Genomic DNA, 56277 nt, shown 5'->3' with positions numbered 1-56277 from the left:
CTCGACCAGCAGCAGCCCTCGCCACTGCCGGCGGGAAAGGCCGAGGGTGCGCAGCCGGGACAGCACCTGACCCCGGGCGCGCGCGCCGGCCAACACGGTGAACGCGATGGCCAACAGCCCGAGCACTGTGCCGCCGACGGCGCCGGCCACGAACCCGAAGGCCAGCACCCCGTTCGCCCCGCCCTCGCCAAGGTCCCGGCGCACGTCCGTCCGGGTGTCGACGGTGACCCCGATCATCCGTTCCCGACCGGTGACCGTGCCGTCCCGCTGGTAACGCTCCTGCCCCTGGTCGCCGGCGACGCGCAGCGCCTCGGCGTCCAACGAGTCCCCGGCGATCAGCAGGCTGGTCGGCACGGGTGTGGTGGTACGCGTCGGCAGGGCCTGCCAGGGCAGGACCACGAACCGACTGGCGTTCGCCGCCAGCATCGGGAAACCGTCCTGCGTGCCGGCCACCCGGAACTCGTACCGCTGGCCCTGCACCGAGATGAAGGCGGAGTCGTCCAGCCCTGCCTTGGCCAGGTCGGCGGCGACCGCCGGTGAGACGATCGCCGGCAGCGGACCGGGGCCGGGCGCGGCGGTGCGCAGCGCGGCCGGAATCGACAGGTCCACCTGGGAGTCGCGGGCCACCTTGTCCAACCCCGACCCGTCGACCAGCAGCACGTCCGTCTGCCCGATGAAGGCGTCGGTGCCGACCTCGTCGGACGCGAGCCGCTCGTCGTCCTCGTACAGCACCCGGGTGACGGCTCGGACCCCCGGCAGCCGGCCCAACTCGTCGATGGTGTCGGGTGCGAAGCGCTCCCCGCGGATCACCGCGTCGGCGGGCACGATCTGCGCGGCGGCCCGTTCCCTGCTCGCGTCGACGCCGGCGGCCACGACCGCGCAGAACGCCGCGGTGCCGATCGCCAGCACCACCACGACCAGCGGGGCGGCGACCGCAGCGCGGCCGGCGCGGGCCGTGCCGAGGAAGGCCACGCTGCCCCGGGTCCGCGCGGCCAGCCGGCTGACCAGCAACAACGGCCAGGGGTACGCGCGCAGCGCCAGCACCGCCGCCGCGACCGCGAGGAGCACCGGCACCGACACGAGCAGCGGGTCCACCTCGCCGAGGGTCAGACCACGCCGGCGCAGCAGCACCGCCGCGAGCCCGGCCAGGAGCAACAGGGAGACCTCGACGGTGAGCCGACGGGCCGACGGGCGCACCCGGATCAGGTCCCGGCGAGCCGCTCCGCCAACCGGTACGGCAAGCGTCGCCAACGGCAGTGCCAGCGTGACCAGCACGGTCACGCCGATGACGTACGGCGTGGTCGGATCCGGGGCACCGGGGAACAGCGTGCCCAGCCACCAGCCCAGCACGGCGGCGACCGGCACCACCAGCACCGACTCGGCGAGGCTGCGCCGGGCGCCGGCGGTGGCCCCGCCTCCACGGGCGCGCAGCAACGCGAACTCCGAGCGACGTCGTCTGGTGGCGAGGCTGGCCGCGAGCACGATGAGCCCCGCCAGGGTGGCCAGGACGCCGGCCGCGATCACCGCGAGCAGCGTGCGGACGGCGTCGATCTGGGCGGCGAACGCGCGCAACGGAACGTCGGCGCCCTGGGTCAGGGTGAGCCCCGTCGGCTGGTTGCGCTGCATCACCTGCAGGCCGTCGATCATCTTGTCCAGCTCGCGTGCGTCGATCCGGTCGACGCCCAGTCGGTACCGCCAGTTGGACTGGATCGCCCAGCCCTCGGCGGCCCGCTTGTTGAGAGGCGACTGCGCGACGACACCGACGATGACGAACGGCTGCCCATCACCCTGCGGTTCGATGATTCGCAGTAGCTGTGGGAGCCCGTCCCAGATGCCGTTCGCGCGGTCGACGGGGCGGAACAGCCCGGTAACCACCAGCGGGTCACCGTTGATGAGTCTGCCCTTGTCATCGGTTCTGCCGATGCGCAGTTGGCTGCCGGCGCGCAGGTTGAGCTTGCGGGCCACGTCGACGTCGAGCGCCACCTCGATCGGCCGGTCGGGAACATAGGTCTCGCTCGGCCACGCTCCCTCGACGAGGGTGCTCGCGCCCTGGATGTCGGGCATGGCCCGCAGGCCCATGTCGACCAGCAGGTTGCGGGCTGCCAGGTCCGGTCCGACCACGCGGGCCTCTGCGGTCTCGACGCTGTACCACCGCTCGGTCACCGCCGAGCGCACCGGCGGCGGCATCTCCGCGGCCAGGGCGTCGAACCGTTCGGCGGCGTCGCCCATCGCCGTCCGCCGCGACGTCGCGGGCTCAAGGCTTGTGGTGTACGAGATGTCCCGGCGGGCGGCCGGCTCGCTGTTGAGTTGTGCTCGCAGCCCCTGTTCGGCGAGCCGGTTGACCAGCCGGGGCACTCCGCTGATCAGCAGCGTGACCACCAGGGTCAGCACCGCCAGCAGCAGAAACTGCCCCCCGTACGCCCGGACCCGCCGGACGGCCGCCCCGACGCTCATCGTTCTCCCCCGATTCGCAGCTGCACCGCCGCCACCCGCTGACGGATGCCGGTGGCGATGAACGCGCTGAAGGCGAGCGCCGCCAGCAGCAGGCCGACCGCGGTCAGGCCGATCGGCACCCAGGGCAGCACGAACGCCGCCGGGGGTGTCGGCCGGCCGGCGGCCGGGGTGAGGATGACCAGTGGGGCCATCGTCGCGCCGACCGCAGTGCCGAGCAACAGCCCGACGCCCACGCCGATGCCGGCGAGGAACGTCTGTTCGGCGAGCAGCGCCCGGGCCATCAGCCGGGGCGTGGCGCCGAGGGTGTGCAGGACCGCGAACTCGCCGAGCCGACGCCGGGCGGTGGCCCACACGTCCACCATCAGGCCGACGAGGGCGAGCAGCACCGCGCCGAGCGCGGCGGCGAGCATGCCGGTACGCGAGCCGCGCCAGTACGGGTCGCCGGCGGCCGCCTCGATGGCCGCCTCCCGGTTGAGCACTGTGACGCCCGGGAGTGCGCTGACCGCCTGGGCGGCGGCGTTCGCGTCGGCGGCGCCGACCCACCATTCCGGTACGGGTCGCACCGCGCCGCTGCTCCGGATCATCGCGTCGACCGCGGCCGGAAGGTCCAGCAGGACGCCTTCGCCGGTGGTGGCCGGCACGGAGTCCAGCTCGCCGACCAGGTGAACCGGCAGCGTCGCCCCGGAGAGGGTCAGGTCGACGGTGTCGCCGACGCGCAGGCTCAGCGCGTTGCGGACCCCGGGCGTCATCAGCACCGGGATGGGCTTGTTGTCTCCGCCCGGCACGACAGCGAACCGGGTGGGCGGCTGGTAGGCGAACTGCCCGCCGGGGATCACGTCGACCGCGCGGGCTGCGGCGAACCCGGCGCCGGTGGTCCGTACGGGCATGGGCTCCTGCCCGAGGGCGGTCACGGCCCAGTCGCCGCCCAGTTCGGTCGGTTGCTTCGTGCCGTCGGCCTTGACCACCGTCAGCCCGTCCACCTGGAGCTCGTAGGAGTTGCCGGCGGCCAACCCACCGTCGGCCTCGAAGCCGGCCAGTCGTAGCCGCGCCCCGCCCAGGTCGGGCAGTCGCGCGGTGAACGGGGTGGCTCGGCCGTCGCTGTCGGCGTTGGCCGCCGGCAGCCGCAGGGCGAGCCCGTCGGGGGTGGTGAGCAGCAGCGTCACCGCGACCTTCAGCGACCGGGCGGCATTGCTCACCGGGGTACGGATCGTGCCGGTGATCTCACGCGCTCCGGCGGGCAGTTCGACGCCGGCTGGCTCTCCCCGCGCGCCGACCATCCTCCGGTACTGCTCCGACGCCGATCCGTCGGCGAGACGGTCGGCGAGCCGGACGACGCCCGGGGCGCTGGCCGGGTCGACAGCGATCACCGTCGCTGGCAGGTTCTCCCGTCCGACCCGGATCTCGTCCCGCCACGCCGGCAGTACCCGGTCCACGCTCGGCAGCGCGGCGATTTCACCGCCCCGGGTCGGCGGGGCGCCCCCGGTCCGTTCGGTCACCCGGAGGTCGGCGCCGACAGTGTGGCCGGCCTGCTCGACCTGGGACCGCTCGCCGGTGCTGATCAGCGACCAGGCCAGTGTGCTGCCACCGACGGCGAGGGCGAGCAGCAGCACCGGGCCGGCGTGGGGACGCCGGCCGGCCTGCCACATGCCGAACATGGTGGCGGTCCAGGGACGTCGGTCGACGAACCGCTCCGCGAACCGGGTGAGCGGCGGAAGCACCCGCAACGCCAGCACGGCACCGGCCAGCACACCGAGCGTCGGGGCGGCGACCAGCAGCGGGTCGAGCCCGAGCTGGCCACCCGAGCCGGCCAGCGGGGAGGCGTACCGGCGTAGCTGCACCCAGGCGAGCACGGCGAGCGCCACGAGCACGAGGTCGACGCTGGCGCGTTGGACGCTCGCGGCCCGGTTGGGCCGGGATCGGGCCGCCATGTCGGCGACGTACGTCCCGGCGCCCCGCAGCGTCGGCAGGACCATGGCGACGAGGCAGCCGGCCGCGGTGGCCGCTGCCGCCGCCCAGACCAGTGTGGTGTTGCCGCCGGCGGTGTAGAGGTCACCCGACCCGCCGGGTCGGATGTACCGCAGCGCCTCACCGGCGATCAGTGGACCGAGCACGGCGGCCGGGGCGACCACCAGGGTCGCCTCACGGGCGGCCAGGCCGGCCAACTGCCGACGGGCGGCGCCGCGGGCGCGCAGCAGCGCGGTCTGTGGGCGACGGTCCTCGTGCAGCAGCGCGGCGACCAGCACCAGCGCGTACCCGGCGAGCACCAGGATGAGCAGCAGCGGGGTGGCCAGCGACGAGCGACCCACCAGGTCGGCGCGGCCGATCCGGTCCAGCAGCTGCGGCATCTTGGTCACCGTCTGCCCGGAGCTGCCCAGTTGGGCGGCCTCGGGTACGGCAGTGATCGCCTCGGTGAGGGCTCTCCGAACGGTGGGCAGGTCGGCGGTGTCGACGGTGCCGAGGTCCGGTTGGGCCAGCCAGGACGCCGACACCGAGCCCGGGAAGGTGGCCGCGAAGTCGGCCGGGTCGAGCGTGAACGGCCCGTAGGAGGTGCCGGAACTGGCGCTGCCGGTCCCCACGCCGGGGGCCAGCAGCCAGTACGCGTCCGCCGGGTCGCGGGGCCGCCAGGTGCCGGCGAGCACCAGTTCCCCGCGTCGTTCGGTGGCCCTGTCGCGCACCGGGACGCGTTCTCCGACGGTCAGGCCGAGGGTGCCGGCGACCCGCTCGGGCAGGCTCACCTGGACGGGGTTCGCTCCGGGGGTGGGCCAGGCTCCGGTGGTCAGCTCGGCGTGGCTGGCGAGGTCGGTGAACGTGGCCAGGTTCGCGAAGACCGGTTCGTCGGCCGTCCGCGGGATCTGCCCGAGGTCGCCGGTCAGTTCCCGGCCGGTGCCGTAACGGGCTGCGGTGACACTGACCGGGACGCCGCCGAGCCCGGTGGCGAACTCGGCTCGGACCGCCTTGTCCCGGGTCGCGAACTCGGCCGCGTCCCGCCCACCCGAGCCACTGACCAGAAGGCCGCGCTCCTCGGCGGGCGAGGCGGCGACCAGTGCCCGCTGCCCGGCGTCCACCGCCCGACGGTTGTAGTCGGACAGCCCAGTCACCAACGCGACGGCGACGAGGGCAGCGATCACCGCCGCGACCAGCAACCCTCGCGCCTCGCGGGCCCGCCTCCACACCAGCTTCATCCGACGCCTCCCCTGGCCCTGACGGGCCGACGACCATCAAGACAGGCGACCTACCGGGAAAGGTTCGCGCCCGTTACATGATCGTTATTACGGGAGGGGTCAGCTCGCGCCGGCCAGTGCGCCTGGGCGACTAACCGCCACCTCGGAGGTTGCGGATGCCGAAAACGACCGCGCCGAGTACGAGCACGACGCCCAGGAGTTGAAGGCCCGGCGAGTCGTCGGCCTCCCCGTGCACGATTCCGGCGACGCCGAGGGCGACCACGAGAACGGCGGCGACGGTCAGGACGTACTTCATGGGGTTTCCTCCTCGACCCACTCCAGCAGGTCTCCGGGCTGGCAGTCGAGCACTCGGCACATCGCTTCGAGGGTGCTGAAGCGGACCGCCTTGGCGCGGCCGTTCTTCAGCACCGCCACGTTGGCGGGGGTGAGCCCGACGCGCTCGGCGAACTCTCCGACGCTCATCTTGCGCTTGGCCAACTCCACGTCGATGCGGACGACGATGGGCATCAGATCACCGCTTCCATGTCGGTCCGCAGGGTGGTGGCCTGCCGCAACAGCGCCCGCATCACCACCATGAGAAGCCCCAGCACGCTGACGCCCACCGTCAGCAGGAACAGCAGCAGCGGCAGCCCTGGGTCGTCCGCGTTGAACCCCACGTAGAGGAAGACACCTACGAGCACCACCCACGCGGCGGCGATGGCCCACACGATCGCGTCCACCCACTTCAGGGACGCTTCGGTGAAGATGCGGTCACTCTTGACCAGGCTGAGCAACTTCCACGTCGCGACGATGACGACCTGGACGCACAGCACCCAGAACACCGCCACGACAGTGGCCGGCCACCGGAGGTAGGCGTCCTGCGGCGATTCCGCGGCCATGTGGGCGAACTGTCCGGGCAGGGAGAAGGTCTGAAACAGGACCAGGACTCCGAACAGCACCACGAGGAAAACTCTGAGAGCGGCAACCGCTCGATGCTCCGTAACCATGCATCGAGTTTCGCTCGTTACCTATCGAAAGTCAATCGGTTGCCGGGACATTGACGCCCGCTCAGGACGACGTCGGCCCGGGTGCCGGCCTCGCCTTCTGGGGATAGAACGTCTCGTGACGGGCCAGCATGGCGACGAATTCACCGATCTTGCGCTCGCGGGTCTCCGCCCGCTTGACGGCATTGAGGCGATGGATGAGAGCGAACCGGTTGGCCTTGGTGAGCACGTTGAGCATGGCCTGGGCAGCGGGCTCGACGGCGATGGCGGCGAGCAGGTCGGCCGGCACCTCCGCCTCCGACGGCGGGGCGTAGGCGGCCGCCCACCGCCCGTCCGCCTTCGCGGCGTCCACGGCGGCGCGGCCCGCCGGCAACATCCGCCCCTGCTCCTCCAACCGGGCCACATGCCCGACGTTGCGCTGGGACCAGGAACTGCGGGGCCGACGCGGGGTGAACCGGATCCAGGACGACTCCTCGTCCCGCTTGCGCGCCTGCCCGTCGATCCAGCCGGCGCACAGACCCTCGTCGACCGCCTGCTGCCAGGTCACCGTCGTGACAGTGCCACCCTTCCTGGTCAGGGCGAGCCAGACGCCGGGCGACGTGGCGTGGTTGGCCGACAGCCACGCGCGCAGGGCGTCGGCGTCCGCGACGATCAACTCATCCAGCTCTGTGCTCGCCATGACGGCAGGCTAACCGCTGGCGCCGACACCGCGGCTCCGCTGGTCGGCCGGGCCAGACCGAGGCGCGCCGATTCTCGAGACTTCAGAGGGGGGGGGGTTCATCTGGCGTCAGACGATCTGGCGTCGTACGATCGAGCCGTGAAAACCCTTCCTGCCCCCGAGCCGTGGACGGCCGCCCTTCCCGAGGCGACACCGCCACCCGACATGGCGATCCATCAACTCCCCACGGGCACCTACGAGACGCGGGCGGCATTCGCCCTTCGCGGTGGCTCGTTCCGTGACAAGCGGCAGTTCGCCGCCACCGCCATCCTCGTGCGGCACCCGAAGGGCGACTTCCTCATCGACGCCGGCTTCGGAGCCGACGTCGCGGCGCACGTCGCCATGCAGCCGCGCTTCGCCCGCGCCCCCTTCCAGAGCACCCGAACCGTGCGTGAGCAGCTCGACGACAGCGGTTACGACCGCACCAGGCTCCGCGGGGTGTTCCTGACGCACTCGCACTGGGACCATGCGAGCGGCCTCGACTCGCTCGACATCCCCATCTGGATGAACAGAGGCGAGCTCGAGTACGCCGCGAGCGACGGTGACGGAAAGGTCTTCCGCGCCGTCTCGCCCGGCCACGAGATCCGCGAATACTCCTTCGACGGCCCCGCGTACCTCGGCTTCTCGGCGAGCTTCGACGTCCACGGCGACGGGTCCCTGGTGCTGGCGTTGGCCGGCGGCCACACGACGGGATCCGTTGTCGCGTTCGTGACCCTCCCGTCGGGGCAGCGCTACGCGTTCATCGGCGACCTCACCTGGCAACTGGACGGAGTCCATCGGCGGGTGGAACGCCCCTGGCTGCTACGGGCCCTCGCCGACAGCGACGCCGAACAGGTGCGGCAGGGCATCCTGCGATCGGCCGCGTTGACCGAGCTGATGCAGGTCGTCCCCGCCCACGACCGGCGCGCCTACGAGGGAATCCCGCTGTTGTCGGGTGCGGCGCGATGACCGCCGGACCGGCGCCGTCGCTCGACTCCGAGATCACCTGGCTGTTGCACCGCGCCGCCCAACGGATGCACGTGGTGACCGGCGAACAGGCCGAGAGGCATGGCCTGCACCTGCGGGACTACATCGTGTTGAGCGCGTTGGACAAGACACCCGGGCTGACCCAGGTCGAGCTGGCGAGGACCCTCGGGCTCGACAAGACCACGCTGATGACCCAGCTCGATCGACTCGAGCAGAAGAATCTCGTCGTACGTCACTCCGATCCCCGCGACCGCCGGCTGCGCATTCCGGCCATCACCACCACCGGCGAGGAGGTACGCACGCGGGTCGCCCACGCCAGCGAGGAGGCGGAGCGGAACGCGATGGCCGGCTTCAGCCAGGCCGAGGTCGACACGTTCCGCCGAATGCTGTTCGCGATCATCGGCACGGCGGTGGACCCGGGGTCGTGCCTGTGATGCTCGGCGAGCACAGACAGCTCGGTGCTCAGGCGGTCTCGTCGCCACTGGTGCGCTTGGCGCGGCTCGGCTGCACCCGTTTGGGCTCGCCGGGCATCTTCGGGTGGTCCGGCGGGTACGGCATGTCGCCCTGGCCGGCGGCGGCGTCCCGCTCGGCCCACTCCAGCAGCGGGGTGATATCCCACGGTGCGTCGTCGATGCCGGCGTGCGGATCACCTCGCTCGGCGAGCCGGGCCGGCACGGTGCGCAGGTCGAAGTCGTCCGGGTCGACGTCGGGTAGCTCGTCCCAGGTGACCGGGGTCGAGACGGTGGCCCGCGCGTTGGCCCGCAGCGAGTACGCGCAGGCGATGGTGCGGTCGCGCGCCATCTGGTTGAAGTCGACGAAGACCCGGGTGCCGCGTTCCTCCTTCCACCAGGCGGTGGTGACCAGGTCGGGGTTGCGGCGCTCCACCTCCCGGGCCAGCGCGATGGTGGCCCGGCGCACCTCGGTGAACGTCCAGCGGGGTTGGATGCGCAGGTAGACGTGCACGCCCCGGCCGCCGGAGGTCTTCGGCCAGCCGGTCGCGCCCAGCTCGTCGAGGAGCGCGCGGACCTCGCCGGCGGCCCGCGCGGCGTCGGCGAAGTCGGTGCCGGGCTGCGGGTCCAGGTCGATGCGCAGCTCGTCGGGGCGGTCGACGTCGGCGGCCCGCACGGGCCACGGGTGGAAGACGATGGTGCCCATCTGCGCCGCCCAGGCCACGTGCGCCAGATCGGCCGGGCAGAGCTCCGCCGCGTTCCGACCGCTCGGGAAGGTGATCTGCGCGGTCGTCACCCACGGCGGCACCCCCCGGGTGGGCACCCGCTTCTGGAAGAACGCCTCGCCCTCGACGCCCTCGGGAAAGCGTTGCAGCGTGGTCGGTCGGTCCCGCAGGGCGCGCATGATCCCGTCGCCGACCGCGAGGTAGTAGTGGAAGACGTCCGACTTGGTGAACCCCCGCTGCGGGAAGATCACCCGATCCGGACTGCTCAGGCGGACGGTGTGCCCGGCCACCTCGACCTCTGCGGCCGCAGCCTTGGTGCCACCCATCCCGCGACCTTATGCCACGCCCCCGACGTTCGACGTACCGTTGACGGGTGAGTCTTGACGACAACGAACTGCCCCGTACCGACGAAGAGTGGCGGGTCCGACTGACCCCCGAGGAGTTCCACGTTCTACGGGAGGCCGGCACCGAACGCCCGTGGACGGGCGAGTACGTGGACACGAAGACCCAGGGGGTCTACCACTGTCGCGCCTGCGGGCTGGAGCTGTTCTCCAGCGACACCAAGTTCGACTCGCACTGCGGTTGGCCGAGCTTCGACGACGCCATCCCGGGCCGGGTCAAGGAAATCGAGGACCGCACCCTCGGCATGGCCCGTACGGAGATCCGCTGCGCGCGCTGCGACAGTCACCTCGGGCACGTCTTCCACGGCGAGGGCTTCACCCCGAAGGACACCCGGCACTGCGTCAACTCGGTCTCCATCAAGCTGGAACCCCGCTGACCCGGGCACTCGGGGCGTAACCGCGCTCACTGCACGACGGCGCTCAGGGCGTACCCGTACCCCTGAGCAGCTCGACCTCGGCGGTCCGGGACTGTTCGATCCGCCGGGCCAGGTCGCGGACCTGCTCGTTGCGGCCGACGCCGACGTGGGATCGGGCCAGGTCGGCGGCCGATCGCTGGTGGTCGGCGAGCACGTCGCGCAGCACGCGGTCGACGTCCGCGTCCGGCGCGATCCGCAGCCGGTCGAGCGCGGCGTCGTCGCCGTGCCCGTCGTGGTGGTGTGCGGCCGCGCTGGCCCCCGGGCCGGTCGTGGGCAACCAGCCGCGCATGGCGGCCAGTTCGTCGGCCTCGGTCGCCTCGACGGCGGCGGCCAGGGTGCGCAGCGCGTCGTCGCGCACCCGGTCCCGGGCCAGCCGGACGATCTGCAGGGTGCGTTCGCTGTGCCCGACCATGGTGCTCAGGAACACCACGTCGATCCCGCTCATGGCATCCGCCTCGATCGGGGAGCCGCCGCCCGCGGACCCGGCCGCCGCAGAGCCGGCCGGGGACGCGGGGGTCGGCTGCGGCAGGGCCGACGGGGTCGACGTGGGCGGTCCAGCGCAGGCTCCGGTGAGCAGCAGGGCCGCGACGAGGGACGCCAGCGGGGTACGACGGGGCATGCCGGTTGCTCCGTTCACGCGAGGACGGCGACACGGGTGCGACCAGGAGGCCGCACCCGTGCGGTCAGACCTGGAGCCAGAGCGCCGGTACGTTCGGCGGCTCCCAGCCCGGGATCGCTGTGTGCGCCTGCCGGCAGCGGTACGTCGCTCCGCCGTAGGTGACCTGGTCGCCGACCTGGTACGCCCGACCTGTCGTCCAACTGCCGCCCGGTGCGGGCGGAGTGGTCGGCGTGGCGGTCGGGGTGGGCCGTGGGGTGGGTGAGGTGGTGGGGGTGGGCGTCGGGTTCGACCCTCCGCCGCCGATCTGCACGTCGATGCAGGAGTAGAAGGCGTTCGCCGTGTCGGAGATGTTCCACACCGCGAGGACCTTCTGCCGGCCCGAGAAGCCGCCGAGGTTGACGTTGTGCGAGACGGTGGCGCCCGGCTGCTGGTTGTTGCCGTTGACCACGCCGACCCGGGTGTTGCCGATCCAGTACTCCCAGTTGCTGGTGGCGTGCCGGGCGGTGTTCACCCAGGTGAAGGTCAGCGAGGTGCCCACCGAGGTGGCCGGCCAGCCCCGACTGTCGTCGTTGAGGACGGCGAACTGGGCGATTCCGGCGTTGCAGCTGCGTAGGCCCTTGGGGCCCTCGACGCTCTGCGGCTCGTACTTGATCTGCCCGCAGTCGGGCACCCGGCCCTGCGCGCAGAGCGCCTGCCGGCTCGGTGGGGCGGAGACGTAGCCGTGCGCCTGCGCGGGGGCGGCGACGGTGAGGGTGGCGGCGACGGCGCCCGCCGCCACCAGCGGGACGGTGATTCTTCGACGCATGGGGGCAGCTCCTTCTCCAGGTCCGGTGAGGTGCCCTCAAGGTAATTTAAACATTGTTAACAGTAAAGACTCTCATCGATAAATCCATCGATGATGGCAGTTTTCTTCTCAGAGCCTGAGCAGGCTGCCCCGGTCGTCGACCTGGTCGGCCGACTCGTCGTCCAACCAGACGCCACCGGTACCGAGATAACGGAACCGGTACTCCCCCGGCGGCAGCTTCACTGTCACCGTCCTGGTGCCGTCGCGGCGGGCCACCAACTCGTGCCGACCCGGCTGCCAGCCGTTGAAGGAGCCGACGACGCTCACCGGGCCGGGCGGGACATCGCGGGGCAGACAGAAGGTGACCCGGGTCTGGTTGCCGAAGAGCCTGTTGCGCTTGATCACGGTGATCCTCCGGGGGTTGCGGCGGTTCACCAGGCATAACGGGCAACACGCCGACGCCGACACGCCGCAGCCACGGCCAGGCGTCGACGTTCCGCCCCCACGTCGGGGCCATCTGAGCGATTCTGTAGGCACTTGTCCTTGTAACGGAGGTTTTCGGTGGCAACCTGCGAGGTCTGCGGCAACGACTACTGGATGGCGTTCGAGGTGCACACCGTCAGCGGCGACGTGCACACCTTCGACTCGTTCGAGTGCGCGATCCACCGCATGGCACCGATCTGCGAGCACTGCCAGGTCAAGATCGTCGGGCACGGTGTCGAGGTCAACGGCCGCTTCTTCTGCTGCGCGCACTGCGCCCGCGCCGTCGAGGGCGCTGTGGGTGCGGAGATCCGCGACGCCGTCGGCGCCCGCCCGGCCTGACCGCGCCCGCCCCGCCGCCGCCACCTACCTCGCACCCGACCGGGGGAACCCGCCCGACCTACCATCGGTGAATGCCCCAGCAGACCACCGAACTCCGGACGGCCTCCTTCGCCGACCTGAACGCCCGCACACTCCACGACCTGCTCAAACTGCGCATCGACGTGTTCGTGGTGGAACAAAACTGCCCGTACCCGGAGCTGGACGGGCGGGACGTCGAGCCGGGCACCCGGCACGTCTGGCTCACCGACGGCGGCGCGCCGCTGGCGTACCTGCGGATTCTGGCCGACCCGGACGGTGTCGCCCGGATCGGTCGGGTCGTGGTGGCCCCGACGGCGCGCGGCGGCGGACACGCCGGCCGGCTGATGACGGCGGCGCTCGAGGTGGTGGGCAACCGGCAGTGCGTGCTGGACGCCCAGTCGCACCTCGTCGCGTTCTACACCCGGCACGGCTTCACGGTCAGCGGGCCCGAGTACGTCGAGGACGGCATCCCGCACACGCCGATGCGACGCGAGGCCATTGACGGTTGACGATCGACCTGGCATGGTGCCGGGTAGAGCCATCGCGGGAGCCAGCGATCAGGCACGGGAGTGGGCACTCCCGGCGATCCGGGTGTCGACGTCCGACCTCATCCCCCCGGGGGCTCCATGTCCACTCTCGCCCGATCACGACGCGTGCTCTGGCTGTTCGCCATCGTGGCGACCACCACGCTCCTGTTGACGACCGCAGTAACCACCATGCGGGCCGATCCCGCCTCTGCGCACGGTTCGGTCGTCGACCCGGCCTCGCGTAACTACGGCTGCTGGCAACGTTGGGGCAGCGACTTCCAGAACCCGCGGATGGCCACCGAGGACCCGATGTGCTGGCAGGCCTGGCAGGCCGACCCCGCCGCCATGTGGAACTGGAACGGCCTGTACCGCGAGGGTGTGGGAGGCAACCACCAGGCCGCCGTCCCCGACGGCCAACTGTGCAGCGGCGGACGCACCCAGAGCCCGCGCTACAACGCGCTGGACACCATCGGCGCCTGGAAGACCACAGCGGCGTCGAACAACTTCCGGCTCCGCTTCGTCGACCAGGCCCGTCACGGCGCCGACTACATCCGGGTGTACGTGACCAAGCAGGGCTTCAACGCCGCCACCCAACCACTCGGCTGGGGCAACCTGGAGTTGGCGGGCCAGATCGGCAACACCCCCGCCTCCCAGTGGAGCCCGGACCCCAGTGGTGTCTCGATCCAGATCCCGGTGAGCGCGCCGGGCCGCACCGGACGGCACATCGTCTACACCGTCTGGCAGGCCAGCCACCTGGACCAGTCGTACTACCTGTGCAGCGACGTCGACTTCGGCGGCGGGTCGACCACCCCACCCACCGATCCCCCGCCGACGACCCCGCCGCCCACCACTCCCCCGCCGACCACCCCGCCGCCGGCCGGTGCCTGCACGGCGACGTACCAGGTGACCGGTCAGTGGTCCGGCGGCTTCCAGGCCGACGTGAAGGTGACCGCAGGTGGCTCACCCACCCAGGGTTGGTCGGTGAGCTGGAACTACGGCAACGGCCAGCAGGTCACCTCGTCGTGGAACGCGACGGTCAGCACCAACGGCACGCTGGTCACCGCACGTAACACCAACAACAACGGCACCCTTGCCGCCGGAGCGAGCACCACGTTCGGTTTCCTCGGCTCGTGGAACGGCAGCAACCCGGTTCCGCTGGTCTCCTGTACGACGACCAGCTGATCCCCGGCCGGCGCCGCACCCGGGCGGGGGTGCGGCGCCGGACGGCGGGAAATGCGGTGGTGCCCAGGGTCCGCCCGGGCCCCCTCGCCTTGCCGCGATCTTGCACTTTCGGTTGCCCGATCGCGGCTTATGGCCGTTTCGCCGGGACAGAAACTGCAAGATCGGCGGAGTGGGGGGCGAGGGAGGGCAGGGCGGGGTCAGACCAGGCAGTTCACGATCTCGGCTACCGAACGGCGGCGGCCGGTGTAGAACGGGACCTCTTCGCGGACGTGCCGGCGGGCGCCGGAGGCGCGCAGGTCCCGCATCAGGTCGACGATCCGGTGCAGTTCGTCGGCCTCGAAGGCGAGCATCCACTCGTAGTCGCCGAGCGCGAACGAGGCGACAGTGTTGGCCCGCACGTCCGGGTAGCCGCGGGCCATCTTGCCGTGCTCGGCCAGCATCTCGCGCCGCTCGGCGTCGGGCAGCAGGTACCACTCGTAGGAGCGGACGAACGGGTACACGCAGATGTAGGGACGAGCCTCCTCACCGGCCAGGAACGCCGGGATGTGGCTCTTGTTGAACTCCGCCGGCCGGTGCAGCGCCATCTGCGACCACACCGGGGTCAGCGCCCGACCCAGTGTGGTGCGGCGGAACCGCAGGTAGGCGTCCTGCAGCGCGTCCGGGGACGCGGAGTGCCACCAGATCATCACGTCCGCGTCGGCACGCAGCCCGGAGACGTCGTACACGCCCCGAACCACGACGTCCTTGCCAGCCAGCTCGTCGAAGAGGGACACCACCTCGCCGGTGACGTTGTCCCGCAGCGACGGCAGCGGGGAACTGGCCCGGAACACCGACCACATGGTGTAGCGGATGCTGTCGTTCAGCTCCCGCAACCGGGCCGCGTTGGTCTGCTCGGTCATCTCGCCGATCCTCCCAGTGCTGTGATGATCTCTTCGGCCGCCGTCTCGCCGGAGCGGACGCAGACCGGAATGCCGACGCCGTCGAAGCCGGCGCCGGCGAGGACCAGTGTGGGGTGCGCGGCCCGCAGCGCCGTCCGCGCGGCACCGAGCCGGTCGGCGTGCCCCGGCGCGTACTGCGGCAGCGCACCACCCCACCGCTGCACGTGCCCGTCGACCGGGGCGGGCAGCGGGGTTCCGAGCACCGCCGACAACTCCCGGTGCACGGTGGCCGCCAGGTCCGCGTCGGGGCGCTGAAGGTGCGCCTCCTCGCCGTACCGGCCCACCGACGCACGCACCAGGGCCAACCCGTCCGGCCGGCCCAGGTGCCCCCACTTGGTGGTGAAGAAGGTCGCCGCCTTGATCAGCAGGCCCTCGGTGCTCGGCACCAGGAAGCCGGACAGCTCGGGCAGTCGCGGCTGCGGCAACGCCATGGTGACCAGCGCGACGCTCGCGTAGTCCAGCGCGCCGACGCCCGCCGCCACCGCCGGCGCGGGGCCGGAGAGCAGCCGCGCCGCCGGTCGCGCCGGCACCGCCAGCACCACGGCGTCCACGTCGACCAACTCGGGGTCGCGCGTCGGGCCGACAGTGAGCCGCCAACCCGTGTCGGTCGCTGTCAACTCGCGCACTGCGGCATCCCGCCGTATCGTCGCGCCACTGGCCGTCACCGCCGCCTCGACCAGGGTGCTGAGCCCACCGGCGAGGGTGCCGAAGACCGGGGCGCCGGGCGCACGCGGCGCGGCGGCCTGCGCGGCCCGGACCGCGCCGACCAGGGTGTGCTCCACCCGGGCCGTGCGGGCCAGCGCCGGCATCGTCGTGACCAGTGAGAGATCGTCGGCGCGGCCCGCGTACACGCCGCCCAACATCGGGTCGACCAGCCGCTCGACCACCTCGTCGCCGAAGCGGGACCGGACCAGCTCGCCCACCGAGATGTCCGCGTCCGGCCCGACCAGCGGCCGACCACCGTCGGTGTCGGCGTCCGCGGCCGGGCGGGCGACAGTGGCCACCCGCTCCAGATCCCCCGGTACGCCCACCAGGGTGCCGCCCGGGATCGGGCGCAGCCCCCCGTCGATGACCAGCGCGGCCTGCCCCACGGTGGGGTGCACGATCTTCTCGGCCAATCCGAGCCGGCGGGCCAACGCCACCGCCGCGCTCTCGGCGCCCGTCGGGTCGCGCATCAGGAACGACTCCGCGCCGAACTCCACCGGCTGACCAGCCAGCTCCCCGGTGCGCAGCTTCCCGCCCAGCACGCCGGACTGCTCGTACACGGTGATCTCGGTGCCGGCCGGTGCGCTGTCGCGCAGGCGGACCGCGGCGGCCAGACCGGCGATCCCTCCGCCGACCACCGCCACCCGCCAGGGCCGCCGCATTTCCGGTCAGCCCTGGTCGGCTCGGCGGCTGGACAGCTCGTGCACCAGTGCTACCACCCGGGTCAGCACCTCCGGGTCGGTCTCCGGCAGCACCCCGTGGCCGAGGTTGAACACGTGCCCGGGGGCCGCCCGGCCCTGCTCCAGGATGCGGCGCACCTCGGCCTCCACGACCGGCCACGGCGCGAGCAGCACGCACGGGTCCAGGTTGCCCTGCACCGCCTTGTCGGCGCCGATCCGGCCGGTGGCCACGTCCAGCGGCGTACGCCAGTCGACGCCGACCACGTCGGCCCCGGCCTCGCCCATCGCGCCGAGCAGCTCGGCGGTGCCCACCCCGAAGTGGATCCGGGGCACCCCGGCGTCGACCAGCCCGCTCAGCACTGTGGTCGAGTGCGGCAACACCAAACGGCGGTAGTCGGCCTCGGAGAGCGCGCCGGCCCACGAGTCGAACAGTTGCACGGCGGAGACGCCGGCCTCGATCTGCACCCGCAGGAAGGCCAACGTCACCTCGGCCAGCCGGGCGCAGAGCGCGTGCCACAGCTCCGGGTCGCCGTACATCAGGGCCTTGGTCTTGGCGTGGGTGCGCGACGGGCCGCCCTCGACCAGGTAGCTGGCCAGCGTGAACGGCGCGCCGGCGAAGCCGATCAGCGGGGTGTCGCCCAGCTCGACCACCAACTGCCGGACGGCCTCGTCCACGTACGAGACGTCGTCCAGGGTGATCAGGCGGATCCGTTCCACGTCGGCGGCGGTGCGAATCGGCTCGGCGACCACCGGGCCGGTGCCCGGCACGATGTCCAGGTCGATCCCGGCCGCGGCGACGGGCACCACGATGTCGCTGAACAGGATCGCCGCGTCTACGCCGTGTCGGCGCACCGGCTGGAGGGTGATCTCGGTGACCAGATCCGGGCGTCGGCAGGACTCCAGCATCGGCACGCTCGCCCGGATCTCCCGGTACTCCGGGAGGGAGCGGCCCGCCTGGCGCATGAACCAGACCGGGGTGTGCGGGACGGGCCGACGTCGGCAGGCCCTGATGAAGGGCGAGTCGGCCGGTCCGCCGGGGCGGGAATCTCCGTCTCGGGCGACAGTGCCCGTGGTGTCCGTGGTCATCGCCGCAATCGTGCCACGCCCGCCACCCCCAACCGGGTGGGGGTGAGAGGAAGGGCACCGTTCCTTACGCCCCGGTGCCCTTCGTGGGCGTCGGCGCGCCGTCGAAGCGGGCGACGGACGGCGGCATAGGCTGCCGACATGGCCCCCCCGATCGCGCTCCCGGAGACGTTCGCCCGCGCGGTCGCCGGGCTGCGGTCGGCCGCCCCCCGGCCGGAGATCACCCTGGAGGAGGTCGGCGCCCCCCAGCGGCTGGCCCCGTACGCGTTCGCGCTCGCCGCGACGGTGCTGCGCGACGACGACGAGGTGGCGACCGGTCGGCTGATCCTGCTGCACAACCCGGTCGGGCACGAGGCGTGGCAGGGCACCCTGCGGCTGGTCACCTACGTGACCGCCGAGTTGGAGGTCGATCTGGCCGCCGACCCGCTGCTGCCCGGGGTCGGCTGGACGTGGCTGACCGACGCGTTGGACGCCCAGGACGCCGGCCACCGGGCGATCGGCGGAACGGTGACGCAGACCATGTCGACCCGGTTCGGCGATCTCGCCGGGCCACCGACCATCGGTGACATCGAGATTCGCGCGTCCTGGACGCCGATCGACGACGACCTGACCCCCCACCTGCTCGGCTGGTGCGCGTTGCTCGCCTCCACCGCCGGTCTCCCCCCACCCGGTGTCACAGCCCTCTCCGACCGCCGCCCGGCCGGCGCAGCCTGACGTTCGGCCCTCGGGAGGACACTTTGCGGACACCTGATCGACACACGCCGGACCGGCTGCACCCGCCGGATCTCCGCGCGCACTAGGGTTGGCAGGTGACCGACGAACCACCCCTGCGCCGTCGGCCCACCGAAGAACTTCCGGGAAACGCACCCCAGCACCCGCCGTCGGCCCAGCCGCAGCCGGCGGGCGAGGGGGCCGACCCGGCCGACGGTGGGCCCGTTCCGCTGATCGCCCCGCGTGACGGCACCCCCGATCCGGTGGCCGCCCCGGCCGAGCTTGCCGAGGTCGTGGCCCGCTTCGCGGCGGGCACCGGCCCGGTCGCCCTGGACGCCGAACGGGCCTCCGGCTACCGCTACAGCCAGCGCGCGTACCTGGTGCAACTGCGCCGGGCCGGTGCGGGCACGGCGCTGATCGACCCGCTGCCCCTGCCCGACCTCAGCGCGCTGGACGCGGTGATCGGTGAGGCCGAGTGGGTCCTCCACGCGGCCAGCCAGGATCTGCCCTGCCTGGCCGAGGTGGGGTTGCGCCCACGCCGCCTGTTCGACACGGAGCTGGCGGCTCGGCTGGCCGGCTTCGAACGCGTCGGGCTCGCCGCGCTCACCGAGCAGCTGCTCGGGTTCACCCTGGAGAAGCACCACTCGGCGGCCGACTGGTCGAGCCGACCGCTGCCCGAGTCGTGGTTGACGTACGCCGCCCTCGACGTGGAGCTGCTCACCGACCTGCGCGACGCGCTGGACGCCGAGTTGACCCGGCAGGGCAAGTCCGCCTGGGCCGCGGAGGAGTTCGCCGCGCTGGTCCGTACCGGGGCACGTCCGCCCCGGGTCCGGGCGGAGCCGTGGCGGCGCACCTCGGGCATCCACCGGCTGCGAGGGGCGCGGGCGCAGGCCCGGGTCCGCTCGATGTGGTACGCCCGGGACCAGATCGCTTCCCGGCGGGACGCCGCTCCCGGTCGGGTGCTGCCCGACTCGGCGATCATCGCCGCGGCCGAGTTGGACCCGAAGGACGAGAAGACCCTGCTGACCCTGCCCGGCTTCGGTGGCCGGTCGGTCCGTCGGCTGGCCCGCACCTGGCTCGCCGCGCTCGACGACGCCCGGCAGCTACCGGAGGATTCCCTGCCGGTCTCGCCGGCCGTGGAGGGCCCGCCCCCGCCGCACCGATGGGCCGAGCGGGACCCGGTGGCGGCCGGCCGGCTGGCCCGCTGCCGGGAGGTCGTGATCCGCATCGCCGGCGAGCACAACCTTCCGCCGGAAAACCTGATCACTCCGGATTCGGTCCGCCGACTGGCCTGGACCCCGCCGGAGGAGATCACCGAGGAGTCGGTAGCGGAGACCCTGCGTGGCCTCAACGCCCGCGAGTGGCAGATCGGCCTCCTCACCCCCGACCTGACCGAGGCCCTAACCCCCAAAACCCCCACCCCCTAACCCACCCCACCCGCTGTTGATCATGAAGTTATTGCGATCCGCGTCGGCGTGTCGTGACAACAACTTCATGATCAACGGTGGGGGCGGGGTGGTGTGGGGTGGGCCACAGGTGGGGGTGGGGACGGGGTTGGTTACTGGCGAGTAGCATTCGAGGGAAACGTGCCCGTGTCGCCGACCCTTGTTCGGTCCGACGTGCCGCCCGGCGCGACGGCCGAATCACGGTCGAATAGGAGGCTCAAGTGCCCCGTGAAGTTCGCGACGTCGTCTTCGTCGACGGCGTCCGTACCCCGTTCGGCAAGGCGGGTGGCATGTACGCCAACACCCGCGCCGACGACCTGGTGATCCGCTGTATCCGGGAACTGCTGCGCCGCAACCCGCAGTTGCCCCCGGAACGGGTCGAGGAGGTCGCCATCGCGGCCACCACCCAGATCGGCGACCAGGGCCTCACCATCGGCCGCACCGCCGCCCTGCTGGCCGGGCTGCCCAAGACCGTTCCCGGCTTCGCCATCGACCGGATGTGCGCGGGGGCGATGACCGCGGTCACCACAGTGGCCAGCGGCATCGCCATGGGCGCGTACGACATCGCCATCGCCGGCGGCGTCGAGCACATGGGCCGCCACCCGATGGGTGAGGGCGTCGACCCCAACCCGCGCATCATCGCGGAGAAGCTGGTCGACCCGTCCGCGCTCGTGATGGGCTCCACCGCGGAGAACCTGCACGATCTGGTCCCGCACATCACCAAGGCACGCACCGACGCGTTCGCGCTCGCCTCGCAGCAGAAGACCGCCAAGGCGTACGCCAACGGCAAGCTCCAGGACGACCTGGTGCCGATGTCGATCCGCGACGCGGAGGGTGGTTGGGGTCTGGCCACTGTGGACGAGGCCCCGCGGGACACCTCGCTGGAGAAGTTGGCCACCCTGAAGACCCCGTTCCGCCCGCACGGCAAGGTCACCGCGGGCAACGCGGCCGGCCTGAACGACGGCGCCACAGCGAGTCTCCTGGCCGACGAGGCCACTGCCCGCGAGCTGGGTCTGCCGGTCGCCATGCGGCTGGTGTCGTTCGGCTTCGTCGGAGTCGAGCCGGAGGTGATGGGCGTCGGTCCGATCCCGTCGACGGAGAAGGCGCTGCGCCTCGCCGGGCTCAGCATCGACGACATCGGCCTGTTCGAGCTGAACGAGGCGTTCGCCGTGCAGGTGCTCGCCTTCCTCGACCACTTCGGCATCGCCGACGACGACGCGCGGGTCAACCCGTGGGGTGGTGCGATCGCCATCGGTCACCCGCTGGCCTCCTCCGGCGTGCGGCTGATGACGCAGCTGGCCCGCCAGTTCGCCGAGCACCCCGAGGTCCGCTACGGCCTCACGGCGATGTGCATCGGCATCGGCATGGGCGGCACTGTCATCTGGGAGAACCCGCACTGGGAGGGTGGCAACAAGTGAAGGCACCGAACGAGGTCGTCACGCGGGCGCTGCTGCGCCAGGTGAACGTGCCAGGGCTGGACCGGCCCGCCGCCCTGATCACGCTGGACAACGGCTTCGACCACACCAAGCCGAACACCTTCGGCCCGGGTGGGCTGGCCAGCCTGGACGAGGCGATCACCGCCGCGCTCGCCGCCGACCCGGCGTTCATCGCGGTCACCGGCAAGCCGTACATCTTCTGCGTGGGCGCGGACATCGTGGGGCTGCCGCAGCTCGCCGACCGCGCGCAGGCGCTGGAGATCGGCCGGCTCGGCCACCGGGTCTTCGCCCGGCTCAAGGACAGCAGCGTCCCCACCTTCGCGTTCGTCAACGGCGCGGCGATGGGCGGTGGCCTGGAGTTGGCGCTGCACTGCCACTACCGGACGCTCTCCGGCGGCGCGGCGGCCCTCGCGCTGCCCGAGGTCTCGCTCGGTCTGGTGCCCGGCTGGGGTGGCACCCAGTTGCTGCCGAACCTGATCGGCATCCCCGCCGCGACCCAGGTGATCATCCAGAACCCGCTGATGCAGAACAAGATGCTCAAGCCGAAGCAGGCGGCCGAGCTGGGCATCGCGGACATCCTGTTGGAGCCGGCGGACTTCCTGGAGCGGTCCCTGGAGTGGGCTGCCGGCGTGGTCCGGGGTCAGGTCACAGTGACCCGGCCCGAGGTCGACAAGGACATGTGGGCGGGCGTGCTCTACTTCGCCCGGGAGACGCTGAACCAGCGGCTGCACGGCGCGGTCCCGGCCGCGTACAAGGCGCTCGACCTGCTGGAGACGGCGAAGGACGGCGACTTCGCCGCCGGCACCGCCGCCGAGGACGAGGCCCTCGCGGACCTGGTCTTCTCCGAGGAGCTGCGCAGCGGCCTGTACGCGTTCGACCTGGTGCAGCGGCGGGCCAAGCGCCCGGCCGGCGCACCGGACAAGGGCCTGGCCCGCACGATCACCAAGGTCGGCATCGTCGGCGCGGGTCTGATGGCCAGCCAACTGGCGCTGCTGTTCGCCCGCCGCCTCCAGGTGCCGGTGGTGATGACCGACCTCGACCAGTCCCGGGTGGACAAGGGCGTCGGCTACGTGCACACCCAGATCGAGAAGGCCGTCACCAAGGGCCGGATGGACAAGGGCACCGCCGCCAAGCTGTACGGCCTGGTCAGCGGCACCGTCGACAAGAGCGCCTTCGCCGACGCGGACTTCGTCATCGAGGCGGTCTTCGAGGACCTGGGCGTCAAGAAGCAGGTCTGGGCCGAGTTGGAGAAGATCGTCTCGCCGGAGGCGGTGCTCGCCACCAACACCAGCTCGCTGTCGATCACCGAGATGGCCGCCGAGTTGGAGCACCCGGAGCGGGTCGCCGGCTTCCACTTCTTCAACCCGGTGGCGGTGCTGCCGCTGCTGGAGATCGTCCGCGGCGAGCGCACCGACGACGTCACCCTGGCAACCGCGTTCGCCGTGGGCAAGCAGCTCAAGAAGTCGAGCGTGCTGGTCAAGGACGCTCCGGCGTTCGTGGTGAACCGGCTGCTCACCCGCTTCCTGGGCACCGTCTTCGCCGCCGTCGACGCGGGCACTCCACTGGACGTGGCGAACAGCGCACTGGACCCGCTGGGCCTGCCGATGCGTCCGCTCGCCCTGCTCCAGTTGGTCGGGCCGGCCGTCGCGTACCACGTGGGCGGCACTTTGCACGCCGCGTACCCGGACCGGTTCTCCGTCAGCGAGAACCTCAGGCGGATCGCCGACTCGGGCCAGCCGCTCGTGGTCGACGACCAGGTCAACGAGGAGGTCGCCAAGCTGCTCGTGGTCGGTGACCAGCCGCTGACCGCCGAGCAGGTACGCCAGAGCGCCCTCGACGCGCTCGCGCAGGAGATCCGGCTGATGCTGGACGAGGGTGTGGTCGCCGAGGCGCAGGACATCGACCTGTGCATGATCCTGGGCGCTGGCTGGCCGTTCCACCTGGGCGGCGTCACGCCGTACCTGGACCGGACCGGCACCTCCGAGCGGGTCACCGGCCAGCGGTTCCTGCCGCCGGGTGCGGCGAGCCTGCCAGCCTGACGAGATCGCAGCACCACAGTCGCGGTGGTCGGACCGTCCCCGATGGACGGACCGACCACCGCGACCGTTTGTGATCAGACGGCTGCGGCACGGGGTTTCCGCGGGGACGACGACGGCCGTCGCGTCGGGTTAGGATCACGCGTTTTGCACCCCCATCTTGGAGCTGACTGATGTCCCAGCCGCCGGCCAATCCCTACGGCTCGCCGCACGATTCCCCCGACCCGTCGCAGCAGCCGGGCCAGCAGCCTGGCGGCTGGCCGCCGCCGCAGCAGCAGGGACAGCCGCAGCAGCCCGGTGGGTTCCCGCCCGCGCAACCGGGCTTCCCGCCCGCGCAGCCTGGGCAGCCCTACGGTGACCCGAACCTGGTCGGCAGCCCTCCCCCGGCGAAGAAGTCGAACGTCGGCAAGATCGTGCTGATCGTGTTGGCAGTGGTGCTGGTGCTCTGCGTCGGCGGCGCGGCGGTCACCTGGCTCGTCGTCAAGGACGACGTGGGTGCCGTGGTGGACGCCAGCAAGACCCGGGTGGTCGCGCCGGCCACCCTCGCCGGCCGGCCGAAGCTCACCAACCCGGAGCTCCTGACGGCCGCCGAGCAGGCGGTCGCCGGGATGAAGACGGCGGCGGGGAACGAGACGAGCACCGTCGCCGCCTTCTACGGCGACCCGACCAAGCAGGACCTCGTCATGATCGCTGGCGTGTCCGGGCTGCTGTCGGATCCGAAGAAGGAGCTCGACTCCTATGTGGACGGCCTGTCCAAGCAGCTGACGGTTGACGCGATGACGGCTGTCGACGCCGGCCCGCTCGGCGGTGAGGCGCGTTGCGGCGACGGCAAGGCCGACACCGTGCCGCTGGGCATCTGCGTCTGGGCCGACCGGGGCAGTCTGGGCATGGTGGTGATGTACTTCAAGTCCGCCGACCAGGCGAAGGCCGAATTCACCACGATCCGGGGCCAGGTCGAGCAGCAGTCCTGATCCGTACGAGACCGGGGCCCCGGCCACCCTCGGGTGGCCGGGGCCCGCTGCTTTCTGAAGCACGTCCGACCAGCCGCCGTCGTTGTGGCAGCCACCTCCTGCGGCCCGCCAATACTTTGCCCTTGCGCTAAGTGTCACCCCCGAGGAACACTTAGCCTTATGGCACAGTATTCGGCGCAGCTCGACGGCGTGTTCCTCGCCCTCGCTGACCCGACCCGGCGCTGGGTCATCCGACGCCTCGGCCACGGTCCGACGAGCGTCGGCGACCTCGCCCGCGAATGTCCGATGACCCTCCCCTCGTTCATGAAGCACGTGCGGACGCTCGAGTCGAACGGACTGATCTACACGACCAAGTCCGGCCGGGTGCGCACCTGCGCGCTCAACCGCGAGCGCCTCGCCGTCGTCGACGACTGGCTCGCGGAGCAGCGCCGGACCTGGGAAGAGCGCACGGACCGCCTGGAACGCCTCGTCACCGATGAGCAGGAGAACCAGCAATGAATCCCGACCTGGACCTGACCATGGCGCGGGTCATCCGCGCCCCTCGCGCCGCCGTGTGGAGTGCCTGGACCGACCCGTCCCGCTTCGAGAAGTGGTGGATACCGGCGCCGGCCCTGTGCCGCGTCGATCGTTTGGACGTCCGGCCCGGTGGCGCACTCGTGACCCGGCTGAGCGACGACGGGGTGGAGTTCGTCCCGCACCTCGACGCGTGCTTCCTCGTCGTCGACGACCTCGAACGGATCGTGTTCACCAACGTGATCGACAGCTCCTGGCGGCCGGCGAACCCCACCCCGGTTTCGATGACGGCGGAGATCACCATGAAGGACCACCCGGACGGCACCGACTACCGGATCATCGTCCGCCACGGTGATCCCGCCGCTCGTGACCTTCACGAGAAGATCGGCTTCGCGGACGGCTGGGGCTCGGTCACCGAACAACTCGCCGGGCTCGCCGAGAGCCAGGGGGCGCTGTGAAGATCGTCCTTACCCAGTTCGTCACTCTCGACGGCGTCAGCCAGGGGCCCGGCTCGCCGACCGAGGACACGAGCGACGAGTTCACCAGCGGCGGCTGGCTCGTGCCCTACCTGGACGAGGTCTTCGTCCGTCGGACCTCCGACTGGTTGGATCTCGCCGACGGTCTGCTGCTCGGACGACGGACCTACGAGGCGTTCGCCCGGGACTGGCCGCAGATCACCGACCCGGACGATCCGTTCACCGAACGCATGAACTCACTACCGAAGTACGTGGTGACCAACACCCTCGCGGCAGGTAGTTGGCACCCGACGACGCTGCTCCGGGGCGACCCGATCCACACCGTCGGGGAGCTCAAGGTCCGGCCCGGACGGGAGCTCCAGATCCACGGGAGCGCACAACTCGGCAAGGCTCTGTTGTCGGCTGGCCTCGTCGACACACTCCGGCTCGTCGTCGCCCCCGCCGTGGCCGGTTCCGGGCGGCGACTGCTCGACCATCCCAGCGCATCCGTCGGCCTCCGACTGGTTCACCACGAAGCGACGGCGAAGGGCCTGCTCCTGCTCGAGTACGAGCATGTCGGCGCCGCCCCGGTCGCGGAGTACGAGGGCGCGACGGCCTTCGTCCAGTCACCCGCGCCACGGCACGGCCCGGCCACTGCCTGAATCTCGCGGTCACGTCCCGACCCGGCAGCGTGGCACCGGGCACCGGCCACGCGAGGGTGGCCGGTGCCCGGTGTCGTACGTCGACGGTCAGGCCGGTTCGGCAGCCGCTGCCGCGGCCCGCGCCGCCGCGGCGGCCGCCCGCTCGGCCGCGTTGCCGAGCACGCAGAACTCGTTGCCCTCCGGGTCGGCGAGCACCACCCAACCACCACCGGTCGGGCCGACGTGGTCGGCGACGAGCGTCGCGCCGATACCGAGCAGCCGCTCGACCTCCTCGGCCCGGCTCCGGTCAGCGGGTTGCAGGTCGAGGTGCAGCCGGTTCTTCACCGTCTTGCCCTCGGGCACCGCGAGGAACAGCACCTCCGGGCCGCCCGGCGGCAGGAGCATCGCCTCCGGGTCGCCGGGGAAGTCGTCGGGATGCCGGGGGCAGTCGAAGACCTGCGCCCAGAAGCCGGCGAGTGCGTACGTGTCGTGACAGTCGATGCTGATGTTGTGGATCGTCGAACTCATGCTTGGTCCTCCACAGTGGTCGGCAGGGCGGCTTCCGGGTCACCCGGAACGTCCTCCGGGAGCCGGGCGTAGCCGGGCACCGCCGACCAGAAGCCGGCCAGGGTGTACGTGTCGTGGCAGTCGAAACTGATGTTGCGGATCCGTGGATACACGGTGGTCTCGCCATCTTCGGATGGGGACGCTCCGCCGCCGGGGGTCAGCCTGCGAGGACCCGGGGTGCGGAGCCTTGACTGATGGACATCGACGCACCCCCCTTTCACTCTCCGAGCTGACGACGCGATCTTGCCACCGGTCGAGCGTGGCGCGCAACCCCGATCAGCCGGCGGCGGACACCGTTCCGGGCACCACCGGGGCGTCCGACGACGGCAGGGTGACAGTCACCTCCAGGCCACCACCGGCCTGCGCGACCACCCGTACGGTGCCGCCGTGCGCGGCACACACCGCTCGGACGATGGACAGCCCCAGGCCGGAGCCACGGGCCCCGGTGCGTTCCCGGCCACCACGGCGGAACGGCTCGAACAGCCCCGGCACGTCGGCCTGGTCCACCTCGAACCCGGTGTTGCCCACCACCAGCCAGGACCGGTCACCGTCGGTGCCGGTGCGCACCCAGAGCCGACCGTGCAGGTGGTTGTAGCGGACCGCGTTCTCGATCAGGTTTCCGGCCAGCCGGTCGAGCAGCCCCGGGTCACCGACGACCGGCGCGGACTCCAGCGACGTCTGCACCCGCAAGCCGATCCGTTCCACCTCGCGGCGCATCGCCGACAGGGCGTTGGCGGTGCCCGCGGCGAGGTCACACTCGGTACGCCGGCCCAGCTGCCGCCCGGTCTGCGCCTCACTGCGGGCCAGCACCAGCAGCGCGTCCACCAGGCCGTTGGCCCGCTCGGAGGCGTCGCGGACCACTGTCGCCATCCGTCGGTACTCGGCGGTGTCCGCGTCGTCGTCGCTGAGCGTCACGTCGATCTCCGTCCGCATCACGGCGAGCGGGGTACGCAACTCGTGCGAGGCGTTCGCCACGAAACGCTTCTGGGCCTCGAAGGCGGACGCGATCCGGTCCAGCATGGCGTCGAACGTCTTGGCCAGCTCGGCCACCTCGTCATCGGCTCCCGAGTAGCCGATCCGCTGGTCCAGCGTCGCCTCACCGAGCCGCTGGGCGGTCGCCGTGACCTGGTGCAGTGGGCGCAGCGCGCGACCGGCCACCGCGTACGCGCCGGCCACCCCGACCACGCTGATCGCCAACAGCGCGACCAGGCCCTTGGCCAGCAGCTCCCCGGAGGCGGCATCGACCAACTGCCGCTGCCACTGGGCGGCGTCCATCTGCCGGCCGTCGGACAGCAGCACGATCGTGCCGGGCACCAACTCGTCGGTGGGGCGCAACGCGTCGCGGACCAGCAGCCAGGCCAGCAACACCAGGATCGCTCCGGCCCCGATCAGCAGCACCCCGTTGAGCAGTGTCAGCCGCAGCCGCAGGGTGGGTCGCAGCCGGCGGCTCATGCGCCTACCTCGGCGGTGCGGTAGCCCGCCCCGACCACCGTCTCGATCAACGGCGGGTCACCGAGCTTCTTGCGCAGCGTCATCACCGTGACCCGGACGATGGTGGTGAACGGGTCGGTGTTCGCGTCCCAGACCCGTTCCAGCAGCTCCTCACTGGAGACCACCGCGCCACGCGCCTTGAGCAGTTCGCAGAGCACCCCGAACTCCTTGTTGGTGAGGTCCACCGGCACCCCGGCCCGGGTGGCCACCCGGCGAGCCGGGTCGAGCACCAGGTCGGCCAGTTCGAGCACCGGCGGAGCGGCCGGGGTGGCCCGCCGGCCCAGCGCCTGCACCCGGGCGACCAGCTCGTCGAAGGCGAACGGCTTGGGCAGGTAGTCGTCCGCGCCGAGCTGCAACCCCTCCACCCGATCGGCCACAGTGCCGCTGGCGGTGAGCATCAGCACCCGGGTCAACGCGCCGGAGGCCGCCAGGTCGGCGCAGATCTGGTCGCCGTGCACACCCGGCAGGTCGCGGTCGAGCACCACCACGTCGTACCGGGTGATGAACGCCGCCTCGTGGCCGGCGTCGCCGTCGTACGCCACGTCGACCGCCATCCCCCGCTTGCGCAACCCCCGTGCGATCGCGTCGGCGAGGTTGCGCTCGTACTCGACCACCAGTACCCGCATCCCGGCCTCCTCGCTGCTGACCACCGACAACCTAGTGCCGGCCGGCAACCATCGTCCCTCGCCGGCCGCGCCGGCCGGCGTTGCGGGCCACCGCGGCGTACGCGATGCTGGCCGGCGGCACCGAACGACGGACGGACTGGCATGACCACTGCGGCACCACCCACCCGGCGGGACATCGCCTACCGGGGTTTCCACCTGCCGGACGACACGACCAGCGGCAGCGGCGACGGCCTGCGCCCCAGCGGTCGAGGGCTCGTCCTCGACGGCGTCGCCGAACGGGGCACCTGGACGTCGCCGCCGGTACCTGTCGGCTTCGCCATCGCCGAGGTGGTGCCGTCCTGGACGGCCGACACCCCGGACGACTGCTGGATCGAGGTCGACCTGCGCGGCTGGAACGACGACGCGCCGAGCACCGACTGGTACCGGCTGGCCCGCTGGGCCGCCGGCGACCACACGGTACGGCGCACGTCGCTGCCCGGACAGCGCGACAGTGCCGCCCGTGTCGACACCGACACCCTGATCGTGACCGGAGCGACGGTCACCGGTTGGCAGACGCGGGTGACCTTGTGCCGGCCCGCCGGCGGCCCGACCGGCCCGGTGCTGCGCAGCATCGGCGCGGTCGCCACCGGCCCCACGACGGCCGACCACTGGTACGCGGGGAAGCCCGTCTCGTCCGCCGCCTGGGGTCGGGTGCTGGACGTGCCCCGCTACTCGCAGCGGCTGCACGCCGGCCAGTACCCGCAGTGGGGTGGTGGCGGGGACTCCTGGTGCAGCCCCACCTGCACCTCGATGGTGCTCGCCTACTGGGGCGCCGAGCCGACGCCGGACCGCTACGCCTGGGTGGAGCCGTCCGGCCCACGTCCGGTGGTGGTGCACGCCGCCCGGCACTGCTACGACCACGCGTACGCCGGGGCCGGCAACTGGCCGTTCAACACCGCGTACGCCGGTCTGCACGGGGTGGACGCGTTCGTCACCCGGCTGCGGTCGCTGGCCGAGGCGGAGTCGTTCGTCGCCGCCGGCATCCCGCTGATCGTCTCCGCCGCGTTCCGGGCCGACGAGGTGCCGGGGCTCGGGTACGACACCGGTGGGCACCTGATGGTGCTGGTCGGCTTCACCGCCGACGGCGACCCGGTGCTCAACGACCCGTACGCCCCGGACGACGACGCGGTCCGTCGCACAGTGCCCCGACAGGGGTTCGAGGCGGTCTGGCAACGCGGCAGCGGCGGGGTGGCGTACGTGCTGCGGCCCGCGTCGGTGCCGCTGCCCCCGCCGGCCACCCAGGCGAACTGGTGATCAGTCGGTCAGTTTCCAGAGTTGGTACGAGCCGGTCGTGGTGGCGACGCACACCAGGTAGCCGGTGACCGCCTGACACCCCCCGGTGACATCGGGCAGCACGTCCAGGATGTGCACCTTCCCGGCGGCGATGTCCAGCTCACCGACGAGCATCCCTCCGTCGGGATGCCGGCGTAGGCCGAACAGCCGGCCGCCGGCACCGAGTTGGTACAGCTCCCACCGGCCCAGGTCGGCCAACTGCTGGCCGGTCAGCGCATCGAGCACGACGTACTGCTCCGACGGACCGACACCGCTGAGGTTGGCCAACAGCCGGCCGTCGGCCGGCCAGGCCCACCCCCACTGGCTGCTGCGCCAGCGCACCTCGCCGGTTGCCGGGTCGAGCGCCTGTAGTTCGTTGTTGCCGGTGCGCAGACACAGGACGGGGCCGCAGTCCAGCGCGAAGTCGATGTGCACCCTGGCGCGGGTCCAGCGGGGCTTGAGCTGGTCCAGCTCGTACGCGGTGACGGTGCCCGAGCCTCTGTCGATGGACAGCAGCAGGTCCTTGGTCAGGTCCAGTCCGATCCGACCGCCGTCGGGTGGGCGCAGGTCGGCGCGGGCCAGCACCGCGCCGGTGATCGCGTCGCGTACCTCGACCGGCCCGTCCACCTGGTTGAGCACCACCCGGTCCACCCCGAGCCCGGTGTCCCGCACCCTCATGTCGGCGCTGAGGCCGGATTGCTCCCAACGCACGGTGCCGCAGCACGGATCCACAGCGCGCAAACTGGACGGTACGGTCTCGCCGCCGCTGCGCAGCAGCAGATTGCCGTCGATCAGCTTGGAGACGGCGCCCGGCTGCTGCCACCGGTACGCCCCGGTCGCCCGGTCCAGTGCGACGGTGAGTGTCTCCCGACCCTCCGGGCCGATCTCGTACCCGGTGGCCAGCAGCATTCCGGCCAGCGGCGTCATCCCCCAGTACTGAGCCTCCGCCGGCAGCGTCACCTGCCAGACCTGCTCGATGCCGGGCATTCGATACGCGGCCAGCCGCGCCTGCCGCGCTTCGGTGATGGCCGGTTCCATGACCAGGAGAAGGTCACCATCGATCATGACATCGGACCCGGGCCGGCCCGGCAGTGTCACCGGGGCCGGCCGGGGCGGTACGACGGCGGACGCGGCGAGCGTGACCAGCGCGAGCACCACGACCAGCGCGCAGCGCAGCGGGCGACCGTGAGCGCGAGGTGGGCGCGGCGTCGACTCCGGGTCCCTGTCGTCCCGCAGCTCGCCGAGGTCGATCACCGAGTCGGTCACCGCGTCAACCTCCACAGAGCGGTAGTGCCGTCGAGGCGCTGGCAGAGCAGCACCGGCAGGGACGCCTGACAACTGCCGGCGATGCCCGGCAGCACGTCGACGATGCGTGTTCGGCCGGCCACCAGGTCCAGTTCGGCGACGACCATCCGACCGTCGTCACCCCGCCGCACACCGACCAGCGGGTCGTCCGGCCGTAGCACCGGCATCAGACTCCACGCGCCCAGTTCGGTCCGTACCTGCCCGGTGGCCGCGTCCCGCACCGCGTACCCCTGGCCGGGCCTGGCCATCAGCAGCCGACCGTACCGGACGTCGGCCAGGACGTCCTGGCCCGGTTCCGACCACCGCACCGAGCCGGTGGCCGGGTCGAGCACCTGGAGGCCGCCGGTCTGCGGTACCGCGCAGAGCAGACCGCCGCATTCGAGCACATGCGACACCAGCGTCACCTCCGCAGTCCACAGTGGCTCCAACTCGGTCAGCCCGAAGCTCACCAGCCGGGTGCTGCCCGGCGGGACGAGCAGCAGCAGGTCGTCGACGATCTGCACCCGCTGGTACGCCGACCGGTCACCGGGCAGCGTGTCGATGCTGCGCAGCAGCTGGCCGGTGCCGGCGTCGTACACCTGCACCTCGCCGGTCGGTTGCAGGAGCACGAACCGGTCGACCTGCCCCTCCGGAGTGAGGTGGTAGGTGGGGCTGGCGGCCGGCGGGATCGGCAGCGACCAGAGCACCAGGCCGGTGTCGGGCTCGACCCCGCTCATCGCGCCCGACCCGTCCTCCCGGCCATTGGTCACCAGCAGGCCACCGCCGGTTGTCGGCTGGGGAGCACCGGGATGCTGCCAGCGTTGCCGGCCCGTCGCGGTGTCGAAGGCGGTGGTCTGGAACAGCCGGTTGGGGGCCCTGACCGCCATCGCCAGCACCAACCCGTGCTCGACCCGGACGTCGAGGTAGTCACCGGTGCGGGCCAACGGCGCCTGCCACCGCCGCCGCACCCCGGCGCCGTTCGCCGCCGGTCGGGCGTACGCGGTCAGGTACCGGTCCCCGTCGGGTGTCGGCGGATCGACCACGAAGACGGCGTCCCCGGCCAGGTACGCGGTGGCCGTCCGCGACGCCGGCACCACGCTCACCGTTCGCCGCGTTGTCGGCGCGGCACCGGCCAGCACCACCAGGCTGAGGAACAGCACAGTCGCGCTGCGCAGCGGGCGACCGACGGCGCGCGGGCGGCGAACCGGAGACGCCGACAGGGGCTCGTCGCGAATCTCGCCCAACTCGATGATCGACAACGACCCTCCTTCCGTCGCCAGGTAAGGCTGGCCGACGGGTCACCGTCCGGCAAACCGACAGTCAGCGCACCGGCCCGGCAAAAGTGACGGAACCCCGCCTGTACGATGGCGCGTCGTGGCTGTGCCGGTGGTAGACCCTTCGCTGAATCCCGTGACCGACGCCGACCCGGTGGAGGCCGAGTCGACACGGCGGCCTCGACGCCGTCCGGCCCGAGCCGACCTGTTGGCCCTCGGAGCCTATGTGCTGCTGGGCGTCTTCGTCTGCCTCAACTACTGGGGTGACGTCAACGGCCGGGTCTCCTCGCACCTGCCCACCGACCACAGCTGGTTCGAGTGGCTGTTCGCGCACGGCGAGTACTCGGTGCGGCACCTGGAGAACCCGCTGTTCACGGCCCGTCAGAACGCCCCGGACGGGGTGAACATGATGGCAAACACCTCGCTGCTCGGGGTGACCCTGCCGCTGGCCCCGCTGACCATGCTGCTCGGCCCCCAGGTGGTGTACGCGATCTACCTGGGCGCGGCGCTCGCGGCCACCGCCGGCACCGGCTACTGGATGCTCTCCCGCCACCTGGTGCGCTCCCGGGCGGCGGCGTTCGTCGGCGGCGCGTTCCTCGGCTTCGCGCCGGGAATCATCCACCACGCCAACGGCCAGCCGAACTTCGTCTCCAACTTCCTGCTCCCGCTGATCGTGGTGCGGGTGCTGACCCTGGGCGAGCCGGGCCGGTGGCGACGCAACGGGCTCGTGCTCGGTGCGCTGGTGGCGTACCAGATCTTCATCAACGAGGAGATGCTGCTGCTCACCGCGCTGGCCTGCCTGGTCATCGTGCTGGCGTACGCCGTGCAGCGGCCGCGAGCGACCCGGGCCGTCGCCGGCACCTTCCTGGCCGGGCTCGGCGTCGCCGGCGGGCTGGCCCTGGTGCTCACCGCGTACCCGATCTGGTTCCAGTTCAACGGCCCGCAGTCCTACCGGGGTCTGCAGGGCGGCGTGTTCCACAACTGGGGCGAGGACCTGGTCGCCTTCGTCACCTTCGCCCGGGACACCTGGGCCGGTGACCCGGCCGTGGAGAAGACCATCGGCCTGACCGAGCAGAACACCTGGTTCGGTTGGCCGCTGGTGCTGCTCTCGGTGGTGGCCCTGGTGCTGCTCGTACGCCGCTCGCTGGCCGCCCGGATCGCCGCGGTGCTCATCGTGGTGTTCAGCGTGGCCGCGATCGGGCCGTTCGTGCGCTTCAACGGTGTGGAGACCGGTGTGCGCGGCCCGTGGTCGTACGTGTCGGACGACCTGCCGCTGGTCGAGATGATGATGCCGACCCGGTTGACGCTGGTGGTCGCCGCCGCTGTGGGCGTACTGCTCGCGTTGACCTGGGACGCCGCGCACCGCCAGGGGCGCCCGGTGGCCGACCAGCCGCGGGTGCCGGCCCAGCGGGTGGCCGAGGCGACCCCGGCGACGTCCGACGACGAGCCGGCCGCGCCGGCCGCCACGCGCCGCAGGTGGCTGCGCCCGGTGGGGTACGCGGCGGTCGCGCTCGCCGTGCTGCCGCTGTTCCCCCGCCCGCTGCCCGCCCAGCAGATCGACCCGCCGCCGCACTTCATCACCGCTGGTGGCTGGCGGCCGTACGTGCCGGCGGGTCGAACCCTGGTGCCCGTGCCGATCCCGAGCAACGTTCACGGTCTGCCGACGCTGCGGTGGAGTGCGCTGACCGGGCAGGAGTTCCCCGTTCCGGGCGGCTACTTCATCGGCCCGAACGAGCTGGGTGAGGGGGTCTTCGGTGCGCCGAACCGACCGACCAGCTCCCTCATCTACTCCACCATGGACAGCGGCACGGTTCCGGCGCTGACCGACGAGAACCGCCGCCAGGCCGTCGAGGACCTGCGGTTCTGGCGGGCGTCGGTGGTGGTGCTCGGGGCGCGCCCCCGCGAGGCGGTGCTCCGTGAGCTGGTCACCGCCCTGATCGGGCCACCGCAGCGGGTCGACGACGTCTGGGTGTGGGACGTGCGCACCCTGGTGGGTTAGTCAGCCGACCCGGTCCCGGACGTCCCACAACCATCCGCCGTCGACCGGCCGGCCCGGGCCGAGCAGGTCGTCGACGGTCCGGCGGACCGGGTCACCGTGCTCCAGGTGCCCGAGGACGACCACCGCGGCACGCCAGTGCCGCAGGTCCTCGACGGCCTGGCGGCGGTCGGCGTCGCTGAGCACCGGCACCGCGCCGGTCTCGGCCACCTCCCGCAGCAGAACCGACGTGGGCCGGTCCGGCGCACCCCAGCGGGCCGCCGGGTCGTCCGGGCCGCTGGGCCCGATGAAGTAGCCGCCCGGCGCGGCGAACCCCAGACCGGTACGGGCGGACCAGAGCATCACCGGGCTGCGCGCGGCGCCGGTGACCGGGGGCACCGCTACCACCGTCCGGCCGGGCGGCACCAGCTGACGCCAGCCACCGGCGGCGAGAAACGCCGGCACCGGCGCGACCGGCACCACGCGGATCGGCGTCGGAATCAGGGGCAGCAACGCGGCGGCGACCGCGCCGGCCCACAGCAGCCGCACCGGCACGTCCGGCGCCACGTTCGGCCCGCGCGCGGCCCCGACCCGGTCCAGGGACAGCGCCACCAGCACACCCAGCACCGGTACGCAGACCAGCGCGAACCGGGCCGGCACCGCGAGATCGAGCAACGGCAGTCCGCCGACCAGCCGGTACGGCCCCGGAATGCCGGTGGCCTCGGCGTCCACCCGCAGTTCGTCGCCGAGCGAGAGCAGGGCGAAGACCACCCCGCAGGCGGCCAGCGCCCGGACCAGCGGTCGTCGCCACTGCCAGATCACGATCACCACGGCGAGCACCAGGAGGCCTGGGCCGAAGAACGAGTTCTCCTCGGTCGGATTCGGCGAGAGCAGCCCCGGCAGCCAGTCGTCACCCAGCACTGTCTGCCGGGCCGACGCGGTGAACGAGGTGACGTCCAGTTGGAAGCCCTGCGTGGCGAACGCCATCCCGGAGTAGCGCTGCGGGCCGTGGAACTGGAACCACAGCGGGTACGCCAACGGCACCGCCGCCACGCCGGCCGCCACCGCGAGTCGGCCGAAGAGGGCCGGCGCCAGCCGGCGTGCGGCCACCCGGTCGGCGAGCGCGTAACCCAGTGCGAAGACGCCGGCCGCGAGCACCAGGAAGACCAGCACCTCCTCGCCGATGAAGACCTGCCAGACGAGCAGCAGCCCCAGGCCGACGCCGGGCCGCCACACGCCGTGTCGCGTCGTCTCCGAGACGGGCCGGAACACCAGGGCGAGGATCGCGGGCACCAGGAACTGGGCGGCGATGTGCAGGTGGGCGCCCGCCTGAGCGATCATGCCCGGGGCGAAACCACAGATCAGCCCACCCACCGCTGCCGAGGCCCGGGTGGCGACCAGCCGGCGGCGCAGCAGCACGTACCAGGCGACGGCGGTCCCGGCGAGGCAGCAGACGACCGCCACGCAGAACGCCACCTGCGACCCGAAGAGCAGGGTGACCGGGGTGAGCGGGACACCCAGGCCGAGCACCGAGGTGTTCGCCATCAGGTTGACCCCGTCGGGCGCGTTCAACCCGGTGCTGAAGAGCGGGTTCTCCCCCTCGACCACGGCATGCGCCGCGTGGGCCAGCATCCACTCGAAGAGGATCTGGTCACCCGCCTGGTGGAACAGCCGCCACGGGTGACCCCACTGCCCGCTGGTCACCAGCACGGCGAGGCCCAGATAGCCGGCCACCACCAGCGCGTCCCGCAGCCAGGCCGGACGGAACACGCCGACCGTCGCCGGGGGCGCGATGTTCGGGGACGTCGTCCCGGTGGTCATCAGACCGAACGGTCGGTGAGCGTCCGGACGTCCCAGACCCAGACGTCCAACTCCTGGCGGCCCGGGCCGACCAGCTCCTCGACCGTACGTCGCAGCGGCTCGGCGTTCTGCTGCCGCACTGGCAGCACCAGGATCGCCGCCCGCCAGTGCCGCAGCTCGTCGGCGAAGCGCCGACGCTGCCGGTCGTCCAGCTTGGGCGTACGGCCGGTGGTCGCCACCTCCTCCAGCATCTGACCAACCCCGCTGGGACGACCGCCGAACCGGCCCGCGTCACCGGTGTTGCCGTTGCGGGGCGCGAGGAAGTAACCACCGGGGATCTTGAAGTCGAGGTTGGTGGCCGCCGCCCACCGCATGCCGTGCGTGTTGCCCATGCTGGGCACCGGGATCGGCACCAGCGTCTGGTCCGGCCCGACGTACGCCCGCCACCGGTCGGCAGTGATGAAGTCCGGCACCGGCGGCCGGGAGACCATCCGCAGCGGCATCGGTGCGATCGGCAGCAGCGCGAAGGCCAGGCCCGCGGCGGTGAGCACGTGGACGGTACGGCGGTCGGCCGGGCGTAGCGCCCAGGCCCGCTCGACGGCGAGCGCCAGCAGCAGGCCGATCACCACGCTGGTGATGAGCCCGAACCGGGTCGGCACCACAGCGTCCAGCAGCGGCAGGTGGACCAACCACTGCCACGGCCCGGTGATCAGCTCACGGTCCCACCAGGAGACCCGCTCACCGAGGGAGAGCACGGCGAAGAACACGCCGGTCACCGCGAGCGCCCGGACGATCAACTCCCGGCGTAGCCAGACCACGATGCCGATGGCCAGCATCGACAGGCTCCAGCCGAAGAAGGCGTTCTCCTCGGAGTAGTTCGGCGCCAGGTTGATGTTGGCCCGCTGGTTGCCGCCGAGGGTGGGCGAGCCGGGGGCGAAGAAGGCGGCGATGTCGTTGCCGTAGTCCTTCACCGCGTCGCTGAGCCCGTGGTACGCCATCGGCCCGGCGAACTGCACATAGAGCGGGTACGCCAGCAGCGCCCCGGCCAGCAGCGCGCAGGTCACCACGCCGGCGCCCAGAGGTCGCCACGCCGCCCGCCACCGGGCCGGCTCCTGGGCCAGCACCGCCAGCAGGAAGACACCGCAGGCCAACGCCGTGAAGAGCAGGATCTCCTCGTTGATGAACGCCTGCGCGGTGACCAGCAGGGCGAGCAGGGCCCCATCCCGGACCGGTTTTCCGGAGCGGGTGAGCACCAGCACACGCCACACGATGAACGGCAGCAGGAACTGGCTGATGATGTTCGGGTGCCAACTGGCGTGCGAGAGCATCGCGGGCGAGAACCCGCAGAACCAGCCGCCGACCGCCGCCGCGAGCGGGGTACGCACCAGGTGGCGGGAGAGCATCAGGTACCAGGCCATCGCGGTGCCGGCGAGACCGAGCGTGACCAGCACCACGAAGGAGACCGCCGGCCCGAAGAGCAGCGTCACCGGGACCATCGGGATGCCCAGCGCCAACACGGCCGTGTTGGCCATCAGGTTGACGCCGTCCGGGTAGTTGAACTGCTCGGTGTAGAACGGGTACTCGCCGTGCAGCACCACGCGTACCGAGTGGGCGAGGAAGAACTGCACCTGCGCCGGGTCACCGGTGTAGAGCGAGGCCACCCGACCGGACGGGTCCAGCCAGATCCGGCTGGTCACCCAGAGTGCGGCGAGCAGGAACAGCCCGCCCACCGCCAGGTGCTGCCGACGCCGAGTCCACCGGCGCCACCGCGCCCGCGTCGGCACCGCGCTCTCGGCCGCTGCTCCGGGCTCGGCCCGCATTTCGGGCACTGCCGGCGTTTCTGGGTCGGTCGGCACGTCGGGATTGGCCGGCGCTGTGGTGGGGGCGGTCGGCGCTTCGGGCTCGGCCGGTGCCGCGGTGCGGGCGGTCGGCGCTTCGGGCTCGGCCGGTGCTGCGGTGCGGGCGGTCAGCGCTTCGGGCTCGGCCGGCGCTGTGCTGGGGGCGGTCAGCGCGGGCGGGCCGGCGAAGAGGCCGGCCGGTGTGCGGTAACTCACCAGCTCGGCGGAGTCGGCTGCCGCCTCCGGGTGCGGCGCGGGCAGGGCGCGGGACTCGGCAGGCGTCACAGTCGGCGGAGTCTACCGGAGCAACCAAAACGCCCTAAACCCCCGGTGCTGTCCATTGTGGTGGGTAGGAGGCCGGCCAACTGAGGTGCCGCATCGGACATCTCGTACTATGGCGCTTTCCGACAGCGACGGCGAGGCGATCGGGGGCGGGCCAGGTGACTGCAGGCCGTCGGTACGGCAGGGCGCTTCCCGTCCTGCTGAGCGCGCTGCTGGCTGGCACGGCCTGCGGTCCGGTAGCCGAGCGGAAGCCGCAGGACCTCCGGGTCGGGTACGACAGCCTGGACGGCACCCTCGCCGTGTGGCCACCCCGAGGCGACCTCTCCGGGGACGCCACGGCGACGGCGGCGGTCACCGCAGCGGTCCGGAACTGGCGGTCGCCGGCCGACGACCGCGCGCATCTGCCCTCGTCCGGCATCCTCTTCTCCGGTCGGGTCGACGGCGCCCCGGTGGCGCTGGTGGCCGCCGACGTACCCGGCGAAAGCGCCTCCTGGCTGCTGCAACTGACCCGCGAGGGCGACCGGTACGCGGTGACCCGCGCCACCGAGTACACCGATCCGGGTTACCTCGTCTACTCCGACGTGCTGCCGGTGCAGACGGCCGACGGTCGGCGTTACCTGGTCTCGGCCCGGGTGCAGAGCCTGCTCGGGCCGCAGGACCGGACGTTGAGGATCGCGGACGGTCTCAGCGCACCTGTCGACGTGCCGTCCTGCACGGCTGTCGGCGTGACCGCGACCCTGCGAACCACGGAGTCGCTCCCCCGTGGGCGGGCCGCCGACCGGCTGCTCGACCTGGGCACCGGCACCGTCGACCCGCGCTACCCGTTGGTCCGCGACGAGTCCGGTACGGGCCGGCGGGCGCTCACCGGCCTGGACACCTGCGTGCTGTCCGGCGATCGGGGCCCCTTCGGCAGCATCCCGCGCCGGATCGGGGACCGGGACGCCCCACGCTCGGTACCGACGTCCTGGCCGATGGCGAAGCTCACCGTGCGCTCGCTGGGCGAAGTCGCCCTCGGCGGTGGCGAGCCGGCCGAGTTGCAGCAGCTCAGCTGGGACACCGACGCCGGCGCGATGACGGCGGTGATCTACCGACCGGCCGACGGGAGCGCGCCCGTCGTCTCACCCGCCGACCGGGCCACCCCCTTGCAGGCGTACCAACTTCCGGTGCCCGGTCAGCCGCTGGTGGTGCTGAGCTGGCGGGCCACCCGGGACAGTTCCCTGTCCGTTCCGCCGGGCACTCCCCTGCTGGTCGAGCGCCCCGGCCTGGCGGTCATCCCCACTCCGTCCCGCTCCCAGACCTACAGCCTCGCCAACACCGACAAAACCCACTACCGCTCAATCTCCCCCCGCTAAACCCACCCCCCCCCACCCCGCCCCGCCCCGCCCCGCCCCGCCCCGCCCGCGCGATCTTGCACTTTCTGTGCCGACAAATCGACACGCAAGGTGCAATACGCCAACCGAAAGTGCAAGATCGGCGGAGGCAGGGCGGGGCGCGCAGGGCAGGGCGCGAAGGGCGGGGCGCGAAGGGCAGGGCGCGAAGGGCAGGGCGGGGTTGGATATGCGGCGGCGGGCGTCCCGAGGGACGCCCGCCGTCGTTCGTTCTCGTCAGTTCTGTGCGGCCGCGTCGCTGGGGGTGAGGCGGTCCGGGGTGGCATCCAGGCCGGAGATCCAACCGGTGACGTTGCGGGCCACGTCCTGAGCGGTCAGACCCAGGTCGGCGAGGATCTGCGCGCGGGTGCCGTGCGGGTGCCAGTCGGCCGGCACACCCAGATCCTTGAGCGGCACCCGGACGTCGGCGTCACGCATCGCCTGGGCGAGCGCGTCGCCCACCCCGCCGACCCGGACGCCGTCCTCGACGCTGACCACGAGCCGGTGGCGGGCGGCCAGGTCGACCAGTTCCGCCGGGACCGGACGCACCCAGCGCGGGTCGACGACGGTGACCCCGTAGCCCTGCTCGGCGACCCGGGCGGCCACCTCCATGCCCAACTGGCCGAAGGAGCCGACGGCGACGAGCAGCACGTCGGTACGGGCGGACTCGGCCAGCACGTCGACGGTGCCGACCCGGCGCAGCGCCGGCAGGTCCGCGGCGACGGCACCGGTCGGGAACCGCACCACTGTCGGGCCGTTGTCGACGGCCAGCGCCTCGCGCAACTCCTCCCGGAGGGTGGCGGCGTCGCGGGGAGCGGCGATCCGCAGCCCCGGCACCACCCCGAAGACCGACATGTCCCAGATGCCGTAGTGGCTGGGCCCGTCCGGGCCGGTGATGCCCGCCCGGTCCAGCACGAAGGTCACCGGCAGCTTGTGCATCGCCACGTCCAGCAGGACCTGGTCGAAGGCGCGGTTGAGGAAGGTGGCGTAGACCGCGACCACCGGGTGCAGGCCACCGAGCGCCAACCCGGCCGCCGAGGTGGCCGCGTGCTGCTCGGCGATGCCCACGTCGTACACACGCTCGGGGTATTTGCGGGCCAGCTTGGCGATGCCGGTCGGCTCGGCCATGGCGGCGGTGATGCCCACCACGTCCGGGCGCTCGTCGGCGATGGCCAGCAGCTCGTCGGCGAAGACGTGCGTCCACTTCACCGACGGGGCGGCCAGCAGCGCGCCGGTCTCCACGTCGAAGGCGCTGCCGGGCCCGTGCAGGCAGTCCGCCTCGTCCTCCTCGGCGGGGCGGTAGCCGTAACCCTTGCGGGTGACGGCGTGCACGATGACCGGGCCGCCGAAGTTCTTGGCCGCGCGCAGCGCCGCCTCGACCGCGCCCACGTCGTGCCCGTCCACCGGGCCCACGTACTTGATGCCCAGGTCCTCGAACATGGCCTGCGGGGCGACCGCGTCCTTGATGCCCTTCTTGACAGCGTGCAGCACCTCGTACATCGGCTTGCCGACCAGCGGCGTGGAGCCGAGGGCGTCCTTGACGGTGTCCAGGACCTTCTCGTAGCCGGGGTTGAGCCGCAGCGAGGAGAGGTGGTCGGCCAGCCCGCCGATGGTCGGCGAGTAGGACCGGCCGTTGTCGTTGACGACGATCACGAGGGAGTTGCCGGCGGTGGCGATGTTGTTCAGCGCCTCCCAGCACATGCCGCCGGTCAGCGCGCCGTCACCGACCACTGCCACGACGCTGCGCGCCTCGCCCCGGAGGGCGTACGCCTTGGCGAGGCCATCGGCGTAGGACAGCGCCGTGGAAGCGTGCGAGTTCTCGATGAGGTCGTGCTCGCTCTCCGCCTGGCTGGGGTAGCCGGAGAGGCCACCGCGCTGACGGAGCTTGTCGAAGCCGGCCTGACGTCCGGTAAGGATCTTGTGTACGTACGCCTGGTGGCCGGTGTCGAACAGGAGCCGGTCACGGGGGGAGTCGAAGACGCGATGCATGGCGAGCGTCAGCTCGACCACACCGAGGTTGGGCCCGACGTGCCCGCCGGTACGGGAGACCTTGGTGATCAGGAAGTCCCGGATCTCGGCGGCGAGGACGTCCAGTTCCTCGCCGGACATCCGCTTGACGTCCTGCGGACCGCGAACCGTCCCCAGCAGCCGGCCGTGGTTGGCCGTGTCCTCTTCAACACTCATGACCGGAGAGTCTATCGGCCCCCCGGTACTCCGCAGCCTGGCCCGAGCCCCACGCACCCGCGCCTGGCGGGGAGTGGGCAGCTGAGCACCCGGTCAGGCGCCGACGTCGGGTGTTCTACCGCCCGTCCGGGGGAAGCAGCAGCCCGACCTGCTCGACGTGCTGCGTCATCGGGAAGAGGTCGAAGCCCCGTAGCGCCGCCAGCCGCCAACCGAGGTCGGCGAAGGTACGCACGTCCCGGGCGAAGGCGGCCGGGTCACAGGCCACGTACGCGACCGCCCGCGGGCCGGCGGCGACCAGCGCGCGGACCACCTGGGCGCCGGCCCCGGAGCGCGGCGGGTCGAGCACCACCACGTCGACCGGGCCGGTGATTCGTCGGCGGGCCAGCGCGGTCTCCACCCGGGCCGACACCACCTCGACGCTGGGCAGGTCGGCGAGGTTCTCCCGGGCGGCGGCGACACCCTGCGCCGCCGCTTCGACCACTGTCACCCGGCCGGTCGCGCCGACCCGAGCGGCCAGCCCGGCGGCGAACAGCCCAGCACCGCCGTAGAGGTCCCAGGCGACCTCGCCCGGCTGCGGGTCCAGCAACTCCAGCACGGCGGCGGAGAGGGTGTCTGCGGCGGCCGGGTGCACCTGCCAAAACGCGGACGCGGGCAGCGTCCAGTCCCGTCCGGCGGCGACCTCGCGGACCTCGGTCGGGCCACTGACCGGTACGGGCATCCCGTCGCGGATCTCCGTGATGGTCACGTCCCCGCCGGTGCTGGCGACGGTCTCCACGGCCTCGGCGGCCGGCCAGCGCGCACCGGTGGGGGTGAGCACCGGCAGCTGCTGGATGGCCGGGTGGGCGATCCGGCAGCGGTCGATCGGCACCACCTCGTGCGAGCGGTGCTTGAGCAGGCCGGCCCGGTCGGCGGCGTCGACCGCGTAGCGGACCCGGGAGCGCCAGCCGAGCAGCCCACCGGGCAACGCCTCGACCCGGACGCCGAGCCGGTCCAGCTCGACGTCGGTCAGCCCACCGAGGCGGACCAACTGCTCGCGGACCACAGCGGTCTTCCAGGCCAGCTGCGCGGCCGGTGCGACGTGCTGGAGGTCGCAGCCCCCGCAGGCGCCCGGCTTGGCGTACGGGCAGGGCGGCTCGACCCGATCCGGTGAGGGTTCCAGCACTGTCACCGCGTCGGCCCGGACGAACCCCCGGTGCACCTCGGTGACCTCGGCGATGACCCGTTCACCGGGCAGCGCGTGTCGGACGAAGACCACCTGCCCGTCCACCCGGGCGACACAGTGCCCTCCGGGGGCGACCGCGTCTACGGTCAGCTCGACCCGGTCCGTCTCGGCCAGCCCCCGCTCGAACGTCGACGAGGTCGACGCCGACGGCGTCCTGGGTGTCGCGGTCCGCGGACCGCCCGGCTCAGTCACGTGTGTTTCCCATCGTTGCGCTGTTCTCGGGCCCGCCCTCGCCGGGCGGCGCGGCGGCCACCGGCGGGGCGGCGCCCAGCGGTGGCACGGCGCTCCGTGGCCCACGCGCCGGGGTCCGGGACAGTGTGGCGTCCAGTCGGTCCAGGTTCTTGCTCGCTGTCGACGCGAGCTGCCACGGCACGCTGACCACCATCACCCCCGGCTCGAAGAGCAGCCGACCCTTGAGGCGCAGGGCGCTCTGGTTGTGCAGCAGGTTCTCCCACCAACGGCCGACCACGTACTCCGGGATGAACACGGTGACCACGTCCCGGGGCGACTTGCGCCGGGTGGAGGCGACGAAGTCCAGGATCGGGCGGGTGATCTCCCGGTACGGCGAGTCGATCACGGTGAGCGGGATGGCCATCTCTCGGCGCTCCCAGTCGGCCTGCAGGTCCCTGGTGTCCTTCTCGTCCACGTTGACCGTCACCGCGGTGAGCGTGTCCGGTCGGGTGGCGCGGGCGTAGGCGATGGCCCGCAGCGTCGGCTGGTGCACCTTGCTGACCAGCACGATCGCGTGGTTGCGGGCGGGCAGCACGGCCCGGCCCTCGTCCGGTGGGGTCAGCTCGACGGCGATCCGGTCGTAGTGCCGCCGGATCGCCAGCATCAGCACGTAGATCACCGCCATCGCGGCGATGGCGATCCACGCGCCGAGCAGGAACTTGGTGATCAGGACGATCACCAGCACCGCGCCGGTCAGGCCCGCGCCGAACGTGTTGATCGCCCGGGAGCGGACCATCCGGCGGCGCGCCTCCGGGTCCCGCTCGGTGCGCAGGTGCCGGTTCCAGTGCCGGATCATGCCGACCTGGGAGACGGTGAACGAGACGAAGACCCCGACGATGTAGAGCTGGATCAGCTTCGTCACCTCGGCCTGGAAGCCGACGATCAGCACGATCGCGAAGAGGGCGAGGAAGGTGATGCCGTTCGAGAAGGCCAGCCGGTCGCCCCGGGTGTGGAACTGGCGGGGCAGGTAGCGGTCCTGGGCCAGGATCGAGCCGAGCACCGGGAAACCGTTGAACGCGGTGTTCGCGGCCAGGAACAGGATCAGGGCGGTCACCCCGGCCAGCACGTAGAGCAGGATCGACCCGGAACCGAAGACGGTCTCCCCGAGCTGGGTGGTGACCGTCTTCTGCACGTACCCCTCGGGCCCGGACACGATCTGGAGGTTCGGATCCTCGACGAACTGCAGGTGGGTGAGCCGGGCCAGCCAGATGATCCCGACCAGCATGCTCACCGAGATGGTGCCGAGCAGCAGCAGGGTGGTGGCGGCGTTGCGGCTCTTCGGCGCCTTGAACGCCGGAACCCCGTTGGAGATCGCCTCCACGCCGGTGAGCGCGGCGGCGCCCGAGCTGAACGTCCGCAGCAGCAGGAAGACGAGCGCGAAACCGGTGACGCTGTGCTCGGCCTGGATCACCAGGTCGGCGCTCGGCGCGCGCAGCTCGTCGCCCAGCACGAAGACCCGGAACAGCCCGGTAAGCAGCATCCCGAGCATCACGATCACGAAGCCGTAGGTGGGGATGGCGAACGCCGTGCCCGACTCGCGCAGCCCACGCAGGTTGACAGCGGTGAGCAGGACCACAGCGCTCACCGCGATCAGGACCTTGTGGGTGGCCACGAACGGCACCACGGAGCCCAGGTTGGCCACCCCGGAGGAGACCGACACCGCCACAGTGAGCACGTAGTCGACCAGCAACGCGCTGGCCACCCCAACGCCGAACTTCGGCCCCAGGTTGACAGTGGCCACCTCGTAGTCGCCGCCACCGGACGGGTAGGCGTGCACGTTCTGCCGGTAGCTGGCCACCACGGTGAGCATCACCACGACCACGGCCAGCGCGATCCACGGCGAGAAGAAGTACGCGGACGCGCCGGCGATGGAGAGGGTCAGCAGGATCTCGTCGGGCGCGTACGCGACGCTGGACAGCGCGTCGGAGGCGAACACGGGCAGCGCGATGCGCTTCGGCAGGAGGGTGTGCTGAAGCCGGTCGGACCGGAACGGTCGACCGAGGAGAAGCCGCTTCAGCAGCGAGGTGGGACTGGCCACGAACGCCAAGAGTACGACCACCACGGCGGGGGCGCGGGGGTGGGCGATCACCGCTGCTCGTGACGGCGGGGTACGGTCGGTCCCCGCTCGCGACCGGGACGTGGCAGGCTCGCACTCGAAGGCCACCGGCAGCGCCAGCGGTACGCACCTTGGGAGGGACAGCGTGCACGTCGTGATCATGGGATGTGGTCGGGTCGGGTCGACGCTCGCCCACAGCCTGGAGTCCCGAGGGCACTCGGTGGCGGTGATCGACCAGGACGCCGACGCCTTCCGCCGGCTCGGCCCCGACTTCGCCGGGATCACGGTGACCGGGGCCGGTTTCGACGGCGAGGTGCTCCGGCAGGCCGGCATCGAGCGCGCGGACGCCTTCGCGGCGGTGTCCAGCGGCGACAACTCCAACATCATCTCGGCCCGGCTAGCCCGCGAGACGTTCGGTGTGTCCCGGGTCGCCGCCCGCATCTACGACCAGCGCCGGGCGCAGGTCTACGAGCGGCTGGGCATCCCCACGGTGGCGACCGTGCGGTGGACGGCGGACCGGATGCTGCGACACCTGGTGCCGGAGGGCAACGTGGAGATCTTCCGCGACCCCACGAGCACGGTGTCGATCGTCGAGGTGCCCGTACACAAGGACTGGATCGGCCGACCGGTGCGGACGCTGGAGGACGCGACCGGGGCGCGGGTGGCCTACCTGATCCGCTTCGGCATCGGCACGCTGCCCACCGGCTCCACGGTCATGCAGGAGGGCGACCAGGTGTTCATGCTGGTCAGCGATGACATCGTGGCGACGGTCACGTCGGTGGCGGCGACGCCGCCGGAAGGAGGGCACTGAGCCATGCGGGTCGCCATCGCGGGCGCGGGCAACGTGGGCCGCTCGATCGCCCAGGAGCTGATCGACAACGGCCACCAGGTGATGCTGATCGAGCGTCAGCCCAAGATGCTGCGCCCGGACCGGGTGCCGGCCGCCGAGTGGGTGCTGGCCGACGCGTGCGAGCTGTCCAGCCTGGAGGAGGCCGACGTCGCCGGCTGCGACGTGGTGGTCGCGGCGACCGGCGACGACAAGACCAACCTGGTGCTGTCGCTGCTGGCCAAGACCGAGTTCGCGGTGCCCCGGGTGGTCGCCCGGGTCAACCGGGCCGAGAACGAGTGGTTGTTCACCGAGCAGTGGGGCGTGGACGTCGCGGTGAGCAAGCCGCGGGTGATGGCCGCGCTCGTCGAGGAGGCGGTCACCGTCGGCGACCTGGTCCGGCTGATGACCTTCCGACAGGGCGAGGCGAACCTCGTCGAGATCACCCTGCCGCCGACCGCCCCCTACGTCGGTCAGCCGATCCACGCCGTGCCGCTGCCCCGCGACTCCGCACTGGTGGCGATCCTGCGCGGCAAGCGGGTCCTGGTGCCCAGCCCGGACGACCCGATCGAGGCCGGCGACGAGCTGATCTTCGTCTGCACCGCCGAGGTGGAGGACCAGGTCCGCCAGGTGGTCCTCGGGCCGGACAGCGTCGAACGGACGCGCGGCTCACGCTGAGCCCGACCGGCGCGCTGAGCGGCCCGGATGACCGGGCGCCGCTCAGGCGCTGGGCAGCGGGGCCGGCGGCGACTCCCGGGTGACCCGACGCACCGTCCAGACCGTGATCAGCAACAGCAGCGCGTACGGCGGGTAGCCCAGCGCCAGCCGGGCCACGCCCAGGGCGGTGTCCTGGTGGGCCAGGTAGAGCCCGGCCTGCACCCCCACCTTGGCCAGCCAGACCACGCCCCAGAGCACTGTCAGCTGGGTGAAGGTGCGCACCAGCTTCGGGTCGGACCGCCACTCCGAACGGCCCTTGGCCACCAGGACCGACCAGATCCAGCCCACCAGCGGCTGGCGGATCGCGGCCGAGATCAGCAGGGCGATGCCGTAGCCGATGCCGTAGAGGATGCCGGGAAGGTAGAAGTCACGCTCATCGCCGGTGCGCCACGCGATGGCCGCGCCGACGCCGACGCCGAAGAGCCCGTTGACGGCGTGCCGGATCGGTCGACGCTGGGCCAGCCGCAGCCCTGCGATCAGCACGGCGACCGCGATCGACGCGATCACCGCCGGCCGCAACTCGCCGATGATGTTGGCGACGACGAACACCACTACCGGAATGCTGGACTCGACCAGCCCGCGCCAGCCGCCGAGCTGATCGGCCATCTGCTCGGCGATCGTCGGCAGCGGCTCCTCGTCCTGAGGGTCGGTATCCGGCTGTGCCGCCCGGTCCTGTCCCGTCGTCATCGCCGGCCTTCCGTCCGCAGTGCCATCACTTGGGCGAGTCCAGCTCGTAGTAGGGGTTGTAGATGACCTTGCGGTCGTCCCGCACGGCCACCCGGCCACGGGCGGTCAGATGCCGGCCCGGCTCGATCCCGGCGATGTGCCGTCGACCCAGCCAGACCAGGGTCACCACGTCACTGCCGTCGTACAGGTCGGCCTCGAGGGTGGGCAGATTGGTGCGCGGCGTATAGACCACGGTGCGCAGCCGACCGGCGACCGAGACCAGCTGACCCCGGGAGCACTGCTGGGCGGGGATTCCGCCGCACTCGGCGCTCTCCCGACGCAGCTCCTGCGCGTCGATCTCGGCCTCGCTGGCGGTGAACCTCTGCAGGATGCGCCGCAGCGACACCCGGCCCTCGTCGGTCGTCATGACCTCCGCGTCACCCTCTCCACGCTCGCCGTCCCCGGCCGGCGCCGGCGGCGCCGGAACCGTGCCGCCAGCGTACGCCGACGGGGCTGGTTCCGGCGGGCCGGTGCGCGCCGGTCAGACCTGACGCGGCGCGGCGGCGGCGTCGCCCGCCTCGGCCTCGGCCTGGTCGGCGATTTCCCGGGGCAGCCGCAGCGGCAACGGCTCGCGGACCGGCTTCGCCTCCTGCCCACGGTCGACCACCAGGCCGTCCAGGCACTCGACGAGCGGGCCGGCCATTGCCGGGTCGGTCGCCACCGGGCCCTGGAACACGCCCCGGACCATCCAACGCGGCCCGTCGATTCCGACGAACCGCAGGTTCGTCGCGCCGTCCGGGGTGTTCACCTGGGCGTGCAGCTCCGGGCCGTACTCGCCGGCGACCTCCTGCGCGCTCGCGCCGTCACGGAGCAGCGACTGCCGGATCTCCTCGCGCACCTCGTCCCAGATCCCCTCGGACCGGGGGGCGGCGAAGACGCCCAACTGGAGCGCGTTGTCACCGTGCACCAGCACCACCTGCTGGACCACACCCTGCGGGTCGGCCTGCACCCGCACCTCGACGTCGGCGATCGCCGGGATGTGCAGGCTGCCCAGGTCGAGTCGCTGCACGTCGTCGTAGCTCTCGGAGATGTCGTACGGGCCGCGCTCCAGCGTCGGCGTGGCATCGCCCTGGTCCGGGACCTGGGTAGCCCGCTCGTCACGGGTCTGCCGCTCCGCATCGGCCCGCTTTCGGGAGAAGATCACTGCGCCTGCCCTCCGCTGTTCACACTCACCCTGCCACCTCTTCCGTCTGCCCGCGGCCCGGCTCGCTCGGCCGCCGCTCGACCCGGTCCTGGCCCGTCGGCGACGGCACCAGCCCGGCGTGCCCACCGGTGGACCCGTGCCCACCGGTCCCGCGCCGGGACGCGGGCAGCTCGACCACCGGCTCGAACCGCGCCCGCGCGACCTGCTGGACCACGAGCTGCGCGATCCGATCGCCGCGGGAGATCTTCGCCGGCACATCCCGATCATGATTGATCAGGTTGACCAGGATCTCACCCCGGTAGCCGGCGTCGACCGTACCGGGCGCGTTGAGCACCGTCACGCCGAGCCTGGCCGCCAGACCGGAGCGGGGATGGACCAGTCCCACGTACCCCTCCGGAAGCGCGATGGCCACACCGGTGGGCACCAGGGCACGGCCGCCGGGTGGCAGCTCCACGTCCGCGGCCGCCACCAGGTCGGCCCCGGCGTCGCCGGGATGGGCGTACGTGGGCAACGGCAGCTCCGGGTCGAGCAGCTGCACGGGCACGGGTACGACGTCGGTCACGGGTCCCCTCTTCCGTCCGGTTCGCGGGGTGACCCTGCCATCCTGCCGGTTCGTCGAGCCGCCGTGCGCCGTACCCTCGCAGGAGTGAGCATGTCGCCCTCCCCGTCCGCCGATCAGCCGCCGGTCTCCGCCCGCTCGGCGTACACCGAGCGGCTGGATCTGCCCTGGTGGCTGTGGCTGGCCGGGCTGGTGGCCGCCGCGTTGCTGGCCGTCGAGATCTGGATGGGCGCCTCCGGCGTCCGCGCCTGGCTGCCGTTCGCCGTGTTGGTGCCGCTCACCGCGGTCGGGCTGTGGTGGCTGGGCCGGATCCGGGTCGGGGTGACCGACGGCGAGCTGCGGGTGGACGACGCCCGCCTGCCGGTCCGTTTCGTGGCCGACGTGGTGCCGCTGGACGTGGCCGGCCGACGTGAGGTGCTCGGTGTCGGCGCGGACCCGCTCGCCTTCGTGGTGCAGCGACCGTGGATCGGCGGGGCCGTGCAGGTGATCCTCGACGATCCCGAGGATCCGACCCCGTTCTGGGTGGTGAGCACCCGCCACCCGGTCGAGCTGGCCGAGGCGGTGCTGACCGCACGGGACGCCCTGTCGGCTTCCCACCCGACGGCGGGCGAGCTGGGCTGAGCCGACGCCGACGGTCTGGCTCAGGAGCCGGTCGGACGGCATGGGCCCGCGCAGGTGCCGGTCGGATGGCATGGGCCCGCGCAGGAGCCGGTCGGACGGCATGGGCCCGCGCAGGAGCCGGTCGGACGGCATGGGCCCGCGCAGGAGCCGGTCGGACGGCATGGGCCCGCGCAGGTGCCGGTTCGACGGTGAGGCCCGCTCAGGTGCCGGTGGGCGGGCCTGGGAGGGCCGCCGGTGGCGCGGGCCGGGCGATGCCCCGCCGACGCAGGTCGACCTGGAGTTGCTCGGCCATCTGCTGGGTGGCCCGGCGGTTGAGGAAGCTGGCCACCGCCGCGCCGGTCAGGAACGGCCCCAGCGTGGTGAGGTTGCGCCCGAAACGCCGCAGCAGCATGTCCCGCAACTCCTTGCGGGCGGCGGTGCCGAGCACCGCCCCCACTCCCACGCCGGGCACCATCGGGTTGACGCCGCGTTGAGTGGCCCACGAGTGCACCAGCGCGACCGCCCGTTGACTGCCGGCGGCCGGTAGTGCCACGCCGTGGATCTCGTGCAACTCGCCGACGAGTTTCAGCTCCACCGCCACCACGGCCACTGTCTCGGCGGCGAGCAGCACCGGCGCGGAGAGCAGGGTGGGGGCCACCGTCCACTCGACGGCCGCGACGCCCCCACCGGCAGCGCCGATCGCGGCGGTGGTCCTCGACGCGTTACGGATGAGCCGGTCGGCCAGGGCGACGTCGTCCAGGCCGGGGAAGTGTTGGCGCAGCGTGTCCAGGTCCCGTACCGGCACGTGCGGGGCGATCTCGGCGACGGCGTCGACCATCCACCGCACGGCGGCGCGGGGCTTGAACAGGTCGGAGACGCCCCGCGCACGGGCCTGCCCGACCATCCGGGTCAGCAGTTGGCGGCGTCGGGCCGGCGCGATGTCGTCAGCGGTCAACGCCGCCACGGTGGCACCGAGGTCGTCCGTGCCACGGGTGGCACCGAGGCCGTCCGTGCCGCCATCGGTGGCACCGAGGTCGTCGGTGCCACGCGTGGCACCGAGGTCGTCCGTGCCGCCATCGGTGGCGCCGAGGTCGTCCGTGCCACGGGTGGCGCCGAGGCCGTCCGTGCCGCCATCGGTGGTGCCGCCTCGATCGCTCATCGGACCTCCCGGTGCTGTGGCTACCCGCTACGAGTCAAGCAGGTACCCACCGCTGCCGCATGCCTACACCGGCAGCGGCGACCCCGTTCAGGAGGCCGCCGCCGGTGTTGTTGTGGTTGTCAGACGCACTCGCGGCAGATCAGCTCGCCGTTACGCTCGACCGCCAGCTGGCTACGGTGGTGGACCAGGAAGCAGCGGGCGCACCGGAACTCGTCCTGCTGCATCGGAAGCACCTTGACCGTGAGCTCCTCGTCGGCCAGATCGGCACCGGGCAGCTCAAAGCTCTCGGCCACCTCGGCCTCGTCGACGTCCACCGCGCCCGACTGTGAGTCGACGCGCCGTGCCTTGAGCTCTTCCAGGCTGTCCTCGCCGAGGTCGACCTCGTCGCGACGCGGGGCGTCGTAGTCGGTGGCCATCGGTTTCACTCTCCCATATCGATGTTGTCGCTTCCGGTTGTAACGCCGGACGACGCTGTTTCGGTTCCGCTGGCCGGCCACCACTTGTGTCGGGCACCCGACCCGAGGACCGAACGGGTCGAGCTCGCTGGGGCGACTCCCCTGCGAGCGCGGAACCTTACCCCCCCTTGGGCGAGGCATGTATACCGCCCTTGCGGCTGAGATGTACGCCCCCGCACGCGAAGTTGTTCCCAATGTGATTCAGGCGACACGAAGATAGGGGTAGTAGTACCCGGTTCGCGGTCGGCGCGCCGGCATGTCGGGCTGTTTCCACGCGACGGCCGGACAACCGTTAACCTCAGCGGCGTATTCGACGGCCGGCGGCCTGAGCGATCGTTCCTGGCCGCCACCACCCACTGAGGTCCGGGGAGTGCCCTGATGAGTTTTGCGCGCGTGCGAGCACTCGTCGTCGTCGGCCTGTTGGCGATCATCGCCCTGGTCTTCGTCGTCGTGGCCGTGGTCCGCGACAGCCAGGGCAACGTGGGCACCGCGGCGGGTTGCCCCGAGGGCTGGCCGTTGGCGGATCTGACCCTGCGCGAGCGCAAGGACGTCAAGATCAACGTGTTCAACGCCACGGATCAGCCCGGTCTCGCCCACACCGTCGCCGACGAGTTCAGCAATCGACAGTTCCAGGTCAAGAAGACCGGGAACGAGAAGAAGGTCGACAGCGTCGCGCTGCTGCGGTACGGCCCGAAGGGCGTCGGTTCCGCGCACCTGCTCCAGGCGTACTTCCTGAACAACGCCGTTCCGGGCTACGACCCGAAGCGTGCCGACGACACCGTGGACGTGGTGCTGGGCAACCGCTTCCAGCAGCTCGCCACCACGACCGAGGTCAACCAGTCGCTCGGCGACTCGGGTCCGCCGGAGGCCCCCAAGGGCGCCTGCCCGTCCCCGCCCGCCAAGTGACGGCGTAACCGGCCCACCGCAGCGCCAGGTCGGCGATCGGCACCGACCTGGCCCACCGGCCAGAGCCGGCCACTGGAAAGGCCGGAGCCGGCTGAGCTGGTCCGCCGGTCAGGGACCGCCGGCGGCGTCCAGCGCGGCCAATCGGTCGTGCAGCGGCGCGAAGAGGGCGGGCGGGGCCGCCACCACCAGGTCCGGCCCTGGCGGCCGACCGGCCAGGCCGGCAACCCGAACCCCCGCCTCGGCGGCCACCAGCCCGCCAGCGGCCAGGTCCCAGGCCGCAAGGCCCTTTTCGAAGTACGCGTCGAGCCGCCCCTCGGCGACCAGGCAGAGGTCCAGCGCCGCGGCGCCGAGCCGACGGATGTCACGTACGTGTGCGATCAGACCGGCGACCACCTGCGCCTGGTGCGCCCGGCGGCGGGCGTCGTAGCCGAAGCCGGTGCCGACCAGCGCCTGCCCCAGATCGACTTCCCCGGAGCATCGCAACCGGACACCGTCGCGCCAGGCCCCACCGCCGGCTGTGGCGGTCCATTCCTCGCCGGTGCTCACGTTGCGCACCACGCCGGCGACCACCACCCCCTCCACCTCGGCGGCCAGCGAGACCGCCGAGTGCGGCAGTCCGTACAGGTAGTTCACAGTGCCGTCGATCGGGTCGACGATCCAGCGCACACCGCTGCGCGTCGCGCCGGAAGCTTCCTCGCCGTACTCCTCGCCCAGCACCGAGTCGTCCGGGCGCAGCGCGGCCAACGCGTCGAGGATCTGCCGCTCGACCGCCCGGTCGGCGGCGGTGACCACGTCGGTGACGGTGCTCTTGGTGGCGGCGACGACGACCCCCTCGGCGCGCATCCGGTACGCGGTGTCCGCCGCCGCCCGAGCCACCTCCACCGCGATGGTCAGCAGCTCCGACGGTGTCGTGGCCGAGTTGGTCATGATTCGCCTCTTTCCGCACTCCGGGTGCATGTGGGTGGGTGGAACTACCGACCCAGGCTTCCGAAGATCATCGTTCCCGACGCCGTACGACGGCACCAGACCAGGATCTTCGGTGCCGGGGATCCGCTGCGAGGCGGGCACACCCGCGACGCCCTCGCGGCTTGAGCGGCCGACCTCCGCCAATATGCCCCTTTCGGTTGGTAATGTCGCTTAAGTGCTTACCGCCCCGTCCATGCTCGGCTCACAACCGTTGCCCAACCGCGACCTGGTGGGCACGCCGTCGGCCGGACCGACAGCGACCTCGGTGATCCACACGCGCATCCTCGCAATCGCCACGTCGACCTCGTACTGCCTGCTCAGACGGCAGTTCGGACACGACCTGCGCGCTACCTGGCGCGACGACGGAAGCCCTTCGCCGGCCGCGCGGCTATCATTACCGCGAAGCCCATATCTCCGCCCCACCGACGGTCCCCACCGGCGGTACGTGGTGCGGAGCAGGATGATCGCCGCAGACGGCGTTACAATTCACCCCTGCCCACGCGGCACGGACCGCCGACCACCGGCCGGACCGTGACACGAGGGTCCCTCAACCACATCGCCCGGCACGGTAACCCTCGCTGCGCTGGACGAACCCGCCGTGCCCGCTCTTCGCCTCCGGAAGGTCATTCGTGACAGAACCCCGCCAGCCCGGCGCCGACGTTCGCTCGCTCACCGACACCCTGATCGCCCACGCCCAGAGCGCCGGTGGTCAGCTCACGTCGGCTCAGCTCGCGCGCACCGTCGAGTCCGCCGAGGTGACTCCGGCCCAGGCCAAGAAGATCCTGCGGGCGCTCTCCGAGGCGGGAGTGACCGTCGTGGTGGACGGCTCGGCGAGCACCCGTCGCCGCGTCGCCGCGGCCCGCTCGACCACGCCGGCGTCCCGGGCCACCACCGCCAAGACCACCAAGAAGGCCGCCGCGCCGGCCCCGAAGCAGGCACCCGCCGGCGACGACGCCCCGGCGACGTCGGCCCCGCGCAAGGTGGCCGCTCGCAAGGCGACCGGCACCGGCGCCGAGGCCGCCACGGCGACGCCGGCGAAGGCGACCAAGTCGACCCGTGCCACCAAGGCGACGGTGGCCGCGGCTGCCGGGGCCAAGCCGACCAAGGCTGGCGGCAAGGCCAAGGGCGAGGGCGCCGAGGGCGAGATCGACCCGGAGGAACTGGCCGCCGCGATCGAGGACGTCGTGGTCGAAGAGCCGGCCGAGCTGGCCCAGGCCGCCGAGACCGACGCCGCCGCCTCGGCGACCGACAACGACTTCGAGTGGGACGACGAGGAGTCCGAGGCCCTCAAGCAGGCGCGACGCGACGCCGAGCTGACCGCCTCCGCCGACTCCGTCCGGGCGTACCTGAAGCAGATCGGCAAGGTTCCGCTGCTCAACGCCGAGCAGGAGGTGGAGCTGGCCAAGCGGATCGAGGCCGGGCTCTACGCCGCCGAGCGGCTGCGGGCTGCCGACGAGGGCGAGGAGAAGCTCGTCCGGGACATGGTCCGTGACCTGGGCTGGATCTCCCGCGACGGCGAGCGGGCCAAGAACCACCTCCTGGAGGCGAACCTCCGACTGGTGGTGTCGCTGGCCAAGCGCTACACCGGCCGCGGCATGGCCTTCCTCGACCTGATCCAGGAGGGCAACCTCGGTCTGATCCGGGCCGTGGAGAAGTTCGACTACACCAAGGGCTACAAGTTCTCCACGTACGCCACCTGGTGGATCCGACAGGCCATCACCCGCGCCATGGCCGACCAGGCCCGCACCATCCGCATCCCGGTGCACATGGTCGAGGTCATCAACAAGCTTGGCCGCATACAGCGTGAGCTGCTCCAGGACCTGGGCCGCGAGCCCACCCCGGAGGAGCTGGCCAAGGAGATGGACATCACACCCGAGAAGGTGCTGGAGATCCAGCAGTACGCTCGGGAGCCCATCTCACTGGACCAGACCATCGGCGACGAGGGCGACAGCCAGCTCGGCGACTTCATCGAGGATTCCGAGGCCGTGGTCGCGGTCGACGCGGTCTCGTTCTCGCTCCTGCAGGACCAGCTCCAGCAGGTGCTCCAGACGCTCTCCGAGCGTGAGGCGGGTGTGGTACGCCTGCGCTTCGGCCTGACCGACGGCCAACCCCGGACGCTCGACGAGATCGGCCAGGTCTACGGGGTGACCCGGGAGCGGATCCGGCAGATCGAGTCCAAGACGATGTCCAAGCTGCGTCACCCGTCCCGGTCGCAGGTCCTCCGGGATTACCTGGACTGAGCGGGTTTCGTCAACCGAACGTGTCGTTTTGACCACCTGGTGTGCAACACCAGATGGTGATCGTCCGGATGCACGAATGTGATCGTTGACGTGGCACCCTTGGTGCACGGCACACTGTCCCTTCCAGGTGTGACCTCGGTCCCCCGCGGGCACACAGGGAAGGCAGTGCCTAGTAAGGGTGTTGCACGATAGGTGAGCAACGACCGAAGAGATTGTTCATCGGTGACGACCAGAGGAGGAAGGCGATGACCCCGACCCTCACGCCGCCGCCCGTGACGGCGGCTCCCCCAGCCGCCGATGAACGGTGCGACCGCTGCAATGCTGCCGGGAAGCTCCGGATCACTCTCACGGGTGGGAGCGAGTTGGTGTTCTGCGGACACCACGCGAACAAGTACGCGGAGGATCTCGTAAAGATCACCGAGCGGTTCGCGACGGAGCCCGATTTCAGCTGGCGTGGCGCCGATCTGATGGCGAACTAAATCCGCAAACCGACATAGCTGACCGGAGACACCCCGAGGGTGCCTCCGGTCAGCTTTTTCTGTCTGGACGCGCGGCCGCCCCGCGCCCGGCCGCCCCGCGCCCCGCGCCAAGATCCGAACAACTTCCCTGAT

The 56277-nt window shown here is 71.9% G+C and carries 54 protein-coding genes (1 of these 54 cut by a window edge); 23 read left to right on the top strand and 31 right to left on the bottom strand.

The genetic code is table 11. The features are described 5' to 3' along the window. The 6 genes from OHB44_RS09065 to OHB44_RS09040 form a co-directional block, all read right to left on the bottom strand. Positions 1–2454 carry the 5' portion of an FtsX-like permease family protein gene (locus tag OHB44_RS09065; protein ID WP_330440308.1) on the bottom strand. The gene continues 255 nt to the left of window position 1, outside the view, so only the first 2454 of its 2709 coding nucleotides appear in the window; its start codon is at positions 2452–2454; its stop codon lies beyond the left edge, outside the window. Then, on the bottom strand, positions 2451–5636 hold the full coding sequence (locus OHB44_RS09060; protein ID WP_330440306.1) for an ABC transporter permease: 3186 nt from the start codon (positions 5634–5636) through the stop codon (positions 2451–2453). The genes OHB44_RS09065 and OHB44_RS09060 overlap by 4 nt, the downstream gene beginning before the upstream one ends. Positions 5637–5766: 130 nt before the next feature. Further along, positions 5767–5931, bottom strand: coding sequence for a hypothetical protein (locus OHB44_RS09055; RefSeq protein WP_238683323.1), 165 nt, complete (start codon positions 5929–5931; stop codon positions 5767–5769). Continuing rightward, positions 5928–6143: a helix-turn-helix domain-containing protein gene (locus tag OHB44_RS09050; protein WP_030336216.1), complete on the bottom strand. Its 216-nt coding sequence runs from the start codon at positions 6141–6143 to the stop codon at positions 5928–5930. Before OHB44_RS09050 ends, OHB44_RS09055 begins: the two co-directional genes overlap by 4 nt. Beyond that, entirely contained in the window at positions 6143–6577 is a 435-nt protein-coding gene (locus OHB44_RS09045) for a DUF2975 domain-containing protein (RefSeq protein ID WP_258400826.1), read from the bottom strand. The genes OHB44_RS09050 and OHB44_RS09045 overlap by 1 nt, the downstream gene beginning before the upstream one ends. Positions 6578–6683: 106 nt before the next feature. Next, complete coding sequence (locus OHB44_RS09040) at positions 6684–7298, bottom strand: YdeI/OmpD-associated family protein (protein WP_330440304.1); 615 nt, start codon at positions 7296–7298, stop codon at positions 6684–6686. 138 nt (positions 7299–7436) lie between these two features. On the opposite strand from OHB44_RS09040, the gene OHB44_RS09035 reads away from it, so the two are divergent. Both OHB44_RS09035 and OHB44_RS09030 read left to right on the top strand, forming a co-directional pair. Beyond that, positions 7437–8285, top strand: a complete 849-nt coding sequence (locus OHB44_RS09035; protein ID WP_238683326.1) for an MBL fold metallo-hydrolase — start codon at positions 7437–7439, stop codon at positions 8283–8285. Then, the gene (locus OHB44_RS09030) at positions 8282–8737 is read left to right on the top strand and encodes a MarR family winged helix-turn-helix transcriptional regulator (protein ID WP_238683327.1); all 456 of its coding nucleotides are present in this window, start codon (positions 8282–8284) and stop codon (positions 8735–8737) included. The genes OHB44_RS09035 and OHB44_RS09030 overlap by 4 nt, the downstream gene beginning before the upstream one ends. A gap of 28 nt (positions 8738–8765) precedes the next feature. Here OHB44_RS09030 and ligD read toward each other — a convergent pair whose 3' ends face one another. Then, positions 8766–9803, bottom strand: a complete 1038-nt coding sequence (ligD, locus tag OHB44_RS09025; RefSeq protein WP_238683328.1) for a non-homologous end-joining DNA ligase — start codon at positions 9801–9803, stop codon at positions 8766–8768. Positions 9804–9850: 47 nt separating this feature from the next. Here ligD and msrB point away from each other — a divergent pair, with 47 nt between their 5' ends. Then, a complete protein-coding gene (gene msrB, locus OHB44_RS09020; protein WP_091400676.1) occupies positions 9851–10255 on the top strand; it encodes a peptide-methionine (R)-S-oxide reductase MsrB in 405 nt (134 codons plus the stop codon). 43 nt (positions 10256–10298) lie between these two features. Here msrB and OHB44_RS09015 read toward each other — a convergent pair whose 3' ends face one another. From OHB44_RS09015 to OHB44_RS09005, 3 genes are all read right to left on the bottom strand, one after another. Further along, positions 10299–10913 carry a DUF305 domain-containing protein gene (locus OHB44_RS09015; protein ID WP_238683329.1) on the bottom strand — a complete coding sequence of 205 codons (615 nt, stop codon included), beginning with the start codon at positions 10911–10913 and terminating at the stop codon, positions 10299–10301. Between the two features lie 64 nt (positions 10914–10977). Beyond that, entirely contained in the window at positions 10978–11718 is a 741-nt protein-coding gene (locus OHB44_RS09010) for a lytic polysaccharide monooxygenase (protein WP_238683330.1), read from the bottom strand. 108 nt (positions 11719–11826) lie between these two features. Next, on the bottom strand, positions 11827–12102 hold the full coding sequence (locus OHB44_RS09005) for an isoamylase early set domain-containing protein (protein WP_238683331.1): 276 nt from the start codon (positions 12100–12102) through the stop codon (positions 11827–11829). Between the two features lie 156 nt (positions 12103–12258). On the opposite strand from OHB44_RS09005, the gene OHB44_RS09000 reads away from it, so the two are divergent. The 3 genes from OHB44_RS09000 (at position 12259) to OHB44_RS08990 (ending at position 14246) form a co-directional block, all read left to right on the top strand. Beyond that, complete coding sequence (locus tag OHB44_RS09000; RefSeq protein ID WP_124815255.1) at positions 12259–12519, top strand: Prokaryotic metallothionein; 261 nt, start codon at positions 12259–12261, stop codon at positions 12517–12519. A gap of 71 nt (positions 12520–12590) precedes the next feature. Next, positions 12591–13046: a GNAT family N-acetyltransferase gene (locus OHB44_RS08995; RefSeq protein WP_238683332.1), complete on the top strand. Its 456-nt coding sequence runs from the start codon at positions 12591–12593 to the stop codon at positions 13044–13046. Positions 13047–13163: 117 nt separating this feature from the next. Then, entirely contained in the window at positions 13164–14246 is a 1083-nt protein-coding gene (locus tag OHB44_RS08990; RefSeq protein ID WP_442932659.1) for a lytic polysaccharide monooxygenase auxiliary activity family 9 protein, read from the top strand. Between the two features lie 197 nt (positions 14247–14443). Here the strand turns inward: OHB44_RS08990 and hemQ are convergent, their stop codons facing one another. The 3 genes from hemQ to hemE are packed head-to-tail and all read right to left on the bottom strand — an operon-like array spanning position 14444 to position 17655. Beyond that, the gene (hemQ, locus tag OHB44_RS08985; RefSeq protein WP_196921722.1) at positions 14444–15145 is read right to left on the bottom strand and encodes a hydrogen peroxide-dependent heme synthase; all 702 of its coding nucleotides are present in this window, start codon (positions 15143–15145) and stop codon (positions 14444–14446) included. Then, a complete protein-coding gene (gene hemG / locus OHB44_RS08980; protein ID WP_330440299.1) occupies positions 15142–16551 on the bottom strand; it encodes a protoporphyrinogen oxidase in 1410 nt (469 codons plus the stop codon). The genes hemQ and hemG overlap by 4 nt, the downstream gene beginning before the upstream one ends. A 6-nt stretch (positions 16552–16557) precedes the next feature. Then, positions 16558–17655, bottom strand: coding sequence for a uroporphyrinogen decarboxylase (gene hemE / locus OHB44_RS08975; protein WP_330440298.1), 1098 nt, complete (start codon positions 17653–17655; stop codon positions 16558–16560). 138 nt (positions 17656–17793) lie between these two features. On the opposite strand from hemE, the gene OHB44_RS08970 reads away from it, so the two are divergent. The 8 genes from OHB44_RS08970 (at position 17794) to OHB44_RS08935 (ending at position 25881) form a co-directional block, all read left to right on the top strand. Further along, positions 17794–18366 (top strand): DUF3000 domain-containing protein, encoded by a 573-nt coding sequence (locus OHB44_RS08970; protein WP_091400652.1) that lies wholly within the window; start codon positions 17794–17796, stop codon positions 18364–18366. A gap of 95 nt (positions 18367–18461) precedes the next feature. Next, a complete protein-coding gene (locus tag OHB44_RS08965; RefSeq protein WP_330440295.1) occupies positions 18462–19790 on the top strand; it encodes a ribonuclease D in 1329 nt (442 codons plus the stop codon). 239 nt (positions 19791–20029) lie between these two features. Then, the gene (locus tag OHB44_RS08960) at positions 20030–21226 is read left to right on the top strand and encodes a thiolase family protein (protein WP_091400648.1); all 1197 of its coding nucleotides are present in this window, start codon (positions 20030–20032) and stop codon (positions 21224–21226) included. Further along, complete coding sequence (locus OHB44_RS08955) at positions 21223–23283, top strand: 3-hydroxyacyl-CoA dehydrogenase NAD-binding domain-containing protein (RefSeq protein ID WP_330440292.1); 2061 nt, start codon at positions 21223–21225, stop codon at positions 23281–23283. Before OHB44_RS08960 ends, OHB44_RS08955 begins: the two co-directional genes overlap by 4 nt. Positions 23284–23453: 170 nt before the next feature. After that, positions 23454–24251: a hypothetical protein gene (locus OHB44_RS08950; RefSeq protein ID WP_266303326.1), complete on the top strand. Its 798-nt coding sequence runs from the start codon at positions 23454–23456 to the stop codon at positions 24249–24251. Positions 24252–24410: 159 nt separating this feature from the next. Next, positions 24411–24749, top strand: a complete 339-nt coding sequence (locus tag OHB44_RS08945) for an ArsR/SmtB family transcription factor (RefSeq protein ID WP_238683339.1) — start codon at positions 24411–24413, stop codon at positions 24747–24749. Further along, entirely contained in the window at positions 24746–25222 is a 477-nt protein-coding gene (locus OHB44_RS08940) for an SRPBCC domain-containing protein (RefSeq protein WP_330440291.1), read from the top strand. The genes OHB44_RS08945 and OHB44_RS08940 overlap by 4 nt, the downstream gene beginning before the upstream one ends. Then, the gene (locus OHB44_RS08935; protein ID WP_330440290.1) at positions 25219–25881 is read left to right on the top strand and encodes a dihydrofolate reductase family protein; all 663 of its coding nucleotides are present in this window, start codon (positions 25219–25221) and stop codon (positions 25879–25881) included. The genes OHB44_RS08940 and OHB44_RS08935 overlap by 4 nt, the downstream gene beginning before the upstream one ends. Before the next feature lie 87 nt (positions 25882–25968). On the opposite strand, the gene OHB44_RS08930 is transcribed toward OHB44_RS08935, so the two are convergent. The 4 genes from OHB44_RS08930 to OHB44_RS08915 all read right to left on the bottom strand — a co-directional run bounded on the left by OHB44_RS08930 (position 25969) and on the right by OHB44_RS08915 (position 28544). Beyond that, entirely contained in the window at positions 25969–26388 is a 420-nt protein-coding gene (locus OHB44_RS08930) for a VOC family protein (protein ID WP_238683342.1), read from the bottom strand. Beyond that, positions 26385–26540, bottom strand: coding sequence for a hypothetical protein (locus tag OHB44_RS08925; RefSeq protein ID WP_330440289.1), 156 nt, complete (start codon positions 26538–26540; stop codon positions 26385–26387). The genes OHB44_RS08930 and OHB44_RS08925 overlap by 4 nt, the downstream gene beginning before the upstream one ends. A 163-nt stretch (positions 26541–26703) precedes the next feature. Then, positions 26704–27879, bottom strand: a complete 1176-nt coding sequence (locus OHB44_RS08920) for a sensor histidine kinase (protein WP_238683344.1) — start codon at positions 27877–27879, stop codon at positions 26704–26706. Beyond that, positions 27876–28544 carry a response regulator transcription factor gene (locus OHB44_RS08915; RefSeq protein ID WP_330440288.1) on the bottom strand — a complete coding sequence of 223 codons (669 nt, stop codon included), beginning with the start codon at positions 28542–28544 and terminating at the stop codon, positions 27876–27878. Before OHB44_RS08915 ends, OHB44_RS08920 begins: the two co-directional genes overlap by 4 nt. Before the next feature lie 141 nt (positions 28545–28685). On the opposite strand from OHB44_RS08915, the gene OHB44_RS08910 reads away from it, so the two are divergent. Then, positions 28686–29837 (top strand): peptidase C39 family protein, encoded by a 1152-nt coding sequence (locus OHB44_RS08910; protein ID WP_266303329.1) that lies wholly within the window; start codon positions 28686–28688, stop codon positions 29835–29837. Here OHB44_RS08910 and OHB44_RS08905 read toward each other — a convergent pair whose 3' ends face one another. Both OHB44_RS08905 and OHB44_RS08900 read right to left on the bottom strand, forming a co-directional pair. Then, positions 29838–31121: an outer membrane protein assembly factor BamB family protein gene (locus OHB44_RS08905; protein WP_266303330.1), complete on the bottom strand. Its 1284-nt coding sequence runs from the start codon at positions 31119–31121 to the stop codon at positions 29838–29840. Next, positions 31118–32398: an outer membrane protein assembly factor BamB family protein gene (locus OHB44_RS08900; protein WP_238683347.1), complete on the bottom strand. Its 1281-nt coding sequence runs from the start codon at positions 32396–32398 to the stop codon at positions 31118–31120. Before OHB44_RS08900 ends, OHB44_RS08905 begins: the two co-directional genes overlap by 4 nt. 142 nt (positions 32399–32540) lie before the next feature. Between OHB44_RS08900 and OHB44_RS08895 the strand changes: the two genes are divergently transcribed. After that, a complete protein-coding gene (locus tag OHB44_RS08895) occupies positions 32541–34412 on the top strand; it encodes a hypothetical protein (protein WP_442932690.1) in 1872 nt (623 codons plus the stop codon). On the opposite strand, the gene OHB44_RS08890 is transcribed toward OHB44_RS08895, so the two are convergent. Together OHB44_RS08890 and OHB44_RS08885 are read right to left on the bottom strand one after the other, a co-directional pair. Continuing rightward, on the bottom strand, positions 34413–36209 hold the full coding sequence (locus OHB44_RS08890; RefSeq protein ID WP_330440284.1) for a hypothetical protein: 1797 nt from the start codon (positions 36207–36209) through the stop codon (positions 34413–34415). Further along, complete coding sequence (locus tag OHB44_RS08885) at positions 36209–38008, bottom strand: hypothetical protein (RefSeq protein WP_330441204.1); 1800 nt, start codon at positions 38006–38008, stop codon at positions 36209–36211. The genes OHB44_RS08890 and OHB44_RS08885 overlap by 1 nt, the downstream gene beginning before the upstream one ends. Before the next feature lie 458 nt (positions 38009–38466). Between OHB44_RS08885 and OHB44_RS08880 the strand changes: the two genes are divergently transcribed. After that, the gene (locus tag OHB44_RS08880; RefSeq protein ID WP_442932658.1) at positions 38467–39660 is read left to right on the top strand and encodes a hypothetical protein; all 1194 of its coding nucleotides are present in this window, start codon (positions 38467–38469) and stop codon (positions 39658–39660) included. 252 nt (positions 39661–39912) lie between these two features. Here OHB44_RS08880 and dxs read toward each other — a convergent pair whose 3' ends face one another. The 3 genes from dxs to OHB44_RS08865 form a co-directional block, all read right to left on the bottom strand. Beyond that, positions 39913–41859: a 1-deoxy-D-xylulose-5-phosphate synthase gene (gene dxs, locus OHB44_RS08875; protein ID WP_238683351.1), complete on the bottom strand. Its 1947-nt coding sequence runs from the start codon at positions 41857–41859 to the stop codon at positions 39913–39915. 115 nt (positions 41860–41974) lie between these two features. Further along, positions 41975–43195 carry a class I SAM-dependent RNA methyltransferase gene (locus tag OHB44_RS08870; protein WP_238683394.1) on the bottom strand — a complete coding sequence of 407 codons (1221 nt, stop codon included), beginning with the start codon at positions 43193–43195 and terminating at the stop codon, positions 41975–41977. Between the two features lie 70 nt (positions 43196–43265). Beyond that, positions 43266–45350 (bottom strand): APC family permease, encoded by a 2085-nt coding sequence (locus OHB44_RS08865; protein WP_330440283.1) that lies wholly within the window; start codon positions 45348–45350, stop codon positions 43266–43268. 163 nt (positions 45351–45513) lie between these two features. Between OHB44_RS08865 and OHB44_RS08860 the strand changes: the two genes are divergently transcribed. Both OHB44_RS08860 and OHB44_RS08855 read left to right on the top strand, forming a co-directional pair. After that, the gene (locus OHB44_RS08860; RefSeq protein WP_112586756.1) at positions 45514–46179 is read left to right on the top strand and encodes a potassium channel family protein; all 666 of its coding nucleotides are present in this window, start codon (positions 45514–45516) and stop codon (positions 46177–46179) included. Between the two features lie 3 nt (positions 46180–46182). Further along, positions 46183–46872 (top strand): potassium channel family protein, encoded by a 690-nt coding sequence (locus tag OHB44_RS08855; protein ID WP_238683353.1) that lies wholly within the window; start codon positions 46183–46185, stop codon positions 46870–46872. A gap of 42 nt (positions 46873–46914) precedes the next feature. Here the strand turns inward: OHB44_RS08855 and OHB44_RS08850 are convergent, their stop codons facing one another. The 4 genes from OHB44_RS08850 to dut all read right to left on the bottom strand — a co-directional run bounded on the left by OHB44_RS08850 (position 46915) and on the right by dut (position 49343). Then, positions 46915–47598 carry a DUF3159 domain-containing protein gene (locus tag OHB44_RS08850; protein WP_210785171.1) on the bottom strand — a complete coding sequence of 228 codons (684 nt, stop codon included), beginning with the start codon at positions 47596–47598 and terminating at the stop codon, positions 46915–46917. Between the two features lie 25 nt (positions 47599–47623). After that, positions 47624–48004, bottom strand: a complete 381-nt coding sequence (locus tag OHB44_RS08845) for an OB-fold nucleic acid binding domain-containing protein (RefSeq protein WP_124816055.1) — start codon at positions 48002–48004, stop codon at positions 47624–47626. A 114-nt stretch (positions 48005–48118) separates the two neighbouring features. Next, entirely contained in the window at positions 48119–48781 is a 663-nt protein-coding gene (locus OHB44_RS08840) for a DUF3710 domain-containing protein (protein WP_238683354.1), read from the bottom strand. Positions 48782–48806: 25 nt separating this feature from the next. After that, on the bottom strand, positions 48807–49343 hold the full coding sequence (dut, locus tag OHB44_RS08835) for a dUTP diphosphatase (protein WP_091400603.1): 537 nt from the start codon (positions 49341–49343) through the stop codon (positions 48807–48809). 90 nt (positions 49344–49433) lie between these two features. Here dut and OHB44_RS08830 point away from each other — a divergent pair, with 90 nt between their 5' ends. Next, on the top strand, positions 49434–49961 hold the full coding sequence (locus OHB44_RS08830; protein WP_238683355.1) for a DUF3093 domain-containing protein: 528 nt from the start codon (positions 49434–49436) through the stop codon (positions 49959–49961). A gap of 199 nt (positions 49962–50160) precedes the next feature. Here the strand turns inward: OHB44_RS08830 and OHB44_RS08825 are convergent, their stop codons facing one another. Both OHB44_RS08825 and OHB44_RS08820 read right to left on the bottom strand, forming a co-directional pair. Continuing rightward, positions 50161–51099, bottom strand: a complete 939-nt coding sequence (locus OHB44_RS08825; RefSeq protein WP_330440278.1) for a hypothetical protein — start codon at positions 51097–51099, stop codon at positions 50161–50163. A 119-nt stretch (positions 51100–51218) separates the two neighbouring features. Continuing rightward, positions 51219–51515: a DUF4193 domain-containing protein gene (locus tag OHB44_RS08820; protein ID WP_007075406.1), complete on the bottom strand. Its 297-nt coding sequence runs from the start codon at positions 51513–51515 to the stop codon at positions 51219–51221. Positions 51516–51947: 432 nt separating this feature from the next. Between OHB44_RS08820 and OHB44_RS08815 the strand changes: the two genes are divergently transcribed. After that, on the top strand, positions 51948–52460 hold the full coding sequence (locus OHB44_RS08815; protein ID WP_238683395.1) for a LytR C-terminal domain-containing protein: 513 nt from the start codon (positions 51948–51950) through the stop codon (positions 52458–52460). A gap of 108 nt (positions 52461–52568) precedes the next feature. Here OHB44_RS08815 and OHB44_RS08810 read toward each other — a convergent pair whose 3' ends face one another. Beyond that, a complete protein-coding gene (locus tag OHB44_RS08810; RefSeq protein ID WP_238683357.1) occupies positions 52569–53387 on the bottom strand; it encodes an inositol monophosphatase family protein in 819 nt (272 codons plus the stop codon). A 668-nt stretch (positions 53388–54055) separates the two neighbouring features. On the opposite strand from OHB44_RS08810, the gene OHB44_RS08805 reads away from it, so the two are divergent. Beyond that, positions 54056–55666 (top strand): RNA polymerase sigma factor, encoded by a 1611-nt coding sequence (locus tag OHB44_RS08805; RefSeq protein WP_238683358.1) that lies wholly within the window; start codon positions 54056–54058, stop codon positions 55664–55666. Positions 55667–55911: 245 nt separating this feature from the next. Further along, a complete protein-coding gene (locus OHB44_RS08800; RefSeq protein ID WP_030489368.1) occupies positions 55912–56145 on the top strand; it encodes a DUF7455 domain-containing protein in 234 nt (77 codons plus the stop codon). Positions 56146–56277: the final 132 nt, after the last annotated feature.

This window comes from Micromonospora sp. NBC_00821 (assembly GCF_036347035.1).
In the GTDB taxonomy this organism is placed as follows: Bacteria; Actinomycetota; Actinomycetes; order Mycobacteriales; family Micromonosporaceae; genus Micromonospora; species Micromonospora hortensis.
This window is presented reverse-complemented; position numbering and strand designations above follow the sequence as displayed.

Excerpts from the sequence above, each read along its gene's own strand:
- OHB44_RS08940 (WP_330440291.1), top strand. The coding sequence starts at position 24,746 with ATGAATCCCGACCTGGACCTGACCATGGCGCGGGTCATCCGCGCCCCT.
- OHB44_RS08970 (WP_091400652.1), top strand. The coding sequence starts at position 17,794 with ATGGCCCCCCCGATCGCGCTCCCGGAGACGTTCGCCCGCGCGGTCGCC.
- OHB44_RS08920 (WP_238683344.1), bottom strand. The coding sequence starts at position 27,879 with ATGAGCCGCCGGCTGCGACCCACCCTGCGGCTGCGGCTGACACTGCTC.
- OHB44_RS08990 (WP_442932659.1), top strand. The coding sequence starts at position 13,164 with ATGTCCACTCTCGCCCGATCACGACGCGTGCTCTGGCTGTTCGCCATC.
- OHB44_RS09060 (WP_330440306.1), bottom strand. The coding sequence starts at position 5,636 with ATGAAGCTGGTGTGGAGGCGGGCCCGCGAGGCGCGAGGGTTGCTGGTC.
- OHB44_RS08850 (WP_210785171.1), bottom strand. The coding sequence starts at position 47,598 with ATGACGACGGGACAGGACCGGGCGGCACAGCCGGATACCGACCCTCAG.
- OHB44_RS08800 (WP_030489368.1), top strand. The coding sequence starts at position 55,912 with ATGACCCCGACCCTCACGCCGCCGCCCGTGACGGCGGCTCCCCCAGCC.
- OHB44_RS08885 (WP_330441204.1), bottom strand. The coding sequence starts at position 38,008 with ATGCGGGCCGAGCCCGGAGCAGCGGCCGAGAGCGCGGTGCCGACGCGG.
- OHB44_RS09040 (WP_330440304.1), bottom strand. The coding sequence starts at position 7,298 with ATGGCGAGCACAGAGCTGGATGAGTTGATCGTCGCGGACGCCGACGCC.
- OHB44_RS08890 (WP_330440284.1), bottom strand. The coding sequence starts at position 36,209 with ATGACCACCGGGACGACGTCCCCGAACATCGCGCCCCCGGCGACGGTC.
- OHB44_RS08825 (WP_330440278.1), bottom strand. The coding sequence starts at position 51,099 with ATGAGCGATCGAGGCGGCACCACCGATGGCGGCACGGACGGCCTCGGC.
- hemG (WP_330440299.1), bottom strand. The coding sequence starts at position 16,551 with ATGCGGCGGCCCTGGCGGGTGGCGGTGGTCGGCGGAGGGATCGCCGGT.
- OHB44_RS08950 (WP_266303326.1), top strand. The coding sequence starts at position 23,454 with ATGTCCCAGCCGCCGGCCAATCCCTACGGCTCGCCGCACGATTCCCCC.
- OHB44_RS08810 (WP_238683357.1), bottom strand. The coding sequence starts at position 53,387 with ATGACCAACTCGGCCACGACACCGTCGGAGCTGCTGACCATCGCGGTG.
- OHB44_RS09050 (WP_030336216.1), bottom strand. The coding sequence starts at position 6,143 with ATGCCCATCGTCGTCCGCATCGACGTGGAGTTGGCCAAGCGCAAGATG.
- hemE (WP_330440298.1), bottom strand. The coding sequence starts at position 17,655 with ATGACCACGGACACCACGGGCACTGTCGCCCGAGACGGAGATTCCCGC.
- OHB44_RS08830 (WP_238683355.1), top strand. The coding sequence starts at position 49,434 with ATGTCGCCCTCCCCGTCCGCCGATCAGCCGCCGGTCTCCGCCCGCTCG.
- OHB44_RS08910 (WP_266303329.1), top strand. The coding sequence starts at position 28,686 with ATGACCACTGCGGCACCACCCACCCGGCGGGACATCGCCTACCGGGGT.
- OHB44_RS08855 (WP_238683353.1), top strand. The coding sequence starts at position 46,183 with ATGCGGGTCGCCATCGCGGGCGCGGGCAACGTGGGCCGCTCGATCGCC.
- hemQ (WP_196921722.1), bottom strand. The coding sequence starts at position 15,145 with ATGACCGAGCAGACCAACGCGGCCCGGTTGCGGGAGCTGAACGACAGC.
- OHB44_RS09055 (WP_238683323.1), bottom strand. The coding sequence starts at position 5,931 with ATGAAGTACGTCCTGACCGTCGCCGCCGTTCTCGTGGTCGCCCTCGGC.
- OHB44_RS08930 (WP_238683342.1), bottom strand. The coding sequence starts at position 26,388 with ATGAGTTCGACGATCCACAACATCAGCATCGACTGTCACGACACGTAC.
- OHB44_RS08820 (WP_007075406.1), bottom strand. The coding sequence starts at position 51,515 with ATGGCCACCGACTACGACGCCCCGCGTCGCGACGAGGTCGACCTCGGC.
- dxs (WP_238683351.1), bottom strand. The coding sequence starts at position 41,859 with ATGAGTGTTGAAGAGGACACGGCCAACCACGGCCGGCTGCTGGGGACG.
- OHB44_RS09030 (WP_238683327.1), top strand. The coding sequence starts at position 8,282 with ATGACCGCCGGACCGGCGCCGTCGCTCGACTCCGAGATCACCTGGCTG.
- OHB44_RS08945 (WP_238683339.1), top strand. The coding sequence starts at position 24,411 with ATGGCACAGTATTCGGCGCAGCTCGACGGCGTGTTCCTCGCCCTCGCT.
- ligD (WP_238683328.1), bottom strand. The coding sequence starts at position 9,803 with ATGGGTGGCACCAAGGCTGCGGCCGCAGAGGTCGAGGTGGCCGGGCAC.
- OHB44_RS08845 (WP_124816055.1), bottom strand. The coding sequence starts at position 48,004 with ATGACGACCGACGAGGGCCGGGTGTCGCTGCGGCGCATCCTGCAGAGG.
- OHB44_RS08915 (WP_330440288.1), bottom strand. The coding sequence starts at position 28,544 with ATGCGGGTACTGGTGGTCGAGTACGAGCGCAACCTCGCCGACGCGATC.
- OHB44_RS08995 (WP_238683332.1), top strand. The coding sequence starts at position 12,591 with ATGCCCCAGCAGACCACCGAACTCCGGACGGCCTCCTTCGCCGACCTG.
- OHB44_RS09010 (WP_238683330.1), bottom strand. The coding sequence starts at position 11,718 with ATGCGTCGAAGAATCACCGTCCCGCTGGTGGCGGCGGGCGCCGTCGCC.
- OHB44_RS09015 (WP_238683329.1), bottom strand. The coding sequence starts at position 10,913 with ATGCCCCGTCGTACCCCGCTGGCGTCCCTCGTCGCGGCCCTGCTGCTC.